General features: G+C 71.0%; 49 protein-coding genes (1 of these 49 cut by a window edge). 30 read left to right on the top strand and 19 right to left on the bottom strand.

Annotation, left to right across the window (positions count from 1 at the left end; genetic code table 11):
• Nucleotides 1–12: 12 nt before the first annotated feature.
• Nucleotides 13–831 (bottom strand): helix-turn-helix transcriptional regulator, encoded by an 819-nt coding sequence (locus ACIBKX_RS10595; RefSeq protein ID WP_363273900.1) that lies wholly within the window; start codon nt 829–831, stop codon nt 13–15.
• A 156-nt stretch (nt 832–987) separates the two neighbouring features.
• Between ACIBKX_RS10595 and ACIBKX_RS10590 the strand changes: the two genes are divergently transcribed.
• The 3 genes from ACIBKX_RS10590 (at nt 988) to ACIBKX_RS10580 (ending at nt 3107) form a co-directional block, all read left to right on the top strand.
• Nucleotides 988–1293, top strand: coding sequence for a 4a-hydroxytetrahydrobiopterin dehydratase (locus tag ACIBKX_RS10590; RefSeq protein WP_363273899.1), 306 nt, complete (start codon nt 988–990; stop codon nt 1291–1293).
• 6 nt (nt 1294–1299) lie between these two features.
• On the top strand, nt 1300–2052 hold the full coding sequence (locus ACIBKX_RS10585; RefSeq protein ID WP_363273898.1) for a class I SAM-dependent methyltransferase: 753 nt from the start codon (nt 1300–1302) through the stop codon (nt 2050–2052).
• A gap of 245 nt (nt 2053–2297) precedes the next feature.
• Nucleotides 2298–3107 (top strand): class I SAM-dependent methyltransferase, encoded by an 810-nt coding sequence (locus ACIBKX_RS10580; RefSeq protein WP_363273897.1) that lies wholly within the window; start codon nt 2298–2300, stop codon nt 3105–3107.
• A gap of 93 nt (nt 3108–3200) precedes the next feature.
• Here ACIBKX_RS10580 and ACIBKX_RS10575 read toward each other — a convergent pair whose 3' ends face one another.
• Nucleotides 3201–3992 carry an aldo/keto reductase gene (locus ACIBKX_RS10575; RefSeq protein WP_363274033.1) on the bottom strand — a complete coding sequence of 264 codons (792 nt, stop codon included), beginning with the start codon at nt 3990–3992 and terminating at the stop codon, nt 3201–3203.
• Between the two features lie 444 nt (nt 3993–4436).
• On the opposite strand from ACIBKX_RS10575, the gene ACIBKX_RS10570 reads away from it, so the two are divergent.
• From ACIBKX_RS10570 to pqqC, 3 genes are all read left to right on the top strand, one after another.
• On the top strand, nt 4437–4622 hold the full coding sequence (locus ACIBKX_RS10570; RefSeq protein ID WP_363273896.1) for a hypothetical protein: 186 nt from the start codon (nt 4437–4439) through the stop codon (nt 4620–4622).
• Between the two features lie 86 nt (nt 4623–4708).
• Entirely contained in the window at nt 4709–4945 is a 237-nt protein-coding gene (locus ACIBKX_RS10565; protein WP_363273895.1) for a hypothetical protein, read from the top strand.
• Nucleotides 4942–5637 (top strand): pyrroloquinoline-quinone synthase PqqC, encoded by a 696-nt coding sequence (gene pqqC, locus ACIBKX_RS10560; protein WP_363273894.1) that lies wholly within the window; start codon nt 4942–4944, stop codon nt 5635–5637. The genes ACIBKX_RS10565 and pqqC overlap by 4 nt, the downstream gene beginning before the upstream one ends.
• Before the next feature lie 253 nt (nt 5638–5890).
• Here pqqC and ACIBKX_RS10555 read toward each other — a convergent pair whose 3' ends face one another.
• From ACIBKX_RS10555 to ACIBKX_RS10535, 5 genes are all read right to left on the bottom strand, one after another.
• On the bottom strand, nt 5891–6673 hold the full coding sequence (locus ACIBKX_RS10555) for an ABC transporter ATP-binding protein (RefSeq protein ID WP_363273893.1): 783 nt from the start codon (nt 6671–6673) through the stop codon (nt 5891–5893).
• Entirely contained in the window at nt 6663–9503 is a 2841-nt protein-coding gene (locus ACIBKX_RS10550) for an ATP-binding cassette domain-containing protein (protein WP_363273892.1), read from the bottom strand. The genes ACIBKX_RS10555 and ACIBKX_RS10550 overlap by 11 nt, the downstream gene beginning before the upstream one ends.
• Nucleotides 9504–9525: 22 nt before the next feature.
• Nucleotides 9526–10812: an ABC transporter substrate-binding protein gene (locus ACIBKX_RS10545; protein WP_363273891.1), complete on the bottom strand. Its 1287-nt coding sequence runs from the start codon at nt 10810–10812 to the stop codon at nt 9526–9528.
• 109 nt (nt 10813–10921) lie between these two features.
• Nucleotides 10922–12745, bottom strand: coding sequence for an AMP-binding protein (locus tag ACIBKX_RS10540; protein ID WP_363273890.1), 1824 nt, complete (start codon nt 12743–12745; stop codon nt 10922–10924).
• A 203-nt stretch (nt 12746–12948) separates the two neighbouring features.
• Nucleotides 12949–14466 carry an MFS transporter gene (locus tag ACIBKX_RS10535; RefSeq protein ID WP_363273889.1) on the bottom strand — a complete coding sequence of 506 codons (1518 nt, stop codon included), beginning with the start codon at nt 14464–14466 and terminating at the stop codon, nt 12949–12951.
• A gap of 115 nt (nt 14467–14581) precedes the next feature.
• On the opposite strand from ACIBKX_RS10535, the gene ACIBKX_RS10530 reads away from it, so the two are divergent.
• Entirely contained in the window at nt 14582–15574 is a 993-nt protein-coding gene (locus ACIBKX_RS10530; RefSeq protein WP_363273888.1) for an AsnC family transcriptional regulator, read from the top strand.
• On the opposite strand, the gene ACIBKX_RS10525 is transcribed toward ACIBKX_RS10530, so the two are convergent.
• On the bottom strand, nt 15571–16431 hold the full coding sequence (locus ACIBKX_RS10525; RefSeq protein WP_363273887.1) for a LysR substrate-binding domain-containing protein: 861 nt from the start codon (nt 16429–16431) through the stop codon (nt 15571–15573). The two genes, ACIBKX_RS10530 and ACIBKX_RS10525, sit on opposite strands and share 4 nt — an antisense overlap.
• Before the next feature lie 171 nt (nt 16432–16602).
• Between ACIBKX_RS10525 and ACIBKX_RS10520 the strand changes: the two genes are divergently transcribed.
• Nucleotides 16603–17616, top strand: a complete 1014-nt coding sequence (locus tag ACIBKX_RS10520) for a bile acid:sodium symporter family protein (protein WP_363274032.1) — start codon at nt 16603–16605, stop codon at nt 17614–17616.
• Here the strand turns inward: ACIBKX_RS10520 and ACIBKX_RS10515 are convergent.
• The 3 genes from ACIBKX_RS10515 to ACIBKX_RS10505 form a co-directional block, all read right to left on the bottom strand.
• Entirely contained in the window at nt 17552–18808 is a 1257-nt protein-coding gene (locus ACIBKX_RS10515) for a DUF4185 domain-containing protein (RefSeq protein WP_363273886.1), read from the bottom strand. The genes ACIBKX_RS10520 and ACIBKX_RS10515 overlap by 65 nt on opposite strands.
• A gap of 10 nt (nt 18809–18818) precedes the next feature.
• A complete protein-coding gene (locus ACIBKX_RS10510) occupies nt 18819–20717 on the bottom strand; it encodes a sialidase family protein (protein ID WP_363273885.1) in 1899 nt (632 codons plus the stop codon).
• Nucleotides 20718–20888: 171 nt separating this feature from the next.
• On the bottom strand, nt 20889–21812 hold the full coding sequence (locus ACIBKX_RS10505) for a zinc-binding dehydrogenase (protein ID WP_363273884.1): 924 nt from the start codon (nt 21810–21812) through the stop codon (nt 20889–20891).
• A gap of 106 nt (nt 21813–21918) precedes the next feature.
• Here ACIBKX_RS10505 and ACIBKX_RS10500 point away from each other — a divergent pair, with 106 nt between their 5' ends.
• Nucleotides 21919–22380: a MarR family winged helix-turn-helix transcriptional regulator gene (locus ACIBKX_RS10500; RefSeq protein WP_363273883.1), complete on the top strand. Its 462-nt coding sequence runs from the start codon at nt 21919–21921 to the stop codon at nt 22378–22380.
• Nucleotides 22381–22477: 97 nt separating this feature from the next.
• On the opposite strand, the gene fdhD is transcribed toward ACIBKX_RS10500, so the two are convergent.
• The 5 genes from fdhD to ACIBKX_RS10475 are packed head-to-tail and all read right to left on the bottom strand — an operon-like array spanning nt 22478 to nt 29179.
• On the bottom strand, nt 22478–23326 hold the full coding sequence (fdhD, locus tag ACIBKX_RS10495) for a formate dehydrogenase accessory sulfurtransferase FdhD (protein ID WP_363273881.1): 849 nt from the start codon (nt 23324–23326) through the stop codon (nt 22478–22480).
• 5 nt (nt 23327–23331) lie between these two features.
• A complete protein-coding gene (locus ACIBKX_RS10490; protein ID WP_363273880.1) occupies nt 23332–24192 on the bottom strand; it encodes a 2Fe-2S iron-sulfur cluster-binding protein in 861 nt (286 codons plus the stop codon).
• The gene (locus ACIBKX_RS10485) at nt 24189–26270 is read right to left on the bottom strand and encodes an NADH-ubiquinone oxidoreductase-F iron-sulfur binding region domain-containing protein (protein ID WP_363273879.1); all 2082 of its coding nucleotides are present in this window, start codon (nt 26268–26270) and stop codon (nt 24189–24191) included. Before ACIBKX_RS10485 ends, ACIBKX_RS10490 begins: the two co-directional genes overlap by 4 nt.
• Before the next feature lie 3 nt (nt 26271–26273).
• Nucleotides 26274–28205, bottom strand: coding sequence for a molybdopterin-dependent oxidoreductase (locus ACIBKX_RS10480; protein ID WP_363273878.1), 1932 nt, complete (start codon nt 28203–28205; stop codon nt 26274–26276).
• Nucleotides 28202–29179 (bottom strand): 2-dehydropantoate 2-reductase, encoded by a 978-nt coding sequence (locus ACIBKX_RS10475; RefSeq protein WP_363273876.1) that lies wholly within the window; start codon nt 29177–29179, stop codon nt 28202–28204. Before ACIBKX_RS10475 ends, ACIBKX_RS10480 begins: the two co-directional genes overlap by 4 nt.
• A gap of 220 nt (nt 29180–29399) precedes the next feature.
• Between ACIBKX_RS10475 and ACIBKX_RS10470 the strand changes: the two genes are divergently transcribed.
• From ACIBKX_RS10470 to ACIBKX_RS10455, 4 genes are all read left to right on the top strand, one after another.
• Entirely contained in the window at nt 29400–30734 is a 1335-nt protein-coding gene (locus ACIBKX_RS10470; RefSeq protein ID WP_363273875.1) for an OFA family MFS transporter, read from the top strand.
• On the top strand, nt 30703–30846 hold the full coding sequence (locus tag ACIBKX_RS10465) for a hypothetical protein (RefSeq protein WP_363273874.1): 144 nt from the start codon (nt 30703–30705) through the stop codon (nt 30844–30846). The genes ACIBKX_RS10470 and ACIBKX_RS10465 overlap by 32 nt, the downstream gene beginning before the upstream one ends.
• Nucleotides 30847–30968: 122 nt before the next feature.
• Nucleotides 30969–31916: a beta-ketoacyl-ACP synthase III gene (locus ACIBKX_RS10460; protein ID WP_363273872.1), complete on the top strand. Its 948-nt coding sequence runs from the start codon at nt 30969–30971 to the stop codon at nt 31914–31916.
• Between the two features lie 112 nt (nt 31917–32028).
• Nucleotides 32029–32706 carry a GntR family transcriptional regulator gene (locus tag ACIBKX_RS10455; RefSeq protein ID WP_363273870.1) on the top strand — a complete coding sequence of 226 codons (678 nt, stop codon included), beginning with the start codon at nt 32029–32031 and terminating at the stop codon, nt 32704–32706.
• Nucleotides 32707–32713: 7 nt separating this feature from the next.
• On the opposite strand, the gene ACIBKX_RS10450 is transcribed toward ACIBKX_RS10455, so the two are convergent.
• Nucleotides 32714–33091: a PaaI family thioesterase gene (locus ACIBKX_RS10450; RefSeq protein ID WP_363274031.1), complete on the bottom strand. Its 378-nt coding sequence runs from the start codon at nt 33089–33091 to the stop codon at nt 32714–32716.
• 223 nt (nt 33092–33314) lie between these two features.
• On the opposite strand from ACIBKX_RS10450, the gene ACIBKX_RS10445 reads away from it, so the two are divergent.
• The 17 genes from ACIBKX_RS10445 to ACIBKX_RS10365 all read left to right on the top strand — a co-directional run bounded on the left by ACIBKX_RS10445 (nt 33315) and on the right by ACIBKX_RS10365 (nt 54659).
• A complete protein-coding gene (locus ACIBKX_RS10445; RefSeq protein WP_363273869.1) occupies nt 33315–33911 on the top strand; it encodes a GNAT family N-acetyltransferase in 597 nt (198 codons plus the stop codon).
• Between the two features lie 180 nt (nt 33912–34091).
• Complete coding sequence (locus ACIBKX_RS10440) at nt 34092–35273, top strand: ROK family transcriptional regulator (protein ID WP_363273868.1); 1182 nt, start codon at nt 34092–34094, stop codon at nt 35271–35273.
• A gap of 141 nt (nt 35274–35414) precedes the next feature.
• A complete protein-coding gene (locus tag ACIBKX_RS10435; RefSeq protein WP_363273867.1) occupies nt 35415–36932 on the top strand; it encodes a sugar ABC transporter ATP-binding protein in 1518 nt (505 codons plus the stop codon).
• Complete coding sequence (locus tag ACIBKX_RS10430) at nt 36929–37948, top strand: ABC transporter permease (RefSeq protein ID WP_363273866.1); 1020 nt, start codon at nt 36929–36931, stop codon at nt 37946–37948. Before ACIBKX_RS10435 ends, ACIBKX_RS10430 begins: the two co-directional genes overlap by 4 nt.
• Nucleotides 37949–37966: 18 nt before the next feature.
• Entirely contained in the window at nt 37967–39010 is a 1044-nt protein-coding gene (locus ACIBKX_RS10425) for a substrate-binding domain-containing protein (protein ID WP_363273865.1), read from the top strand.
• 48 nt (nt 39011–39058) lie between these two features.
• A complete protein-coding gene (locus ACIBKX_RS10420; RefSeq protein WP_363273864.1) occupies nt 39059–40309 on the top strand; it encodes a Gfo/Idh/MocA family oxidoreductase in 1251 nt (416 codons plus the stop codon).
• A gap of 10 nt (nt 40310–40319) precedes the next feature.
• Nucleotides 40320–41321, top strand: coding sequence for a sugar phosphate isomerase/epimerase family protein (locus ACIBKX_RS10415; RefSeq protein ID WP_363273862.1), 1002 nt, complete (start codon nt 40320–40322; stop codon nt 41319–41321).
• Nucleotides 41322–41618: 297 nt separating this feature from the next.
• Entirely contained in the window at nt 41619–44099 is a 2481-nt protein-coding gene (locus ACIBKX_RS10410) for a PQQ-dependent sugar dehydrogenase (RefSeq protein WP_363273861.1), read from the top strand.
• A 14-nt stretch (nt 44100–44113) separates the two neighbouring features.
• Complete coding sequence (locus ACIBKX_RS10405) at nt 44114–45493, top strand: ThuA domain-containing protein (protein ID WP_363273860.1); 1380 nt, start codon at nt 44114–44116, stop codon at nt 45491–45493.
• Between the two features lie 89 nt (nt 45494–45582).
• The gene (locus tag ACIBKX_RS10400) at nt 45583–46833 is read left to right on the top strand and encodes an inositol-3-phosphate synthase (protein ID WP_363273859.1); all 1251 of its coding nucleotides are present in this window, start codon (nt 45583–45585) and stop codon (nt 46831–46833) included.
• Between the two features lie 35 nt (nt 46834–46868).
• A complete protein-coding gene (locus ACIBKX_RS10395) occupies nt 46869–48224 on the top strand; it encodes an SCO3242 family prenyltransferase (RefSeq protein ID WP_399375722.1) in 1356 nt (451 codons plus the stop codon).
• A gap of 233 nt (nt 48225–48457) precedes the next feature.
• Nucleotides 48458–49351 (top strand): sugar phosphate isomerase/epimerase family protein, encoded by an 894-nt coding sequence (locus tag ACIBKX_RS10390; RefSeq protein WP_363274030.1) that lies wholly within the window; start codon nt 48458–48460, stop codon nt 49349–49351.
• A complete protein-coding gene (locus ACIBKX_RS10385; RefSeq protein ID WP_363273857.1) occupies nt 49348–50055 on the top strand; it encodes an EboA domain-containing protein in 708 nt (235 codons plus the stop codon). Before ACIBKX_RS10390 ends, ACIBKX_RS10385 begins: the two co-directional genes overlap by 4 nt.
• Nucleotides 50055–50903 carry a TatD family hydrolase gene (locus ACIBKX_RS10380; RefSeq protein WP_363273856.1) on the top strand — a complete coding sequence of 283 codons (849 nt, stop codon included), beginning with the start codon at nt 50055–50057 and terminating at the stop codon, nt 50901–50903. Before ACIBKX_RS10385 ends, ACIBKX_RS10380 begins: the two co-directional genes overlap by 1 nt.
• Before the next feature lie 3 nt (nt 50904–50906).
• Nucleotides 50907–52076 carry a metabolite traffic protein EboE gene (gene eboE, locus ACIBKX_RS10375; RefSeq protein WP_363273855.1) on the top strand — a complete coding sequence of 390 codons (1170 nt, stop codon included), beginning with the start codon at nt 50907–50909 and terminating at the stop codon, nt 52074–52076.
• Nucleotides 52073–53455: a nucleotide pyrophosphatase/phosphodiesterase family protein gene (locus ACIBKX_RS10370; RefSeq protein WP_363273854.1), complete on the top strand. Its 1383-nt coding sequence runs from the start codon at nt 52073–52075 to the stop codon at nt 53453–53455. The genes eboE and ACIBKX_RS10370 overlap by 4 nt, the downstream gene beginning before the upstream one ends.
• A gap of 148 nt (nt 53456–53603) precedes the next feature.
• Nucleotides 53604–54659, top strand: coding sequence for a sugar phosphate isomerase/epimerase (locus ACIBKX_RS10365; protein WP_363273853.1), 1056 nt, complete (start codon nt 53604–53606; stop codon nt 54657–54659).
• Nucleotides 54660–54737: 78 nt separating this feature from the next.
• Here the strand turns inward: ACIBKX_RS10365 and ACIBKX_RS10360 are convergent, their stop codons facing one another.
• A complete protein-coding gene (locus tag ACIBKX_RS10360) occupies nt 54738–56150 on the bottom strand; it encodes an OFA family MFS transporter (protein WP_363271447.1) in 1413 nt (470 codons plus the stop codon).
• A gap of 1 nt (nt 56151) precedes the next feature.
• Nucleotides 56152–56839, bottom strand: the 3' end of a protein-coding gene (locus ACIBKX_RS10355) for an OFA family MFS transporter (protein WP_363271446.1). Its footprint extends 701 nt past the window's final position; only the last 688 of its 1389 coding nucleotides appear in the window; the start codon falls outside the window, past its right edge; it ends in the stop codon at nt 56152–56154.

Here is a 56839-nt window from a genome sequence, read left to right as displayed (position 1 = left end):
GCGGCACCGGCCCTAGCCCTGCAGGTTCTGCAGATACTTCGTCGTCGCCGGGTCGGCCGGGAGGAACGTCTCGATGGCCAGCTCGGCGACCGTCACGTCCAGCGGGGTGTTGAACGTCGAGATGGACGAGATGAAGGAGAGGATCTGCCCGTCGTGCTCGATCCGCAGCGGCAGCGCGAAATAGGGCACATCCGTCCCGGCCTCGAAGGCGTCCACGCCGGGATCCTCCACCGGATACGCCGCCACCTCGTCGTACACCGCACGCAGCGCGTCCGACCGGTCCAGCGAGATCTGCCGCTCCATCTGATGCAGCAGATGGGCCCGCCACTCCCGCAGATTGCGGATCTTGGGGGCGAGGCCCTCCGGGTGCAGCGCGAGACGCATCGTGTTCAGGGGCGGCGCCAGGAGGTGCTCCGGTACGCCGTCGAGGAGCATCACGATGCCGCGGTTCGCCGCGACCACGTCGTACGTCGCGTCGACGACCAGCGCCGGATAGGGCTCATATCCGTTCAGGAGCCGCTCCAGGCTCTCCCGGAGCGCACCCATCGAGGGGTCGTCCAGGGGCGTCTCCCGGAAGCGGGGCGCGTAACCGGCCGCCAGGAGCAGGGAGTTGCGGTCACGCATCGGTACGTCGAGATGCTCGGCCAGGCGCAGCACGATCTCCTCGCTGGGGCGCGACCGGCCGGTCTCGATGAAGCTGATGTGCCGCGCCGACGAGTCCGCGCGCAGGGCCAGTTCCAGCTGGCTGACCCTTCGCCGCTCACGCCAGCCGCGCAGGAGGGGACCGACTCCGGAGGATGGATTCGCCTGTGGGGGCGCGACAGTTGTCATACCCCAGACGGTAATCGATGGGGTGGCCTCGTGCGGGTGGCGGCCGGGTGCGCGCCGCCGCCGCCGACACGCTGACCGGCCCTGGTTGTGGCAGGGTGAGGAAGGTACGCACCTGTGTACGTCCCACCTGTCCGACGCCCGGGAAGGAGCGTGGCGATGGCTGTCGAACCGCTGTCACAGAAGGATGTCGAGGAACGGCTCGCGGAGCTTCCCGGCTGGTCCCTCGACGGCGACCGGATCACCCGCTCGTACCGCCTCGGCTCGCACTTCGCGGCGACCGCGATGGTCGTGCACATCGCGCAGGTCCAGGAGGAGCTGGGCCACCACTCCGACCTGACCCTCGGCTACGACTCCGTGGCGCTCTCCGTGAACACGCACAGCGCGGGCGGCGCGATCACCGCGCTCGACCTCGAACTCGCCCGCAGGGTGGAGGAACTGGCGCCGGGGCACGGGGCGGTCTGAGGGCCGATGCTGGACTACGGCAAGGAAGCCGGCCGGTACGACGCCTCACGCGGCGGCGAGCCCCGCGCCGCCGCCGCTGCCGAGGCGGTCCTCGGCCTGGTGCCGCCGGGCGCCCGCGCCCTGCTCGACGTGGCCTGCGGGACGGGCCTGGTCACCCAGCGGCTGGCCCGGCCCGGACTGCGGGTGACGGGGGTGGACGCGGCGGACGGCATGACGAGGATGGCGGCGGCCCGCGTCCCCGGCTCCGTCGTCCTCGGGGACAGCCGCCAACTCCCCTTCCCCACGTCTTCGTTCGACGCCGTCAGCACGGTCTGGCTGCTCCACCTGTTCGCCGACGGCGAGGCGGTCTCGGAAGTCGTCGCCGAGTGCGCGCGGGTGCTGCGGCCCGGCGGGGTCTACGTGACGACCGTCGACAAGGCCGCGGCGCACGACGTGGGCAGCGACATCGACGCGGTACTGGCCGGGCGTCCGATCCGCACGCCTCCCGACCGCGCGGAAGCGGTGCGCTCCCACGCGGCGGCGCACGGCCTGACGGAGCAGTCGCGGGCGCGTTTCCGGGGCCACGGTCAGGGACGGTCACCGCGCGGCACGGTCGACGACCTGTACCGCGGCTGGTTCACCCAGCTGCCTCCGGACGCCCCGCTGACGGCGCGGTTCGCGGCGCGCCTCGCGGAGCTGCCGGACCAGGAAGTACCGCGCGCGGACCCGGAGTTCACGCTCCTCTCCTTCCGGAAGGAGCCGGCGGAGGCGCAGGCGTAAGGGACCGGCTGTTGCCGAAACAGCAAAGAGCCTGGCCATCGACAGCCACCGACGAGCAGGCTGGAAGCCGTCCCGGAGGGCCCTCCCGATCACCCGGTTCACACTGAAGGCGGCGGCAGAAGATGCCAAGAGAAGCAGACCAAACGCACCCCGGAGCGCACGCCCACTCCGACCCCCACGCCCACTCCCACGCCCACGCCCACTCCCATCACCACGACGACATCGACTGGGCGACCATGGGGCCCATGCTGGAACGGTCCGCGGAGATCGCCGGGCCGCAGAACCGCGAGATCGCCGCGTGGCTGCGCGCGTGGAAGCCGGAGCCGACCCTGATCGCGGACGTGGGCAGCGGCTCGGGCAGCATCTCCTTCCTCCTCGCCGAGCTCTTCCCCAAGGCGGAGGTGCTCGCCGTCGACCCGGCGGAGCCGCTCCTGGAACGGGCGAGGGACCGCGCCGCCCGCGAGGGCCTGACGGACCGCGTCCGCACCGTCAGGGCGGAACTCCCGGAGGGAATAGCCGAGTTGCCGCCGGCGGACCTCCTCTGGAGCGGCCGCGCCCTGCACCATGTGGGCGACCAGCAGGCGGCCCTGTCCGCGCTGGCCGACCGCCTGGCACCGGGCGGCGCACTGGCCCTCCTGGAGGGCGGCCTCAGCCCCCGCACCCTGCCCCGCGACATCGGCTTCGGCCGCCCGGGCCTCCAGACGCGCCTCCACCTGGCCGACGAACAGTGGTTCACACAGATGCGGCGCGACCTGCCGGGCGCCAAGTCGGTCACGGAGGACTGGCCGGCGCTCCTGACGGAGGCAGGCCTGCGCCACGCGGCCACCCGCAGCTTCCTCCTGGACCTCCCGGCCCCGCTCTCCATCACGGCCCGGGCGCACGTCGTCGGCGAACTCACCCGGCGCCGAGAGATGCACGCGGACACCCTGGACCCCGAAGACCTCCGCACGCTCGACCGCCTCCTGGACGAGACCGACGAGCAGAGCCTGCATCACCGGCCCGATGTGTTCCTGCTGTCGGTGCAGACGGTGCATGTGGGGGTGAAGGGGGAGTAGGCGGGGCGGAGAGAGGCGGCGGACATGAGTGTCGCCCCCGGCCGGGTGGCCGAGGGCGACACAGTGCCTGCTGCCGAAGAAACCGAACCGGCGTCAGACCACGTCGAACGTCTTCGGATCCGGCCCCAGCCGCCGGTCCTCGTTCAGGGCGCTGATCGCCGCCATGTCCTCGGGGTCGAGCTCGAAGTCGAAGACCTCGATGTTCTCCTTGATCCGGGACGGCGTCACGGACTTGGGGATCACCACGTTGCCCAGCTGGATGTGCCAGCGCAGGACGATCTGGGCGGGCGTACGGCCGTGCTTCTGGGCGATGGCGACGATCGCGGGGACCTCCAGGAGGCCCTTGCCCTGGCCGAGCGGGGACCAGGCCTCCGTGGTGATGCCCTGTTCCGCGTGGAACTCGCGGGCGGCGCGCTGCTGGAGGTGGGGGTGGAGCTCGATCTGGTCGACCGCGGGGATGACCGACGTCTCGGCGAGCAGCCGCTCCAGGTGCTCGGGCTCGAAGTTCGAGACGCCGATGGACTTGGCGCGGCCGTCGGCCTGGATCTTCTCGAGCGCCTTGTACGTGTCCACGTACAGGTTCTTGGCGGGCAGCGGCCAGTGGATGAGATACAGGTCCACATAGTCGAGGCCCAGCTTCTCCAGCGAGGCGTCGAAGGCGCGGAGCGTGGCGTCGTAACCGTGGTCGGAATTCCAGACCTTCGTGGTGACGAAGAGCTTCGCGCGGTCGATGCCGGACGCGGCGATGGCCTTGCCGGTGCCCTCTTCGTTGCCGTAGATGGCCGCGGTGTCGATGCTGCGGTACCCGGCCTCCAGTGCCGTCGCGACGGCCGTCTCCGCCTCGTCGTCCGGTACCTGCCAGACGCCGAAGCCGAGCTGCGGCATCTCGATGCCATTGTTCAGGATGATCGGGGGGACCTTGCTCACGAGCTCTCGATCCTTAAGTCGTCGGGTGGTACTCCCATGGTCAACGATCAGGTGCGGTGCTGCATTCCTTGACCACTACCGGGTGAAGTACCGGCGATTTCTGGTCCGCACCATTGACCGCGTTCCGTCATGCCGGGACCCTATTGCACGTCGCTGAACATGGGACACTCATGTGAACGCCGGGTGAATCCTGGCTCCCGCGTTCGGCCACTCGCTCCTGAACCCCCACTCTTCAGGAACGCGGCGAAGCCCGCACGAAGGAACACGAGACTCCCACGAAAGTCCCCGCCACAAGCCCTGCGGCGGAAGACCTCGCGAGCCGGCAGACCCCCGCGTACGAGGTCGTCGAGACCGCGCCCGAAGTGACCGCGTACCGCCGCGCCGACCGGTAGCCCCGCCGCCATGCCGCTGCACGTGCTCGGCACCACGGCGGGCGGCGGGCTGCGCCAGTGGAACTGCGCGTGCCCCGGCTGCACTGGGGCACGCGCCCACCCGGAGCGCCGCCACCGGCACGCCTCGCTCGCCGTCCGCGCGGCACCGGGGCGTTGGTACGTCGTCAACGCCGTACACGTCGGTCCGGTGGCGTGAGTTGACCGACGCCGGATGTGTGCTGGGCGGTGGCGGTGGGGTGATCAGAGCCAACTCCGTTCCCCTGTCCGGAAAGCGACCCCGCTATGCCGTCAACCGCCCAGGCGGCGGCGAACATTGGCCGGTGGCACTGCAACTGCGCGGCGGGGCCCGTCACGGGTCCCGGCGGCACGGCGCACCGGCTCGCACGACTGCCGGGGCGCTGCCTCTACACCCACCTCAACAACACCAACCCCTTGGGGAATCCACACGCCGAGCAGCACAAGCTCCTCGCCGAGTGGGGAATCGAAGTCGCGGCGGAACGGATGGTGATCGAGCTGTGACGGCTCCCTGGACACCCGGCGAGTTCACGGAACGGCTGCGCGCCGTCTCCGCCGAGCGCTACCACGACCGGCACCCCTTCAACGTACGCATGCACGAAGGCACCCTCACCCCCGACGAGTTGCGCCGCTGGATCGTCAACCGCTTCCACTACCAGCGCCACATCCCGGTCAAGGACGCCCTGATCCTCGCCAAATTCGACGATCCCGGACTGCGGCGCGGCTGGCTGCGGCGCATCCAGGACCACGACGGGGAGAAGGAGGGCGACGGCGGCATCGAGCGCTGGCTGCGGCTCGGCGAGGCCGCCGGGATCGCGCGTGACGTGCTGCTCGACGTCTCCCGTGTGCTGCCCGGCGTACGGCTCGCGGTCGACGGGTACGTCAACTTCTGCCGCCTCAGGCCCGCCCTCGACGCCGTCGCCGCCTCGCTCACCGAGCTGTCCGCGCCGGAACTCATGCGGACCAGGATCGACGCCTTCGAGCGCCACTATCCGTGGATCGAGCCGGAGGGCCTCGCGTACTTCCGTACGCGGGTGGAGCAGGGCGGCCGGGACGGGCAGGAGGCGCTCGGGCTCGTCCTGGAGTGGGCGCGCACCCGACCGGAGCAGGAACGCGCCGTGGCCGCGCTCGGCTTCAAGTGCGACGTCCTGTGGACGCTCCTCGACGCGATCGACCGCGGCCAGGGGCGCGCCTGATGGGCCCGGACCGGCGGCCCGCGCTGGCCCGCTTCGGTGCCCCACGAGGGGGTCCGCGCCCTGGTGGAGGGCGCCGCGGACGGCCGCGGGGCGCAGCCCTTCACCTACCGGGCGTACCCGAACGAGGTGACGGCGCTGAAGGGGGAGCGGCTCTGGCTCTCCACCACCAACGCGGACAACGACGGGGGAGAGCCGGACGGTTCGGACCGGATCTTCCGGGTGACGATCGGCCAGCTCACCGTGGAGCGCCCCCTCACGCGGCCGCCGTGCCGAGATACGCGTCGCGCACCTTCGGGTCCGCGCGGACCTCGGCCGGCGTGCCCCGCGCCAGGACGGCGCCCAGGTCGAGCACGACGACACGGGCGCACAGCTCCATCACGAACGCGACGTTGTGCTCGACGAGCAGCACGGCGCAGCCCTCTTCGTCCGCGAGGTGACGGATGACAGATGACAACTGACCACGTTCGTCAGCTGTCATCCCGGAGGCGGGCTCGTCCAGGAGCAGCACCCTGGGCGGGTCCGCCACCGCGCGGGCCAGCTCCACCATGCGGGCGCGGCCGACAGGGAGCGCGCCCGCGTAGTCCTCGGCCAGGGCGTCAAGCCCGCACTCGCGCAGGACAGTTGCCGCCCTGTCGCGCCGCTCCTTCTCGTACGTACGTCGAGTCGGCGAGGCGAGGAGATCGGCCGCGAACCCGCCGCCACCGCCCCGCCACTCCTGCGCGACCACCAGATTGTCCGCGACGGTGAGCTGACCGAAGAGCTGCTGGCGCTGGAAGGTGCGGCGCATGCCGTGCCGTGCCCGCCAGACGGGGGAGCGGCGCGTGATGTCGGCGCCGTCCAGGAGGACCCGGCCTTCGTCGGGGCGGCGGATGCCGGAGACGACGTCGAACAGGGTGGTCTTTCCCGCCCCGTTGGGGCCGATCAGCCCGCAGACCTCGCCGGGGCGCACGGTCAGGTCGACTCCCGTGAGGGCCCGGATGCCGCCGAAGCGGACGCCGATGCCGCGTGCTTCGAGGACGTACTCGTCACCGCTCATTGCTGCCCACCTCTTCCGTGCGGTCCTCGGCTCGGTCCTCGGCCGCGATGCCCAGGTACGCCTCGGTGAGGCGGTCCGCCTGGACCTCCTCGCGGGGGCCGCACCACGAGACCCGGCCCTGGGAGAGGTAGGCCACCGTGTCGGCGAGGCCCAGGATCTCCGCCGCCTTCTCCTCCACCAGGAGCAACCCCGTTCCGGCGTCGCGGAGTTCACCGAGCAGCCGGAAGACCTCGTCGACGACGCGGGGGGCGAGGCCCAGGGACGGTTCGTCGGCGATGAGTACGGCGGGCGGGTGCTGGAGCAGTGGTGCGAGGGCGAGCATCTGCTGCTCGCCTCCGGAGAGGGAGCCCGCGGTGATTTTCCGCCGGGCGGCGAGGCTGCCGAAGCGGTCGTAGACGGCGTCGCGGTCCGCCCTGTCCGGGAGGCGGAGGGCGAGGTTCTCCTCGATGGTGAGGGAGGGGAAGATGCCGCGGCCCTCGGGGGCGAGCAGGACGCCTGCGCGGGCGCGGGTGACGGCGCTGTGGCGCGTGGCGTCGGACCCGGCGATGCGTATCTCGCCCTGGGTGGGCGCGAGGAGCCCCGCGGCGACCTTGCAGGTCGTGGACTTGCCTGCCCCGTTGGGGCCGAGGAGGGCGACGATTTCTCCCGGGTGGACAGTGAGGGTCACGCCGTGCAGGACGGGGGCGCCGTTGTACCCGGCGTGGAGGTTGTCGAGGGCGAGGGCGGAGGTTTCTCTTTCCCCGACCCCGACCCTTTCCGAAACCGGGGGCTCCGCCCCCGGCCCCCCGTATCGGCCTCTGGCCTCGTCCTCAAGCGCCCGACGGGCTGAGACGATCCCCCCGGTGCTTGGTAGTTCAGGCCCGTCCGGCGTTTGAGGGCGGACTCGGCGAAGCCGGTGATCGACGGTCACCCCACTGCCGGAGGCAGCTCGCCGCCGATGCATCCGCACCGAAACCGCCGCGCAGTACCCGTCCGGATCATTGGCGAGAGCCAACCCCGCCAACCCGAACAAGATCACCGGCAGCTGCGTCGACTCCGTCACATAGTCCGCCACCACATGCGGCACCACCGCGAACACCAGCCCCGCCACCACCGCGAACTGCGGCCTCCGTACCCCCGCGGCCACCACCACCGCCAGCCACACGAGCCCCGTCATCGCGGTGAAGTCCGTAGCCGTGATCCGGGTGTTGAACGACGCGTACATCACGCCGCCGAACCCCGCGAGCCCCGCCGACAGCGTAAAGAGGAGCAGCTTCGTACGGATCACGGAGACCCCCGAAGCCATCGCCGCCGCCGGAGCGGACCGCACCGCCAGCATCGCCCGCCCCGTCGCCGAGTTCCGCAGCGCGCTCAGCGCGGCGACCGCCACCGTCACGAGGACGACCATCGCGACGCCCATCGCCCGGTCGTCGGTCAGGTCGACCGGGCCGAAGATCGGCCGAGGGATCTCCCACCCCGTGTCACCGTTCCTCAACCACCCCATCTGGAACAGGACTTGATCGGCGAGGAAGGCGAGAGCGAGCGTGGCCAGCGCCAGCGAGCGCCCGCCGAGCCGCAGCGCGGGCAGCGCGACCAGCGCCCCAAGGACCGCCGCCGCGCACGTCCCCACCAGCGCCGCCGCGACGAACGGCCAGCCGTGGCTCATCAGCAGCCCGGCGACCAGCGCCGCGCCCGTCACGAACGTCGCCTGCGCCAGGGACACCATCGCGCCGAGTCCCGTCACCACGGTGAAGGAGATGAAGACGACCGAAATCGCCAGGCCCTGCGCGAGGATGCCGCTCCAGAAGGGGGTCGTGACCGTGTAGAAGGAGAGAGCGAGCAGCGCGGCCCCCACCGCCCACGGCCCCCATCTCCGCGCCCACGACCGCCCCGCCAGATAGTCGATCGGCGGCGCGTCGGCCGCCGCGGTGCCCGCCGTCCGCTGCCGCCGTGTCAGCAGGAGCAGCCCGGCGAAGAGGATCAGGAACGGGACCGCCGTACGGAAGCCCGTGATCTTCTCGGCGAAATCGGCGTACCCGGCGACCAGGTTCTGCAGCACCCCGAGCCCGAGCCCGCCCGCGAACGCCAGCGGGATCGACATGAAGCGACCGAGCACGGCGGCCGTCGCGGAGACGAAGAGGAACAGGGTGAAGTCGTGCGAGGACAGGCCGAGCAGCGGTGTCGCGAGCACACCCGCCAGGCCCGCGAGCCCTGACGAGAGCATCCACGCCACCGACGACAGACGGTCCGCGCTCATGCCCCGCAGCTCCACGAGCGAGCGGTTGTCGACCGCCGCCCGCAGCCGAAGCCCCAGCGGCGTGTGCCGCATCAGGATCCACAGGCCCACCGCCACCACGGCCGTCGCCACCCAGGTGATCAGCTGGTCGGAGTCGATCCCGACGCCGTCCATCAGCTGCCAGGACTTGGCCGGACTGGGGCCGACGCCCGGCAGACCGAACTGGTTCTCTGCCGGTTTCACGGACGCGCCCGCGTCCTCCAGGAGTTCCACCGCCCACAGGCCCAGCGCGGGCAGCGCCACCAGCAGGCCGATCGTCGCCACGATCTGTGCCGTCTCGCCCACCCGCGCCAGCTTGCGGAACATCAGCCGGTCCAGGCCCCAGCCGAGCGCCGGGGCCACGACGCAGACCAGCAGCAGGGCCGTCGGCACGGCGGGCCAGCCGAAGCCGGAGTGGAGTTCGTAGAAGGCCAGCGCGCACAGGTACGCGGTCGCGCCGTGGGCGAAGTTGAAGAGTCCGGACGCGGAGTAGGACAGGACGAGGCCCGTGGCGAGCAGCGCGTACAGCGCGCCCGAGACGAGACCGCTCAGAATGAATCCAAGGAGGTCCGACATGAGGTGAGACGCCCCCTGCCCGCTACTTGAAGGGGATGGGCTCGTAGCACTTGAAGGGCGCGGACACCGAGTACTTCCCGCCCTTCAGCTGCACCAGCGCGCCGCAGCCGAACGACTCCTTCTGCCCCTTGGGCAGGCTCCGGTCGCCGACCATCGTGTCCTCGTCGGAGAAGCCGTTCGCCGCCGCCTGGAAGGAGTCGACCGTCAGATCCTTGCCGGCCTTCTCGGCGATCGCGAGGAAGAGGTCCGCCGACATATAGCCGGTCATCATGTGCATGTTGAGCGGCACGTCTTTGCCCGCGCTCTTCCTGATGTCCGCCTTGAACTGCTTCATCGCCGCGTTGTTCTGCTCGAACGGCTGGAAGGAGAGCAGGATGTGTACGCCCTCCAGGGCCTTGCGCGTCGCGCTCTTGGCGAGCAGTCCGGGGTCGTAGTCGGTCGGGTCCGTGATCACGCCCTTGAAGCCGGAGCGCTTGACGGCCGTGAACAGGCCGATGTTGTACGGGGTCTGCATCACGGAGACGACCACGTCGGGCGCCTTGCCGCCGTCCGAGCGGAGAATCTCCTTCGTGTAGGCCGACCAGTCGCTCGGCACGGAGGTCGCGGGGACCGTCGACTCGGCGAACGTCACCTTGTACCCGGCGGCGGCGAAGCTCTGCTTGTAGGTGCGGATGGCGAAGGTGCCGGCGTCGTTGTCGTTGGCGAGGATGGCCACGGACTTGCCCTTGGAGCCGCCCGTCACCTTCTTCAGGCCCTCGGGCCAGCTCTGCGTGATCGTGCCGCCGGGCATCGGGACCATGCAGCCGCCGAAGCCGTACATGTAACTGGGCCCGCAGAAGGGCGGGATGGTGCCCCAGCCGAACGTCGGCACCTTCTCCTTCTGCAGGAAGTCGGAGCCGGAGAAGGTGACCGAGCTCATCGGGGAGATGGCGAACACCTTCTCCTGCTGGACGAGTTTGCGCGCCGCCGCGAGGTTCTTGCCGGGATCCTGGCCGTCGTCCTCCGCGCCCAGGTAGTCGATCTTCCTGCCGTGTACGCCGCCCTCGGCGTTGGCGCGGTCGAAGCGGGCCTTGGCGCCGAGGTCGGTGTCCTTCTTGCTGTAGCCGCTCGCGGTCGTCATGGAGACGATGCCGCCGACCTTGATGGAGTCGGCGGTGACGCCGCGGGCCTGGCCACCGGCCTTGTCCCCGCCGCCCGAACCACTGCTGTTCGATGCGGAGTTGCAGGCGGTGGCGAGCACGAGTGCGGCCACGGTGGCGGTGATGGTGCGGGTGTAGCCGCGGGTACGGGTGCGGATCGATCGCGACACGGGCGAGCCCCCTCCGTCGAAGTGGGGCTGATTCTGTGCGTGACCTGATGAACCGTCAATAACTGACGCATCGGTAATTGATGAACCGTCAGAAACCTTAAAGGCCCTGTTACGCGCGGTAAAGCGCCTCGACCTCGGCGGAGTAGGCCGTCTCGATGGCCTTCCGCTTCAGCTTCAGGGAAGGCGTGAGCAGCCCGTGCTCCTCGGAGAACTGATGCGCCAGTATCCGGAACGTACGGATCGACTCGGCCTGCGAGACAAGGGTGTTGGCCGCCACCACGGCCCGCCGCACCTCGGTCTCCAGATCCGGGTCGCGCACCAGGTCCGTCGGGGACATCGGCGGCTTGCGGCGCATGTTCAGCCAGTGCTCGACGGCCTCGCCGTCCAGCGTGACCAGCGCGGCGATGTAGGGCCGGTCGTTGCCGACGACGATGCACTGGGCCACGAGCGGATGGTCGCGGACCCGCTCCTCCAGCTGGCCCGGCGAGACGCTCTTGCCGCCGGACGTCACCAGGATCTCCTTCTTGCGCCCGGTGATCGTCAGATAGCCGTCCTCGTCGAGCGCGCCCAGGTCGCCGGTGGCGAGCCAGCCCTCGTTCAGCGTCGCGTCGGTGGCTTTGGGGTCGTTGAGATAGCCCTGGAAGACATTGCCGCCGTAGAGCCAGACCTCGCCGTCGTCCGCGATGTGCACGGTGGTGCCGGGGATGGCCTGGCCGACCGTGCCGTACCGGGTGCGCTCGGGCGGGTTCGCGGTCGCCGCCGCCGTCGACTCGGTCAGTCCGTATCCCTCGTAGATCGTCACGCCCGCGCCCGCGAAGAACAGGCCGAGCCGGCGGTCCATCCCGGAGCCGCCGGACATCGCGTGCCGCACCCGGCCGCCCATCGCCTCGCGCACCTTGGAGTAGACGAGCTTGTCGAAGAGCTGGTGCTGCACCCGAAGGGCCGCCGAGGGGCCGGGGCCCGTGCCGAAGGCCTTGGCCTCCATCGCGTCCGCGTACCGCACCGCGCACTCCACGGCCTTGTCGAAGGGGCCCGACTTGCCCGACTTCTCGGCCTTGCGCCGCGCCGCGTTGAAGACCTTCTCGAAGATGTACGGCACGGCAAGGATGAAGGAGGGCCGGAACGCGGCCAGGTCGGGGATGAGCGCCGCCGCGTTCAGGCTCGGCTGGTGGCCCAGCTTGACCCGGCCGCGGACCGCGGCGACCTGCACCATCCGCCCGAAGACATGCGCGAGGGGCAGGAACAGCAATGTGGTCGCCTCGTCGCCGCGCCGGGAGTGGAAGACCGGCTCCCAGCGCTGGATGACGGTGTCCGCCTCGAACATGAAGTTCGCGTGCGAGATCAGACAGCCCTTGGGGCGGCCCGTCGTGCCCGAGGTGTAGATGATCGTGGCGATCGAGTCCGGGGTGACCGCGCGCCGGTGGCGGTTGACCACCTCGTCGTCGATGTCGAGGCCCGCCCGGTTCAGCTCGCCGACCGCGTCGGCGTCCAACTGCCACAGCCTGCGCAGCTGCGGCAGCCGGTCGATCACCGAGCCGATGGTCATCGCGTGGTCCTCGTGCTCGACCATGGCTGCCGACACCTGCGCGTCGTGCAGCATCCAGAAGACCTGCTCGGCGGAGGAGGTCGGATAGACGGGCACCACCTGGGCGCCGACCGTCCACAGCGCGTAGTCGAAGAGCGTCCACTCGTACCGGGTACGGCACATGATCGCGACGCGGTCCCCGAACCGGACGCCCTGGGCGAGCAGCCCCTTGGCGAGGGCCATCACCTGGTCGCGGAACTCCGCCGACGTGACGTCCTGCCAGACCCCGTCGGTCTTGCGGCCGAGCGCGATGCGGAGCGGATCCTCAAGGGCATGGTCGAACACGACGTCGGCAAGGCCGCCCACCAGCGGCGCCGACGCCATCGGAGGGTTCGTGAACTCGCGCAATGATGCTCCTTGTGGCGCTCCGCACAGCGCCGGTGACGGTACCCCACCGCGCAGCCCGACGGGAGGGGGTGACCGACCCATCGGTACGTACCGTCCATGCTGGTCAGCCGGTGAAATCCGGCCACAAGGGGAGAGGAGGGACAGAAAACTTACGGTTCAGTAAGTTTCGGTGGCGTAATCTCCACTGAATCTGTACGCGGAGGTCACGGCTGTGGCTGCCCTTCGGGGACCCGCGGAACCTTCCCCTCCGATACCCCCGGGCGGGGCGTCGGAACCTCCCCCTCCGGTGCCGTGCGGGCCGACCGCACCATGGCGAGCACCAGCACCCCCGCGACCAGACCCACCGCGCCCGCGACGACCGCCGCCGCGTTCAGGCCCGACGCGAACGCCGCCCCCACGGTGTGCTCGGAGAGCGTCCCACGCAGCGCCGCCGCACCGCCGCCCGCAGCCGTGTGAGCCGCGTCATGACCGAGCGTGTCCTGCATCCGCGAGGTCAGCACCGTGCCGAAGACGGCGACCCCGAGCGCGTACCCGAGCTGACGGAACGTATTGACCGCGCCGCCCGCCATCCCCGCGTTCGCCGGCGGCACCGAGGCGAGCGCGGCCCCCGCCAGACCCGGCGCGACCAGCCCCGTGCCGACCCCCGCGAGCGTCAGCCCCGGCACCAGCGACCCCCACGACGACCCCGCTTCGAGCACCGCGAGGGCCAGACCGCCGGCCCCGATCAGGAGCAGCCCCACGCCGATCGTCAGCCGCGCCGGCACCCCGTGCAGCAGCCGCCCGCCGACGGCCGCCACCACGAACGACGTCGCGGCCAGCGGCAGCATCACCAGGCTGCCGGTCACCGGGCTCATGCCGAGCACGGTCTGGAGCCAGATCGAGAGATAGGGCATCAGGCCGAAGGCGGCGGCGTTGTAGCCGATCGCGCCGAGCAGGACGCCGGTGAAGGCGGGCACCCGCAGCAGCCGCAGGTCGAGCAGAGGATGGGCGACGCGCCGCTCGACGGCCACGAAGGCGCCGAGCGCGAGGACCGCGACGGCGAGCGTCACCGTGGTCGCCGCCGAGGTCCAGCCCTCCGATCCGGCCCGCACGACTCCGTACGTGAGCGCCCCCGCGAACAGCGCGAACGTCGCCGTACCCGCCCAGTCGACCCGGCGCCCCGCCCGGCCCTTGGACTCCGGGACCACCCGCAGCGTCATCCACATCGCCGCGACACTCACCGGCAGGTTCACGAAGAAGATCCACCGCCAGCCCGGCCCCTCCGTGAGCAGCCCGCCCACGATCGGCCCGAGCGCCGCCGCGGCCCCGCTGACCGCACCCCACACACCGAGCGCCACCGACCGGTCCCGCCCCTGGTAGGCGGCGCCGAGCAGCGGCAGCGTCGTCGCGAACATCGCGGCGGCGCCCAGGCCCTGCAACGCGCGGGCGGCCACCAGGACATCGGCGTCCGAGGCGAGCCCGCAGCCCAGCGAGGCGACCGCGAAGAGCGCGGTGCCCACGACATTAAGCCGCCGCCGCCCGAGCACGTCCGCCGCGGCCCCCACCCCGAGCAGCAGCGCGGCGAGCGCGAGTGCGTAGCCGTCGATCACCCACTGCAGATCGCTCAGCGAGGCGTCCAGCGCCCGCGCCATGTCGGGCAGCGCCACGACCACGATCGTCACGTCCAGCAACAACATGAACGTCCCCAGGCACACCGCTGTCAGCGGCCCCCATGTACGCATCCTCAACTCCTTGTACGACGGATCTGCGTGCCTCGTACGATGGGTTGCCGCCGGTCGATCCCGGCCATCAGCGGCGGCAGGCCGAAGGAATCCGACACCGATGGGCGGCAGAGCCATGGAATCCTCCACAATCTCGGAGTCCGAGCTGCTCGACGCCAAGCTGCTGCAGGCCCTGGAGATCGACGGGCGCGCGCCCTTCAGCCGGATCGCCGCCGTCCTTGGCGTCTCCGACCAGACGGTCGCCCGCCGCTACCGCAGGCTGGTCGCCGACGGCGGTCTGCGGGTCGTCGGCGTCCGGGACTCCGCGCGGCTCGGCCAGGACCAGTGGATGCTGCGCCTGCGCTGTGCCCCGGACAGCGCCGAGGCCATCGCCGCCGCCCTGGCCCGCCGCCCCGACACCACCTGGATCGGCCTCACGTCGGGGGGCACCGAAGTCGTCTGCTGCACCCGGCCCCGCACCCGCAGCGACCAGGACGACCTGCTGCTCGGCAAGCTCCCGCGCACCCCGCACATCATCGACATCCGCGCCCAGCAGACACTGCACTACTTCTTCGGCGGTCCGACCGGCTGGCTGATGAAGCACGGCCCGCTGAGCGAGGGGCAGATCGCGGCCCTCCGCCCCGCGCCCGTCGACCCGGCACCGGCCCCGGGCGCGCTGAGCATCGACCCGGAGGACGAGCCGCTGGTCGCCGCCCTCGAACGGGACGGCCGCGCGACCTATCCCGAGCTCCAGCAGGCCACCGGACGCTCGGAGTCCGCCGTGAAGCGGCGCCTGGCCGCGCTGCTCGCGTCCGGCAGGCTCTATGTCGACATCGAGTACGACCCCGCCCTGGTCGGCTTCCCCGTCTCGGCCATGCTCTGGATCACCACAGCGCCCTCGGCCCTGGAATCGGTCGGCAAGGCCCTCGCCTCGCACGCGGAGATCGCCCACGCCAGCGCCGTCGCGGGCCCCTCCAACATCATGGCGACCGCCGTGGCCCGCGACATCCCCTCGCTCTACCGCTACCTCAGCGGAAAGCTGGGCCATCTCGACGGCGTCCAGCACGTGGAGACGGCGCCGTTCATCCGCCGGGTCAAGCAGCTGACGTACCGGCCGCTTCCGCGCTAGCGGCGCAGCCGGTCCCCGCCAGCGAGGATCGCCCCCGCCAAAGCCTGCGCGGCCCCCTCCGCCGACGCCCGCCGCTCCCCGTGCAGCAGCACGAAGTCGACCGCGCCCAGCTCCGGAAGACCGGACCGCTCCGGGACCCGGACCAGGCCCGGCGGGATGAGTCCCTGGGAGTGCGCCATCACGCCGAGTCCCGCGCGGGCCGCTGCGACCAGGCCGTTGAGGCTGCCGCTCGTGCAGGCGATCCGCCAGGCACGGCCGCGCCGCTCCAGGGCCTCCATGGCCAGCGCGCGCGTGATGCCCGGCGGCGGGAAGACGATCAGCGGCACCGGGCGTTCCGGGTCGAGCCGCAGCCGCTCCGCGCCGATCCAGACGAGCTTGTCGTGCCAGACCAGCTCGCCGCGCGGATCCTCCGGACGCCGCTTGGCCAGGACCAGGTCGAGCTTCCCCGCGTCGAGCCGCTCGTGCAGGGTGCCGGACAGCTCGACCGTCAGCTCCAGGTCGACCTCGGGATGGTCGTGCCGGAACGACTCCAGGATGTCGGTGAGCCGGGTCAGGACGAAGTCCTCCGAAGCCCCGAACCGCAGCCGCCCGCCAAGACGCGTCCCCGTGAAGAACGCCGCCGCCTGCTCGTGCACCTCCAGGATCCGCCGCGCGAAACCGAGCATCGCCTCACCGTCCTCCGTCAGCTCCACGGAGTGCGTGTCGCGGACGAAGAGCAGCCGTCCCGTGGCCTCCTCCAGGCGGCGCACATGCTGGCTGACCGTGGACTGGCGCAGATTCAGGCGGCGGGCGGCCTGGGTGAAGCTCAGCGTCTGGGCCACGGCCAGGAACGTACGGAGCTGCGCGGGGTCGTACATGCTCCCGAGCCTAGCGCGCCTATCGCGATCCGTGATGACAGTCAGAGCGGTATACGGGATTCCCGATTGCGGCGATCAGGAGGATCATCAAGAGGGCACGATCTGAACCGAAACCGATGGAGCGAAGTGAAACGCCCGAGCTGGGCCTCCCGGATGCGCTGGCCCTCCTGGATGCCGATCGACCCGTACATCCTGGCGTTGCTCGGGACAGTGGGCGTCGCCGCGCTGCTCCCCGCGCGCGGCACCGGGGCCGACATCGCGTCCGGGGCCTCCACGGCGGCGGTGTCGCTGCTCTTCTTCCTCTACGGGGCACGGCTCTCCACCCGCGAGGCGCTGGACGGACTCAAGCACTGGCGGCTCCATCTCACGGTCCTCGTCTGTACGTTCGTCGCCTTCCCGCTGCTGGGGCTCGCGGCCAAGGGACTCGTCCCGTACGTCCTGACGCCCGCCCTCTACAGCGGCTTCCTCTTCCTGACGCTGGTGCCCTCCACCATCCAGTCGTCGATCGCCTTCACCTCCATGGCGCGCGGCAACGTGCCCGCAGCGATCTGCGCGGGCTCCTTCTCCTCGCTCGCCGGCATCGTCCTCACGCCGCTGCTCGCGGCAGCGCTGCTCGGCGGCAGCGGGGGCGGCTTCTCCGCGGACTCGCTCCTGAAGATCGTGCTGCAACTCCTCGTGCCGTTCCTGGCGGGGCAGTTCCTGCGCCGCTGGGTCGGCGGCTTCATCGCACGGAACAAGAAGGTCCTCGGCTATGTCGACCGCGGCTCGATCCTGCTCGTCGTCTACACCGCGTTCAGCGAGGGCATGGTGCAGGGCATCTGGCACCAGGTGACGCCGCTCAGGCTCGGCGCGCTGCTCGGCGTCGAGGCGGTGCTGCTCGCCGTGATGCTCGCCCTGAGCTGGTACGGCGCGGGGCGGCTCGGCTTCGGCCGCGCGGACCGCATCGCCATCCAGTTCGCCGGGTCGAAGAAGTCCCTCGCCGCCGGACTGCCCATGGCCAGCGTCCTGTTCGGGGCGCAGGCCTCCCTCGCCGTGCTGCCCCTGATGCTCTTCCACCAGATGCAGCTGATGGTCTGCGCGGTGATCGCCAAGCGGCGCTCGCGCGACCTGGAGGACTTCGTCAGCGAGCCGGCGCCAGACGCAGGGACACGAACCGCGGTCGGTACAGGGACACGTTCCGGCTGACGTTCGCCTGCGCGCTCGCCGGCGTCGCGTCCAGCCAGTTGACGTCGTAGCTCAGCAGCAGCCGACCGTTCCCGCTGAGCGCCGGATGGACCTGCGGGTTGTACGCGGCCACGTCCTGCCGGTCCGCGCCGTCCTTCGGGAGCGGCGGCGCGAAGCTCTTGGCGGGGCCGTGCCACGGTCCGGTGGGCGAACAGGACCAGTACGAGGTCACGCTGGTCAGGCCCTCTGCGCCGGCGGCCATCGTGAACAGGACGTACGTAGCGCCGACGCGGGCCACGGTGAACGCGCTGCCCACGCCCCTGCGCTCGCCGTCGCCGAGCACCGACCGGGGCTTCCCGGACCTGGTCCAGCCCTTGCCGTCCCAGTACCGCCACGCGCCGGGCTCCGCGAGCCTGCCCTTCGGGACCCGCGCCACATAGGCGTGCGAGGCGGGGCGCGCGACCGCCTTGCCGTCGTTGCCGCCGAATACGTACGTCCAGTCGCCGTCCGCGACCGCGGTGGTGCCGTAGAGGACGCGCCGCTCCGGGTCCGGCACCGACTGCTGGTCGGAGACCTTCACGATGCCCTCGACCCGCAGATCGGGCAGCGAGAGCGTGGCGACCTCGGTGCCGGTGGGGACCCCGTAGATCCAGGGGCCGGTGCCGGTGGCGCGGGTCCACATCAGGACGCGTACGACGTCGTCCGAGGATCCGGGGGAGCGCGGCTCGACCTGTGCCGCCACCGGCCAGCGCCACTGGTTCGGTGCCGGGTCGGGGAAGAGCGGGGCGGGCAGGGTGCGCTCCGGGGTGCCCGAACGGGACGTCACCACCGCCGAGTTGCGCACCATCGGCGTGCTCGCGTCCCGCCAGGTGTGCGGCTGGCCCGCCGGGTTGGGCGGCGCGTGCACCTGGCCGAGGAAGGTGTCGGAGAACAGCCAAAGCAGTCGCCCGTCCGGCAGTCGCACCGAGTGGGTGCCGTCGCCGCCGGTCCAGTCGTCCGTACGCGTCGTGTCGTCGCCGTAGCGGGCGAAGGCGGCCGTGGTCGACTCGTCGGGGGACCACGAGGAGACCGTGCGCGCCGCGCACGCCGCACCGCCCTCCCGGTCGTCCGGGAGGGCGGTGAGCAGTACGGCCGCGCAGACCAGGGCGAGCAGCAGGACCAGTGTGGTCCTGCGCGTACCCCAGCCCGTGCGTCGATCTCGGTCGGCGGACACGGGCGGGACGTTAGTTGCTCCGGCGGATGTGGTCCATGGGAAGCCATGCGACGGTGTCCCGCGTCACAGGCGCCTTGGCGGCGTCACCCGTTGCGAGCCCGGCCAGCTCGGCATCGCTCAGCGCCCGGTCGAAGACGCGTACTTCGTCGATCGACCCGGCGAAGTGGGCCCGGCTGTCGACGCGTTGCCCGACATGGAAGCCGAACCCGGAGTTGCGGGTCACCGTGCCCGGTACGTCGGCCGCGCTGATCCGTGTTCCGTCGATCGACAGCGTCAGCTGCCCGCCGCCGCGGCGCAGCGCGATGTGATGCCACTGGCCGTCGTTGTACGCGCCCGTGGTGCGCACGGACGCGGACCTCGGCGGAGTGGCACCGTCACGCGTGGTGATCAGACCCGTGACGCGGTTGCTCGCGGGCTCACCTCGCAGCCACACCTGCGGCTGATTGGTGCCGACCCCGCCCATCCACAGCAGCGGCTGCTCGCCGCTGGTCGCGGAGTAGCGGAACCACATCGAAGCGGTGAAGTCCTTTGCGCCGAGCGGCAGTTGACTCCGGAACGGCAGGCGCACCGCGTCGTCCGTCCCGTCGAGGGCCACCGCCTTGCCGAACCGCCCGTCGGTCGACGAGGCGCCGCCGACGACCGCCGCGGGCTTCGCGTGCGGCGCGCGGTCGGCGGTCGTCGGGTCCGGGCCGCGGCGCGGCTGGAGCCAGTCCTCGGTGAAGCGCGCGAACCGGATCTCGTCGCGGGCGTCGACCGCGCCACCCTCGTACATCAGACCCACGTGATCGCCGTCGGCCCGCACCATGTCCGAGTAGCCGGACCAGTCCGTGGTGACCGTCGTGCCCCGGTCCACGCTGTCCCAGGTGCGGCCGCCGTCGTACGAGGAGCGGATCTGCATCGTGCGGCGCCGGTCCGGGTCGCCGGGGCAGGCGAGCAGCATCCGCTTGCCGAACTGCAGGGTGGAGCCCTGGACTTGGGGTGTGTAGAGATCAGGGATCGCCTTGAAGGGGGCGACGAAGGAGTCGCCGCCGTCCCGGCTGATCGTGTGCGTGCGATGGCCCAGATCGGTGCCGTCCTGTTCGCGCCCGCTGACGTACACCGCCCCGTCCGGGCGCTCGGTGATGGTCATCTCCGACGGCTTCTGCCGGAACGTGCCGTCGTCCGCGATCGGGTACGAGTCCTTCGCGCCGATCCTCCAGTTGTCGCCGCCGTCGTCGCTGACGATCAGCGCGGCGTGGTTGGCGGTGACCCGACTCCCGTTCCATGTCTCGGTGTTGACGGTGAAGACGAGCCGTCCGGCGTGCTTGCCGCGGGTCAGCTGGAGGCCGTGCACCGGGCCGGTCGCGTACCAGGAGTTCCAGTCGTCGGGCAGGATCTGGTCGCTCAGGTCGCGCGGCTTCGACCAGCTGCGGCCGTCGTCGTCGCTGTACTGCAGGTGCGGGGTGCGGTCACACGGTACGTCGCAGTTCTTTCCGTCCGTGCGGCCTGTGTTGTACGTCTCCGCCAGGACGATGCGGCCGGTCCTGCGGTCCACGATCGGGGCGGGGTTGCCGTGCGTGTCGCCCGCTCCCTCGTTGATCACCTGGAGCGGACTCCAGGTGCGGCCGCCGTCGTGCGAGCGCTTGACGACGATGTCTATGTCACCCGCGTCGCTGCAGTCGTTGACCCGTCCCTCGGCGAACGCGAGCAGCGTGCCCTGCACCGTCTTCACGACGGCGGGGATGCGGTAGCAGGCATAGCCGGGATCCTGCGATGCCTTGAACAGGACCTGCTGCTCGAATCCCGTCGTCGGTGCGTCGGGGGCGGCCTGCGCCGCCGGTGCGGGGAGCAGCGCCCCGAAGACGACGAGGGGTAACGCGGTCGCGGCCGTACGGAGCGATCTTAGGCGTACACGGATTCCTGACGGCATGGTGCGGCCCACCCTTCAAGGTGACTGGACATCCTGACATCCCACGTCCGATGTGCGCGCCACAGACGCTACTTGGGGCGTTCCGCACCCCACAAGAAGCGTGCGCGGGCCGAATGCGCGCGGCCTGGTCAGGGGGCCCGGAAGATCCGGCGGAGGCAGGCGCCGATCCGGTCAGGGGACCAGGACCACCTTGCCGAGATTGCTCCGCGACTCGATCGCCTCGTGCGCCTTGGCCGCGTCCTCCAGCGCGAACTCGGCGTGCACGGCGGGCCGCAGCTCGCCCGCCGCGAAGAGCCGCCACAGCTCCCGCCGCCACGCCTCGTACACCTCGGGCCGCCCGCGCGCGATGAGGGCCATCTGGAAGCCGATCACCGATTTGGCGCCGACGAGCAGGTCGTACGCCTCGACCGTGCCGCCGCCCGAGCTGTACGCGACGAGCCGCCCGTGCGGGGCGAGCGCCCGCACGGCGGGGGCGAGCAGTTCGCCGCCGACGGCGTCGAGGGCGTAGTCGACGGGTTCGCCCCAGGACTCCGCTTCGTACGTGATGGCCTCGTCGGCACCGTGCGAGCGCACGAAGTCGGCCTTGCCGGACCCGGAGACGGCGGCCACGACCCGTGCCGCGCCCCTCAACCGGGCCAATTGCAGGGCGAGATGGCCGACGCCGCTCGCCGCGGCCGTCACCAGCGCGGCCTCGCCCCGCTCGGGCCGCGCGGCGTCCAGCGCGCCGTACGCGACAAGTCCGCTGCGGACAAGGGCGACAGCATTGACGGCACTCGCCCCCGCGGGCACGGGCGAGGCCATCGACGCGTGCAGCAGGGCGAATTCGGCGTACCCGTGCCCGAAGCAGAGCCCCGTGACCCGGTCGCCCGGCGTGTACCCGGTCACGCCGTCGCCCGTGGCCACCACCTCACCGGCGATCTCACCGCCGAGCGGTATCGGCTCGCGGGGCTCGCGGACCTTGCGTACGACGGGGAGGGTGACGCCGGCGGCGGCGACGCGGACGAGGAGTTCGCCGGGGCCGGGCGCGGGCACGGGCGCCTCTTCGAGGAAGAGGACTTCGGGGCCACCGCTGTGTTCGTACCGGACGCGACGCATACGTGTCTCCAGTCTCCAGGCGCAAGAGTTCAATGAATCGTTGGGAGTCCCAACGGTACTCACATTTTCATTGGGAAGTCCAACGATTCTCGGATAGGCTCGCCCCATGCCCGAGACCCCGCCCGCCCCCAGCACCATCCGCACCCTCCCCAGCTGGCTGCTGGGCCGCGCGGCGGCCCGTGGCCGCGGACTCGTCGCGGACGGGCTCGCGGAGGAGGGCATGCGGATGTGGCACCACGTGGTGCTCTCCGCGGTGGCCGATCAGGGACCGGTGGCGCAGGCCGCCCTCGGCCGCAGCATCTCGCTCGACCCCAAGGACCTGGTCGGCGTCATCAACGACCTCCAGGACGCAGGCCTCGTGCTGCGCGCGCCCGACCCCGCCGACCGCCGCAAGAACGCGATCACGATCACGGAGGACGGCGAGCGCGCCCTGGCGCGCTGCGCCGAGAGGGCGCGGCGGGCCAACGACGACCTGCTCGCCCCGCTGTCACCCGCCGAGCGGAAACAGTTCCTCGCACTGCTCACCCGCATCTCGGGCACGGAGCGGCAAAGCGGCACCGAGGAGTAGAGCGGCACCGCGACGGAGAGCGGCCCGGGACCCCGCCGGCGCAGGGGGCGCTCCCCGCCGGCCGGGGTCCCGCCGCCGTGCAGCGGGGAGCCGCCGGTCAGCCCTGGGCGGCCGCGGCCCGCACGGCGATCCGGTGCTCGCCCGCGTACACGTTCATGGAGGAGCCGCGCAGGAAGCCGACCAGGGTGAGCCCGGTCTCGGCCGCGAGATCGACGGCGAGCGACGACGGCGCCGAGACGGCGGCGAGCACCGGAATGCCCGCCATCACCGCCTTCTGCGCCAGCTCGAACGAGGCACGCCCCGACACGAGAAGCACCGCCCGCGACAGCGGAAGCCGGCCGTCCTGGAGCGCCCGCCCCACGAGCTTGTCGACCGCGTTGTGCCGGCCCACGTCCTCCCGGATGTCGAGGAGTTCACCCTCCTCGGAGAAGAGCGCGGCCGCGTGCAGACCCCCGGTCCGGTCGAAGACCCGCTGCGCCGCGCGCAGCCGGTCGGGGAGGCCCGCGAGCAGCTCGGTCCCGAGCCGGACCGGGGGAGCGTCGGAGATCGGGAAGCGGGCGGTGGTCCGTACGGCGTCCAGACTCGCCTTGCCGCACAGACCGCAGGACGAGGTGGTGTAGACATTGCGTTCGAGGTTGATGTCGGGCAGGACGAGCCCCGGAGCGGTCTTCACGTCGACGACGTTGTACGTGTTCGAACCGTCCGCCGTCGCCCCGGCGCAGTAGACGATGGACTGCAGCTCGTCCGCCGAGCCGAGCACGCCCTCGCTCACCAGGAAGCCGGCGGCCAGCGCGAAGTCGTCGCCCGGCGTGCGCATGGTGATGGCCAGGGGCTTCCCGTTGAGCCGGATCTCCAGCGGCTCCTCCGCCACCAGGGTGTCGGGCCGCTCGCTGACGGCGCCGTCCCGGATGCGGAGGACGCGGCGGCGCTCCGTGACTCGTCCCATGTCGATCAGTCCCGGTTCTGTACGTGCTGGTAGCCGAAGCGGCCCTTGATGCAGAGGTTGCCGTGGGTCACCGGATTGTCGTGCGGAGAGGTGACTTTCACAATGTCATTGTCCTGCACGTGCAGGGTCAGATTGCAGCCGACTCCGCAGTACGCGCACACGGTCGTCGTCTCCGTCTGCGCCTCCTCGTCCCAGGTACCGGCGGCCCGCATGTCGAACTCCGACTTGAAGCTGAGGGCGCCCGTCGGACAGACCTCGATGCAGTTCCCGCAGTACACGCACGCGGAGTCGGTCAGCGGGGCGTCGTGCTCGACGGCGATCCGGGCGTCGAAGCCGCGCCCCGCCACGGAGATCGCGAAGGTGTTCTGCCACTGGTCGCCGCAGGCGTCGACGCACTTGTAGCAGAGGATGCACTTGTCGTAGTCGCGTACGTAGAGATCATTGTCGACTCGCGGCTCTTCGTTCATCCGGGCCGCGTCCGGACCGAACCGGTCCGGCTTGGCCTCGTACTCCTTGAGCCAGCCCGCGACCTTCGGGGTGGTCGACATGTCGACGGACGAGGCGAGCAGTTCGAGGACGACCTTGCGGCTGTGCCGGGTGCGCTCGGTGTCGGTGCGTACGGTCATGCCGGGCTCGGCGCGGCGCGAGCAGGCCGGGGCGAGGGTGCGGGCGCCCTCGACCTCCACTACACACACCCGGCAGGCGTTCTTCGGGGTGAGGGTGTCGCCCTCGCAGAGGGTCGGTACGTCCTTGCCCGCGGTCCGGCAGGCGTCCAGGATGGTCGACCCCTCCGGCACTCGGGTGTCCTGCCCGTCGAGCGTGAACTCGACCAGGCGGCGCGGGATTCCCAGCGGTACGGCACTCACTTGTACGCCCCCAGGCGGTCGATGGCGGATTCCACGGCGTTCCACGCGGTCTGGCCGAGCCCGCAGATGGAGGCGTCCCGCATGGTCCGCCCCACCTCACGGAGGAGCGCGATGTCGTCGGCGGCATCGGCGCCGGTCCGCTCGACGATCCGGTGCAGCGCCTCCTCCTGCCGGACGGTGCCGACCCGGCAGGGCACGCACTGGCCGCAGGACTCGTCGCGGAAGAACTCGGCGATGCGGAGCAGGACGCGGGGGAGCGGGACGGTGTCGTCCAGGACGAGTACGACACCGGAGCCGAGGGTGGTGCCTGCCTCCCGCGTCCCCTCGAAGGTGAGCGGGATGTCCAGCTCGTCGGGCCGCACGAAGCCGCCGGCGGCGCCGCCGAGGAGGACCGCGCGGAGGTTGTCCGGTTTTCCGGCGAGGGTGAGGAGTTCGCCGAGGGGGGCGCCGAAGGGGAGTTCGTAGATGCCGGGGCGTCCGACGCTTCCGGATACGCAGAAGAGCTTGGGCCCGGTGGATTTCGCGGTGCCGATGGCCGCGTACGCCTGCGCGCCCATGGTGAGGACGGGGAGGACGTTGACGAGGGTCTCGACGTTGTTCTCGGCGGTGGGCTTGCCGAAGAGCCCCTTCTCCACGGGGAAGGGCGGTTTGGAGCGGGGCTCCCCTCTGTACCCTTCAATGGAGTTGAATAGGGCGGTCTCCTCTCCGCAGATGTAGGCGCCGGCGCCGCGCCGGATCTCGATGTCGAAGGCGTAGCCCTGGCCGAGGACGTCGTCGCCGAGGAAGCCGCGGGCGCGGGCCTGCGTGATGGCGTGCTCCAGCCGCTGGAGCGCGCGGGGGTATTCGCCCCGGAGGTAGAGGTATCCCCGGTGGGCGCCGGTCGCGTACCCGGCGACGGTCATCGCCTCGATGAGGGCGTACGGGTCGCCCTCCATGATCACCCGGTCCTTGAAGGTGCCGGGCTCCGACTCGTCGGCGTTGCAGACGAGGTAGTGCGGGTGGTCCGGCTGGGCGGCCGTGGCCTGCCACTTCCGTCCCGTGGGGAAGGCGGCACCGCCGCGTCCTACGAGGCCGGAATCGGTGACTTCGCGGATGACTTCGGCGGGGCCGATGGCGAAGGCTCGGCGGAGGGCGGTGTAGCCGCCGTGGGAGCGGTAGTCGTCGAGCGAGGTTGGGTTGATCTTGCCTATCCGGCGGAGGAGGACGAGGTCTTCCTGGCCTGCTTGGGGGACGGCGAGGGCGGCTGGTGGTTCGGCGGGGGCGTTTTCTGGGTTGGTGGCGGCGAGGACGACGGAGTCGGGGGTGGCGGGGGCGGCGACGGCGGTGAGGTAGGGCAGGTTCTCTCCCCGAGCCCGCCCCTTCCCGAGACCAGGGGGCTCCGCCCCCTGGACCCCCGTTGATCGCGCTTCGCGCTCGTCCTCAAACGCCGGACGGGCTGAAGATTCACTGCCGGGCGATCGGGTGGTCCGGCGGGAAACAGCCCGTCCGGCGTTTGCGGACGAACTCGGCGTAGCCGGTGAATCTCCGGTCACCTCAAGGCCGGCGGAGCCGGAAATTTCGGGAAGGGGAGGGGTTGGGGAAAGAACCGCCGCAGGCTCACCGGCCCGCACCACCAACGCCGCCGGCGCCCGCTCGCACAGCCCCAGGCAGGGCGAGGCCTCGACGGCCACCCCGGACGAGGGGCCCAGCCGAGCCGCCACTTCCCCGCACAGCGCGGAGCCGCCCCCGCAAGCAAGGTCCGTGCAGACCCGCACCACCGTCGCGGGACGCGCCCGCACCGAGAACATGGAGTAGAACGTCGCCACCCCGTACCCCTCCGCCGGCGGCACCGTAAGCCGCCGGCACAGGTAGTCGAGGCCCCCCTCGCTCACCCACCCCACCCGATCGTTCAGCGCGTGCAACCCCGGCAACAACTGATCCCGCCGATCCCGCGCGGCACGCCCGCCCCGCGCCCACCGAAGATCCGCGTCACTGCGGTCGTCGGCACCCTCCCACGCGGACTCGGGCGGCCCGAGGACCGCGTCGACGGCCGCCCGCTCCTCGTCCGTCGGCTTGCTGTCACCGAAGTGCAGATCCATCCGTCACCCCACCTCCACCTTGTCGATCCGTATCGCCGACGCCTTGAACTCGGCCGTGCCCGCGATGGGACAGTTCGCCTCGATCGTGAGCAGGTTGGTGTCGACCTCGTCGGGAAAGTGCATGGTCATGAAGGCGAGCCCCGGACGCAGACCGGGGTCCACCCACACCGGCGCGACGACCGCCCCCCGCCGGGAGGAGACCCGCACCTCCTCGCCCACCACGACCCCGTACCGCTCCGCGTCCTCCGGGCACAGCTCGACGTACTCCCCGCGCCGCAGCGGCGAGGCGAAACCCCCGCTCTGCACACCGGTGTTGTAGGAGTCGAGCCGCCGCCCGGTCGTCAGCCGGATGGGGTAGGACTCGTCGGTGAGGTCGACCGGCGGATCGTGCGCGACGAGCCCGAAGGGCGCGAGCGGCCCCCGCAGCGCAGGGTCCGGGTCCCACAACCTGCGGTGCAGGTAGGTCGGTTCGAGCCGCTCCTGCGAAGGGCACGGCCACTGGATGCCCTGGAGGGACTCCAGACGTTCGTACGTCATGCCGTAGTGGTCCGGCGACACCGACCGCAACTCGTCCCAGACCGCCCGCGCGTCCGCGTACTTCCAGTCGTGGCCCAGCAGCCCCGCCAGTTCGCAGAGGATGTCGATGTCCTCCCGCGCCTCGCCGGGCGGTCGCACGGCCTTGCGGACCCGCTGCACCCGCCGCTCGCTGTTGGTCGTCGTGCCGTCGGTCTCCGCCCAGGCCGCCGTGGCGGGAAGAACGACGTCCGCCAACTCGGCCGTCTTCGTAAGGAAGATGTCCTGTACGACGAGGAAGTCCAGGGCGCGAAGACGCCGCATCGCCTGTTCGCTGTCGGCCTCGGACTGGGCGGGGTTCTCGCCGATGCAGTAGACGGCCTTCAGCGAGCCCTCTTCCATCGCCTCGAACATCTCCGTCAGGTTCAGCCCGTAGCGCGGCTGGATGACCGTGTCCCAGGCCGTCTCGAACTTCAGGCGGGTGTCCGGGTCGAGGATGTCCTGGAAGCCGGGCAGGCGGTTCGGGATCGCGCCCATGTCGCCGCCGCCCTGCACGTTGTTCTGGCCGCGCAAGGGCTGCAACCCCGAGCCGTACCGGCCCACATGGCCCGTCAGGAGCGACAGGTTGATCAGCGCGCGGACGTTGTCCGTGCCGTTGTGGTGCTCGGTGATGCCGAGCGTCCAGCACAGCTGCGCCCGCTCGGCCCGCGCGTACGCGTGCGCCAACTCCCGGATGGCGGCGGCCGGTACGCCCGTCACCTTCTCGGCCAGCGACAGCGTCCATGGCTCGACCAGCGCCGCGTACTCCTCGAAACCGGACGTGGCCCGCTCGATGAAGGCGTGGTTCGCGAGGCCCGCGTGGATGATCTCGCGGCCGATCGCGTGCGCCATCGGGATGTCCGTGCCGACGTTCAGACCGAGCCAGCTCTCCGCCCACTCGGCGGTCTTGGTGCGGCGCGGGTCGACCGCGTACATCCGGGCGCCGTTCCTGATCCCGCGCAGCACGTGCTGGAAGAAGATCGGGTGCGCGAAGCGGGCGTTGGAGCCCCACATCACGATCAGATCGGTGTGTTCGACCTCTTCATAAGAAGACGTGCCGCCGCCCGACCCGAAGGCGGCCGACAGGCCCGCGACGCTCGGCGCGTGGCAGGTGCGGTTGCAGGAGTCGACGTTGTTCGTGCCCATGACCACGCGGGCGAACTTCTGGGCGACGTAGTTCATCTCGTTGGTCGCGCGGGCGCAGGAGAACATCCCGAAGGCGCCGCGCGCCTCCTGGAGGCCCGCCGCCACCCGGGCGAGGGCCTCGTCCCAGGTCGCCCGCCGGAAGGGCTCGTCGCGCGAGTCCCGTACCAGGGGATGGGTGAGCCGGGTGTACGTCTTGGGCACCCGGTCCCGCTTCTTGCGCATGCCGCTCTTGCTCATGCCGCGCTCCTCGTGCGGTCGGCCAGCAGATCGGAGATGGCGTGGACCGTACGGAGCGTCGGCACCGGGACCCCGGTGATCTCCGCCAGCTCCACGACGGCCGCGAGCAGCACGTCGAGTTCCAGCGGTTTGCCGCGCTCCAGGTCCTGGAGTGTGGAGGTGCGGTGGTCGCCGACGCGCTCGGCGCCGGCGAGGCGCCGCTCGACGGAGATGTCGGGGCGGCAGCCGAGGGCGGCCGCGACGGCGAGCGTCTCGTTCATCATGATCTCGATGACCCGGCGGGTGCCGCCGTGCAGGCACATCTCGCGCATCGTGGCGCGGGCGAGCGCGCTGATCGGGTTGAAGGAGATGTTGCCGAGCAGCTTGATCCAGATGTCGCCGCGCAGTTCGGGCTCCACCGGGCATTTGAGGCCGCCCGCCACCATCGCCTCGCTGAAGGCGAGACAGCGCGCGGAGCGAGAGCGGTCCGGCTCGCCGATGGAGAAGCGGGTGCCTTCCAGGTGACGGACAACTCCCGGACCCTCCAGCTCCGTTGCCGCGTAGACGACGCAGCCGACGGCCCGTTCCGGCGCGATCACCGCACTGACCGCGCCGTCGGGGTCCACGCTCGAAACACGGTGGCCGTCGTGCGGTCCGCCGTGCCGGTGGAAGTACCACCAGGGGATGCCGTTCTGGGCGGCGACCACCGCTGTCGTGTCGTGCATCAGCGGCTCGATGAGCGGCCCGCACGCCGCGTACGAGTTGGCCTTCAGGCCCAGGAAGACGAAGTCGACGGGGCCGATCTCGGCCGGGTCGTCGGTGGCGTGGGCCCGTGCGGTGAAGTCGCCGCGCGGGCTGTGGACACGTACTCCGTGCTGCCTCATGGCCGCCAAGTGCGGTCCACGGGCGACGAGATGGACGTCGGCACCGGCGCGGTGCAGCGCGGCTCCGACGTAGGCGCCGATCGCACCGGCGCCGAGGACTGCGACTTTCACGGTGTCGCGCTCCGTTCGGTTGAGGGATCCGAAGAAGGCTCGGCTGAGGAGTCCGCCGAGGACTCACGGTCGACTCACCAGCGTCATGAACTGTCGATGGAATATTGTCTACAGTATGGAAGTTGGCCCAGCAAGAGGTCGCGCGGCACATTGCATACCGTCGACGGAATCGCGTGCGCACCCTTCCCAACAGCCCGCCTGATTCCTACTGTTCGGGATCATGAGGCCCCCCGTCGCACCCCCGGGATGGAGCCGCTGGCTAGTACCGCCCGCCGCGCTGTCCGTGCACCTCTCCATCGGCCAGGCCTACGCCTGGAGCGTCTTCAAGCCCCCACTCGAATCCGCCCTCGACCTCAGCGGCACGCAGAGCGCGCTGCCCTTCCAGCTCGGCATCGTCATGCTCGGACTCTCCGCGGCGTTCGGCGGCACCCTCGTCGAGCGCAACGGACCGCGCTGGGCGATGGCGGTCGCCCTCACCTGTTTCTCGTCCGGCTTCCTGCTCGCCGCGCTCGGGGCGGCGACCGGCCAGTACTGGCTGATCGTCTTCGGGTACGGCTTCGTCGGGGGCATCGGCCTCGGCATCGGCTACATCTCGCCCGTGTCGACCCTGATCAAGTGGTTCCCCGATCGCCCCGGCATGGCCACCGGCATCGCGATCATGGGCTTCGGCGGCGGTGCGCTCATCGCCTCGCCCTGGTCGGCCCAGATGCTGGAGTCCTTCGGGGCGGACAAGTCGGGCATCGCGCTCGCCTTCCTGGTGCACGGTCTGTCGTACGCCGTCTTCATGGCGCTCGGCGTGCTGCTCGTCCGGGTGCCGCGTGCGGAGGGGGCACGGGCCGGGGGCGGTCCCGGGGTGCTCGACGGGCCGCAGGTGTCCGCGCGGTCGGCGGTGCGCACCCCGCAGTTCTGGTGCCTGTGGATCGTGCTCTGCATGAACGTGACCGCGGGCATCGGCATCCTGGAGAAGGCCGCCCCGATGATCACCGACTTCTTCTCCGACACGGATACGCCGGTCTCGGTGTCCGCGGCGGCGGGCTTCGTGGCGCTGCTCTCGGCCGCCAACATGGCCGGGCGCATCGGCTGGTCCTCGGCGTCCGACCTGATCGGCCGCAAGAACGTCTACCGCGTCTACCTGGGCGTCGGCGCCCTCATGTATCTGCTGATCGCGCGGTTCGGAGACACCTCGAAACCGCTGTTCGTGGTCTGCGCGCTGGTGATCCTCTCCTTCTACGGAGGCGGCTTCGCGACGATCCCCGCGTACCTGAAGGACCTCTTCGGGACGTACCAGGTCGGCGCGATCCACGGGCGCCTGCTCACCGCCTGGTCCACGGCCGGCGTCCTCGGGCCGCTGATCGTCAACTGGGTCGCCGACCGCCAGGAGGAGGCGGGCAAGCACGGCTCCGGGCTCTACGGCCTGTCCCTCACGATCATGATCGGCCTGCTGGCCGTGGGTTTCGTGGCGAACGAGTTCGTCCGGCCCGTCCACGCCCGCCACCACATCCCCGCCCCGAGGGAGGCAGCCCATGACGACACCGGCCAGCACGCCGCCAAATAGCCCGCCGCGCCGCAGGGGGCTGATCATCGCCGCCTGGCTCTGGGTGGGCCTCCCGCTGGGCTACGGCCTCTACGAACTCGCACACAAGGCCACCCAGCTCTTCACCGGGTGACGTGATGATGAGAAGCATCCAAAGGCCACGCCCGTTTCCTGTTGCTTTACGTGCACTGTTACTGGTGAGTCGCTGAGCAGACTGGACGGTCCCGCATCTCCGGCACCAAGGGGGACCCGTTCATGCACGGCTCACGCATCGCCGCCGTCGGCCACTACCAGCCCGCCAAGACCCTCACCAACGAGGATCTGGCGGGCATGGTCGACACCAGCGACGAGTGGATCCGGTCCCGGGTGGGCATCCTCACCCGGCACATCGCGGGGCCCGAGGAGCCGGTGGACGAGCTCGCCGCGCACGCCGGGGCCAAGGCCGTCGCCGCCGCGGGCCTGACGCCCGACGCGATCGACCTCGTCCTGGTCGCCACCTCCACCGCGATCGACCGCTCGCCCAACATGGCCGCGCGCGTCGCGGCCCGGCTCGGCATCCCGTCGCCGGCCGCGATGGACGTGAACGTGGTCTGCGCGGGCTTCACGCACGCGCTCGCCACCGCCGACCACGCCGTACGGGCCGGCGCCGCGACCCGCGCCCTGGTGATCGGCGCGGACAAGATGTCCGAGGTCACCGACTGGACGGACCGCACCACCTGCGTCCTGGTCGGCGACGGCGCGGGCGCGGCCGTCGTCGAGGCGTGCGGCCCCGGCGAGGAGCCGGGCATCGGCCCCGTGCTGTGGGGCTCGGTCCCCGAGATGGGCAACGCGGTGCGCATCGAGGGCACGCCGCCCCGGTTCGCGCAGGAGGGGCAGAGCGTCTACCGCTGGGCGACGACCCAGCTGCCGCCGCTCGCCCGCAAGGCCTGCGAGCGGGCCGGGCTCACCCCCGAGGATCTCGCTGCGGTCGTACTCCACCAGGCCAACCTGCGCATCATCGAGCCGCTCGCCGAGCGGATCGGCGCGGTCAACGCGGTCGTCGCGCGCGACGTCGTGAACTCCGGCAACACCTCGGCGGGCAGCATCCCGCTCGCCCTGTCGAAGCTGGTGGAGCGCGGCGAGATCGTGCCCGGCGACCCGGTGCTGCTCTTCGGCTTCGGCGGGAACCTGTCGTACGCCGGACAGGTCGTCCGCTGCCCGTAGCCGTCGGCGGCTATCGGCCAAGGCCCGGTGTGATCGGCCCAACTCCCCCTGGTACTGGTCATTGTGCTCAGTAGACTGTAGACAAAAGGCAATCGTCGAGGAGGGGGCCGCGATGCTGTCCACAGGACTGCCGCAGGGGGCAGTGCCCAAGCTCGAACGTCCCGGTCCGCTGCGGGAGCGCGTCTACGAGGCGCTGCTCGAACTCATCACGACGCGCGCCCTGCAGCCGGGCCAGCATCTCGTGGAGAGCGAACTCGCGGGGCATCTGGGGGTGTCGCGGCAGCCGGTGCGCGAGGCGTTGCAGCGGCTCAACACCGAGGGCTGGGTCGATCTGCGCCCCGCGCAGGGCGCGTTCGTGCACGAGCCCACCGAGGAGGAGGCGGACCAGCTGCTCACGGTCCGCACGCTCCTGGAGGCGGAGGCCGCCCGGCTCGCCGCAGCGAACACCGGAACGGCCGGGATCACCGCCCTCGAAGAGCTGTGCGCCAAGGGGGAGCAGGCCGTCGCGGACGGCGACGTGGACCTGGTGGTCACCACCAACGCGGCCTTCCACGCCAAGGTCATGGAGCTCGCGGGCAACGTCGTCCTCGCCGAGCTGGCCGGGCAGGTGGACCGGCGGGTGCGCTGGTACTACACGCCGGTGGCCCGGCAGCGCGGCAAGCAGTCGTGGATCGAGCACCGTGCGCTGATCGCGGCGATCGCCGACCGCGACGAGCGCCGCGCCACGGAGATCATGCGTACGCACACGGAGCACACCCGGCAGACGTACCACCAGCGGGACGAGGGCTGACCGACCCTCAGGGCCTGCGCTCCCTCAGCACCGCCTGCGTCTGCGTCGTCTGGCCCACCTGACGGCCCTCGTCGTCGTACACATCGGTCTGTACGACGACGAAGGAGCCGCCCACGTGCAGCGGCCTGGCCACGGCGCGGGCCGAGCCCGAGCGCACGGCGCGGAAGAAGTTCGTCTTCGACTCGACCGTCGACGTCGTCGCGCCCTCCGGCAGGTTGAGGAAGGCGCAGACCGCGCCCACCGTGTCCGCGAGGGTCATCAGCACCCCGCCGTGCAGCACGCCGCCGGCCGTGCACAGCTCCTTCTGCCAGGGCAGCTTGCCCTCGACCCGCTCGGGTCCTGCCTCTTCGAAGGCGATGCCGAGGTGTCCGGCGAAGGGGACCATGGCGAGCAGTCGGGCATGCGTTTCGTCCTGAGGCAGGGACTTCTCGTCCTCAGTCCGGGCCTTCTCGTTCTGCGGCAGGGTGTTCGACACGGGTGACCTTTCGGCGGGGGGTCAGGGAACACCACCGTGCGCCATGGGACTCGAGGCGTCGATTACTTTTGAGGTAATCCAGGCATACGACACAGGCACACGACCATGCCACCGAACGACCGGGAGAGTCGACATGGCCACGCAGCAGCACGACATCCGCCCCGCGGCAGAGGAAGACGTACCGCCGGCCGTGGACACCCTCGCCCGGGCCTTCGCCGACTACGCCTTCACGCGCCATGTCGTCGCGGCGGAGGGCCACGAGGAGCGGGTCCGCCGGTTCCAGGAGCTCTTCCTGACCCGCATCGGCATGGTCTACGGACGGGTCTGGGTCGCCGACGCCGGGCGCGCCGTCGCCGTGTGGACCACGCCGGAGCGCGACCCCGGACCCGGCTTCGCCGAGATCGGCCCGCTGATCGGCGAGCTCGCCGGTGACCGCGCGGACCGCTTCGCCTCGGCCGACCAGGCGCTGGCGCCGCACCGCCCGCGGCGCCCCGCCTGGTTCCTCGGCACGGTGGGCGTCCACCCCGACGCGCAGGGCCAGGGGCTCGGCGGCGCGGTGATCCGGCCGGGACTCGAGGCCGCCGACCGCGCCGGGCACCCGTGCTTCCTGGAGACATCGGCCGAGCGCAACGTGGCGTTCTACGAACGGCTCGGCTTCGCCGTCACGGCGGACGTCCGACTGCCGGACGACGGCCCGCGTACGTGGTGCATGCTCCGCGAGCCGGTCTAGGAGCGCGACCCCACCCACCCTTTGTCCTGTGACTGGAGAAAGTCATGGGTAATTGCTGCGCAACTTCTTCCCACTCCCGGCAGGCGCTGCTACGTTCCCCTCGAAAGCCCGACGCGGTGGCGCAAAGTACGCCGCGACGACATCAGTTGCCGATGAGGCGGGGAGGGGCGCGTGAGACGTATGACGGCTCGACCCGCCAATGCGCATCAGGCGCGTCTGCTGCGGCTGCTGCGTGACGGAGGGCCCAACTCCCGTGCCCAGCTGGGCGATCAGGTCGACCTCTCGCGGTCGAAGCTGGCCGTCGAGGTGGACCGGCTCCTGGAGACCGGACTCGTGGTCGCCGACGGACTCGCCGCATCGCGCGGCGGCCGTCGCTCCCACAACATCCGCCTGGCCCCCGCCCTCCGCTTCCTCGGCGTGGACATCGGCGCGACCTCGGTCGACGTCGCGGTCACCAACGCCGAGCTGGAGGTCCTCGGCCACATCAACCAGCCGATGGACGTGCGCGAGGGCCCGGTCGCGGTCTTCGAGCAAGTCCTCGCCATGGCCGCCAAGTTGAAGGCCTCCGGGCTCGCGGAAGGGTTCGACGGCGCTGGCATCGGCGTACCTGGCCCCGTCCGTTTCCCCGAAGGCGTCCCGGTCGCCCCGCCGATCATGCCGGGGTGGGACGGCTTCCCCGTCCGGGAGGCCCTCAGCCAGGACCTCGGCTGCCCGGTCATGGTCGACAACGACGTGAACCTGATGGCGATGGGGGAGCAGCACGCGGGCGTCGCACGCTCCGTGGGCGACTTCCTCTGCGTCAAGATCGGCACCGGCATCGGCTGCGGGATCGTCGTCGGCGGCGAGGTCTACCGCGGCACGACCGGCAGCGCCGGCGACATCGGACACATCCAGGTCGAACCGGACGGACGCCCCTGCGCCTGCGGCAACAAGGGCTGCCTGGAGGCGTACTTCAGCGGCGCGGCACTCGCCCGTGACGCCGAGGACGCGGCCGGGCAGGGGCTCTCCCCGGAACTCGCGACGCGCCTGGAGGCGGCCGGGAAGCTCAGCGCCGTCGACGTCGCGGCAGCCGCCGCGGCCGGTGACGCCACCGCGCTCGACCTCATCCGCGACGGCGGCAACCGCACCGGCCAGGTCATCGCGGGCCTCGTCAGCTTCTTCAACCCGGGCCTCGTGGTGATCGGCGGCGGTGTGACCGGACTCGGCCATACGCTGCTCGCCGCCATCCGCACCCAGGTCTACCGCCAGTCGCTGCCCCTGGCGACCGGCAACCTCCCCATCGTCCTGGGCGAGTTGGGCCCGACCGCCGGAGTCATCGGCGGTGCCCGGCTCATCAGCGACCACCTGTTCTCGCCGGCCTGACGGCCGACGCGCACGACCCGCACCAGCACGTCACGCACCAGCACCTCACGCACCAACACGTCACGCACCACCTCACCCAGTACAGCGCCCTGCTCTGCCCTGCCCTGCCCGTAATCGGCCGCACCCGCCCAAGGGGCCCTCATGGCACCAGAACCACCGCTGCTCACCATGTCCAAAATCACCAAGTCGTTCCCCGGCGTCCGCGCCCTGGACGGCGTCGACCTCCAGGTCCAGGCCGGCGAAGTGCACTGCCTGCTCGGCCAGAACGGCGCCGGGAAGTCCACGCTCATCAAGGTCCTCGCCGGGGCCCACCAGCCCGACGACGGCGAGATCACCTGGCGCGGCGAGCGCACCACGCTCCGGTCGCCGATCGCCGCCATGCGGCTCGGCATCGCCACCATCTACCAGGAACTCGACCTGGTGGAGGGCCTGTCCGTCGCCGAGAACGTCCACCTGGGGCATGAGCCCACCGCGGCCGGCTTCGTCGTGCGGGGCCGGGCGGCCAAGGAGTCGACTGCCAAGCTGCTCAAGCGACTTGGCCACAGCGAGATCGACCCGGGGACGCTCGTCGGTGACCTCTCCGCCGCCCAGCAGCAGATCGTCTCCATGGCCCGCGCGCTCTCCCACGAGGTGCGGCTCATCGTGATGGACGAACCGTCCGCCGCCCTCGACCCCGACGAGGTCGACAACCTCTTCCGCATCGTCGGCGACCTCACGGCGGACGGCGTCGCCGTCGTCTACATCTCCCACCGCCTGGAGGAGATCCGTCGTATCGGCGACCGTGTCACCGTCCTCAAGGACGGCCGCGCGGTGGCGGGCGGACTGCCCGCCAAGGAGACCCCGACCCGCGAGGTCGTCGCCCTGATGACGGGCCGCAACGTCGAGTACGTCTTCCCCGACCGGCCCATCGGACAGCCCGCCGCCGCGCCGGTGTTGAAGGTCACGGGCCTCACCCGGCACGGCGAGTTCGAGCCCCTCGACCTCGAACTGCGCCCCGGGGAGATCGTCGGCCTCGCCGGTCTCGTCGGCTCCGGGCGCTCCGAGATCCTGGAGACGATCTACGGCGCACGCAAGCCGAGCGCAGGTCAAGTCACCGTGGACGGAAAGGTGTTGCGGCCCGGCAGCGTCCGCGCCGCCGTCCGCGCCGGGCTCGGCCTCGCCCCCGAGGAGCGCAAGGCGCAGGCCCTGCTGATGCTGGAGTCCGTCACCCGCAATGTGTCGGTGTCCTCCATGTCCCGCTTCTCACGCGGCGGTTGGCTCGACCGGGGCGCCGAGCGGAAGGCCGCGCAGACCGCCACCCGCGAGCTGTCCCTGCGCCCCGACAACCCCTCCGCCCCGGTGCGCACCCTCTCCGGCGGCAATCAGCAGAAGGCCGTGCTCGCCCGCTGGCTGCTCCGCGGCTGCCGCGTCCTGCTGCTCGACGAGCCGACCCGCGGCGTCGACGTCGGCGCCCGCGCCGAGCTGTACGCCGTGATCCGCCGCCTCGCCGACGACGGCCTCGCCGTCCTCCTCGTCTCCAGCGAGGTCCCCGAAGTCCTCGGCCTCGCCGACCGCGTCCTGGTGCTCCGCGAGGGCCGCGTCGTCCATACGGCGCCCGCCCGCGACCTCGACGAACACCGCGTACTCGACCTCGTCCTCGAAGGGAGCCCGGCGTCATGACGCAGCCCGCATCGCCACCCAGGACCGCCGCATCGAAGAGCGAACCGGCAGGCGGCGGGGGCCAGTTGCGCACGCTCGTCGCCCGCGCCGACGTCCGGACGCTGTCCCTGCTCGGGGTGCTCGCCGTACTGGTCCTGATCGGTGGCATCACCCAGCCCGACTCGTTCCTCGACACCGACAACCTCCAGCTGGTGCTCACCCAGGCGTCCGTCATCGGAGTGGTCACGGTCGGCATGACCTTCGTGATCATCTCGGGCGGCATCGACCTGTCCGTCGGCGCGATCGTCGCGCTCGCCTCGGTGTGGGCGACGACCGTCGCCACCCAGGAGTACGGCTTCGCGGGCATCCTCTTCACCGCGGTGGCCGTCGGCCTCGGCTGCGGTCTCGTCAACGGCATGCTCATCGCCTACGGCGGGATGGTGCCGTTCATCGCGACGCTCGCGATGCTCGCCGCGGGCCGCGGCCTCGCCCTGCAGATCACCGACGGAAAGACCCAAATGGTCACCGTGGACGGCGTGTTGGAGCTCGGCGAGCGCGACTCCTACGTCCTCGGCATCCCGCCCCTGGTACTGGTCTTCGCAGCCGTCACCGTCGTCGGCTGGCTGCTCCTGAACCGCACCACCTTCGGGCGGCGCTCGGTCGCGGTCGGCGGCAACTCGGAAGCGGCGCGGCTCGCCGGCATCGACGTACGCAGGCAACGCCTCTACCTCTATCTGCTCTCCGGCCTCTGCTGCGGCATCGCCGCCTTCCTGCTGATCATCCTCTCCGGGTCGGGCCAGAACACCAACGGCAATCTGTACGAGCTCGACGCCATCGCCGCGGCGATCATCGGCGGCACCCTGCTCAGCGGCGGCCGGGGCACCATCACCGGCTCCGTGCTCGGCGTACTGATCTTCATCACGATCCAGAACATCTTCGCGCTGAACAACCTGGAGACCGCGACCCAGCAGATCGCCAAGGGCGCGATCATCGTCGCCGCCGTCCTCATCCAACGCCGTACGGCCTCAACTCCCTGACCCGAAGGGCTGATTGCCATGCCAGAGATCACCAGCCGCAGGGGACTGCTCTTCGGAGCGGCCGCCCTGTCCACCGGGGCGCTCATCACCGGGTGCACCAGCAACGAGCCCAAGGACTCCGACAACGCCTCGGACAAGGACCAGCCGGTCGCCGACGACAAGCCCGGCAAGGAAGTCACCATCGGGTTCGCGGGGCCGCAGGCCGACCACGGCTGGCTCAACGCGATCAACGACAACGCCAAGGAGCGGGCGAAGAAGTACTCGGACGTGACGCTGGAGTCCACCGAGGGCTCCAACGACACCGCCGCCCAGATCGGCCAGGTCGAGACGCTGATCAACAAGAAGGTCGACGTCCTGGTGATCCTGCCGGCCGACGGCAAGGCGCTCACCCAGGTCGGCCTGAAGGCCATGAAGGCGGGCATCCCCGTCGTCAACCTCGACCGGGTCTTCGCGTCGCCGCAGGCCTACCGCTGCTGGATCGGCGGCGACAACTACGGCATGGGCCTGAGCGCCGGGCACTACATCGGCGAGAAGCTCAAGGACAAGAAGGGCGCCAAGGTCATCGAGCTGGCAGGACTCGACAACCTGGAGCTGACCAAGCAGCGCACGAAGGGCTTCGACGACGCCCTCAAGAACTACCCGGGCATCAAGAAGGTCGCCCGGCAGGCCGCCGAGTTCACCGTCGAGTCGGGACAGCAGAAGATGTCCCAACTCCTTCAGGCCCAGAAGAACTTCGACGCCCTGTGGAACCACGACGACGACCAGGGCGTGGGCGCCCTGCGCGCCATCAAGCAGGCGGGCCGCGACGACTTCCTGATGGTCGGCGGCGCGGGCGCGCTCTCCGCCTTCCAGGCCATCGAGTCCGACGACAGCGTACTCAAGGCGACCGTGCTCTACCCGCCGACGATGGCGGCATCGGCGATCGACCTGGCCCGCGCGCTCGGCCAGAACAAGGGCGTCAGCGGCATGGCGGAGTTCGAGATCCCGTCCTTCGTCACCTGCTACTCCGCCGTGGTCGACAAGGAGAACGTCGGCCAGTACATGTCCACCGGCTTCAAGTGATGCGCGCGTCCGCACCCCCCACCGAGCGTCGACGAGGAGGAGTACCGCATGCGTGAGACGGAACACGAGGCTGAGACGGGTAAGCGGACGCTGGGGGTGGGCATGGTCGGCTACGCCTTCATGGGCGCCGCCCACTCCCAGGGCTGGCGCACCGTCGGACGTGTCTTCGATCTGCCATTGCGGCCGGTCCTCTCGGCGGTCTGCGGTCGGGACGGCGGCGCCGTGCGCGCCGCCGCCGACCGGCTCGGCTGGGCGGCCGCGGAGACCGACTGGCGCGCACTCGTGGCCCGTGACGACGTCGACCTCGTCGACATCTGCACCCCCGGCGACAGCCACGCTCAGATCGCGATCGCCGCGCTGGAGGCGGGCAAGCACGTACTGTGCGAGAAGCCGCTCGCCAACACCGTAGAGGAGGCCGAGGCGATGGCCGAGGCCGCCGAACGGGCCCGCGCGCGGGGCCAGGTGGCGATGGTCGGCTTCAACTACCGGCGCGTTCCCGCCCTGGCGCTCGCCCGGCAGATGGTCGCCGACGGCCGCCTCGGCGCGCTGCGGCACATCCGTCTGACGTATCTTCAGGACTGGCTGGTGGACCCGGAGTTCCCGCTCACCTGGCGGCTGCGCAAGGAACGCGCCGGATCGGGAGCCCTGGGCGACCTGGGGGCGCACATCGTGGACCTCGCGCAGTATCTGACGGGGGAGCAGATGGCCGGCGTCTCCGCGCTCACCGAGACCTTCGTGCGCGAGCGCCCGCTGCTCGACGGGGCCTCCAGCGGGCTCGCGGCGGAGAGCGGCGTCGGGACCGGGACCGGGACCGGGACCGGGACCGTCACCGTGGACGACGCCGCGGTCTTCACCGGACGCTTCCCCTCGGGCGCGCTCGCGCTGTTCGAGGCGACCCGCTTCGCGGCCGGCCGCAAGAACGCGCTGCGGCTCGAACTCAACGGCTCCGACGGCTCGTTGGCCTTCGACCTGGAGCGCCTGAACGAACTCTCCTTCCACGACCACACGGAGCCCGCCGTCTCGTCCGGCTTCCGCCGCATCCTGGTGACCGAGCCGGGACATCCGTACCTGGAGGCCTGGTGGCCGCCGGGCCACGGCCTCGGCTACGAGCACACCTTCGTGCACCAGGCGCGTGACCTGCTGCACGCCGTCGCCGCGGGCGGCGTCGCCGAGCCGTCGTTCGCCGACGGGCTCAGCGTGCAGCGGGTGCTCGCCGCGGTGGAGGAGAGCGCCGCCAAGAACTCCGTCTACACCCCGATCCCGCACACCCCCGTCCCGCACATCCCCGCCCAGGTTTGAGGAGGCCGTCATGCCACGCCCGTTCACCCTGTTCACCGGCCAGTGGGCCGACCTGCCGCTCGAAGAGGTCTGCCGGATCGCCCGCGACTTCGGCTACGACGGCCTCGAACTGGCCTGCTGGGGCGACCACTTCGAGGTCGACAAGGCGCTGGGCGACACGTCCTACCTGGACTCGCGCCGCCAGCTCCTCGACAAGTACGGCCTCAAGTGCTGGGCGATCTCCAACCACCTGGTCGGGCAGGCCGTCTGCGACGCGATCATCGACGAGCGGCACCAGGCGATCCTGCCCTCCCGCATCTGGGGCGACGGCGAGGCGGAGGGTGTACGGCGGCGGGCCGCCCGCGAGATGGAGGACACGGCACGCGCGGCGGCGGCCTTCGGCGTCGACACCGTCATCGGCTTCACCGGCTCCGCGATCTGGCATCTGGTGGCGATGTTCCCGCCGGTGCCCGAGTCGATGATCCAGCGGGGGTACGACGACTTCGCCGCGCGCTGGAACCCGATCCTGGATGTCTTCGACGTACAAGGCGTGCGGTTCGCGCATGAGGTGCATCCCTCCGAGATCGCGTACGACTACTGGACGACGCACCGAGCCCTGGAGGCGGTCGACCACCGCACGGCCTTCGGGCTGAACTTCGACCCCTCCCATTTCGTCTGGCAGGACCTCGACCCGGTCGGCTTCCTCTACGACTTCCGGGACCGGATCTACCACGTGGACTGCAAGGAGGCGCGGCGCCGCCTGGACGGCCGCAACGGCCGCCTTGGCTCCCACCTTCCGTGGGGTGATCCGCGGCGCGGCTGGGACTTCGTGTCGGCGGGGCACGGTGACGTCCCCTGGGAGGACGTGTTCCGCATGCTGCGCTCCATCCGGTACGAGGGGCCGATCTCCGTGGAGTGGGAGGACGCGGGGATGGACCGGCTGCAGGGCGCGCCGGAGGCGCTGGCGCGCTTGAAGGCGTACGACTTCGAGCCACCTACCGCGTCTTTCGACGCGGCGTTCGGTTCTGAGTGAGACCCGGTTTCGATTGAGGCTCGGTTCTGAGTGAGACCCGGTTTCGACTGAGACCCGGTTCTGACTGAGACCCGGTTTCGATGGTGGCCCGGTTTCGACTGGGACCGGGTTCCACCACGGCTTTGTCCTGTGCGAGGAAGAAGCTGAACTCTGTTACTGCACAAGGGCTTTCGGCCAAGTACAAAGCTCGCTACCGTCCCTGATGTGTACAGGACATGAAACTTCCGGGGTGACGGCGCACCCCGGCGCACGGCGCACACACCCGCGTACGACCGTCCCCCTTCCGGAGGAACCCCCGTGCACAGGAAACGCCCGAGACTCCGCAGATCCCTCGCCCTGCTCACCGGCACGCTCCTCACCGGAGCGTCGCTGACCCTCGCCGTACCGCAAGCGGGCGCCGTCCCCGCCGACCCGCCCTCGGCAGCTGCCTCTGCCGACTCCGCGGCCTCCGCCGCCGAAGACTTCCAGCAGGTGACCCTCGCCAAGGGCGAGCCGGAGACGGGCGAGCCGATGACGCTCTCCGTGCTCCCCGACCGCTCCGTCCTGCACACGTCCCGCGACGGCACACTGCGGCTCACCGACGCCGCGGGCAACACCAAGATCGCGGGCAAGATACCCGTCTACACCCATGACGAGGAAGGCCTCCAGGGCGTCGCCATCGACCCCAAGTTCAGCGAGAACCGCGCGATCTTCCTCTACTACGCACCTCCGATGGACACCCCCGCGGGCGACGCCCCCAATGAGGGAACGGCCGAGGACTTCAAGAAGTTCGACGGCGTCAACCGCCTCTCCCGTTTCGTCCTGAAGGCCGACGGCACCCTGGACACGGCCAGCGAGAAGAAGGTGCTCGACGTCCCCGCGAGCCGCGGCATCTGCTGCCACGTCGGCGGCGACATCGACTTCGACAAGGACGGCAACCTCTACCTCTCGACGGGCGACGACTCCAACCCCTTCGCCTCCGACGGCTTCACGCGCATCGACGAGCGAGCCAACCGCAACCCCGCCTACGACGCCCGGCGCGGCGCAGGCAACACCAACGACCTGCGCGGCAAGATCCTGCGCATCAAGGTCGCCGACGACGGCAGCTACACGGTCCCGGACGGCAACCTCTTCGCCAAGGGCACCGAGAAGACCCGCCCCGAGATCTACGCGATGGGCTTCCGCAACCCCTTCCGGATGAGCGTCGACAAGCCGACGGGCATCGTGTACGTCGGTGACTACGGCCCCGATGCGGGCGCGGCCGACCCCAAGCGCGGCCCCGCAGGACAGGTCGAGTTCGCCCGTGTGACCAAGCCGGGCAACTTCGGCTGGCCGTTCTGCACCGGCAAGAACGACGCCTACGTCGACTACGACTTCGCCACCGGCACCTCCGGACCGGCCTTCGACTGCGCGGCCCCGAAGAACGACTCGCCGCACAACACGGGCCTGACCGACCTGCCGCCCGCGCAGGAGGCCTGGATCCCGTACGACGGCGGCTCCGTCCCCGAGTTCGGCAGCGGCTCCGAGTCCCCGATGGGCGGCCCCGTCTACCGCTACGACGCGGCGAACACCTCTCCGGTGAAGTTCCCCGAGGCGTACGACGGCGACTTCTTCGCCGGTGAGTTCGGCCGCCGCTGGATCAAGCGGATCGAGCAGGGCGAGGACGGCACCGTCTCGAAGATCAACCCGTTCCCGTGGACGGGCACCCAGATCATGGACATGGAGTTCGGCCCCGACGGCGCGCTGTACGTCCTCGACTACGGCACCGCCTGGTTCGGCGGCGACGAGAACTCCGGCCTCTTCCGCATCGAGAACGCCACCGAGGGCCACTCCCCGGTCGCCGAGGCCACCGCCTCCAAGACCAGCGGCCAGGCCCCGCTGCGCACGAAGTTCACCGCGAAGGCCACGGACGCCGACGGCGGCACGCTGACCTACTCCTGGGACTTCGGGGACGGCGGCAAGTCGACCCAGCAGAACCCGACGTACACGTACAAGAAGAACGGCGTCTACACCGCGACGGTGACCGTCAAGGACTCCACCGGACGCACCGGTTCCGCGAGCGCGCACCTCACCGTCGGCAACACCGCGCCCAAGGTGACCCTCGAACTCCCCGGTGACGGGCAGCTGTTCACCTTCGGCGACAAGGTGCCCTTCAAGGTGAAGGTGAGCGACCCGGAGGACGGGCCGATCGACTGCACGAAGGTCAAGGTCACCCACATCCTCGGCCATGACAGCCACGGTCACCCGGTGACCTCGGCCAACGGCTGCGAGGGCACCCTGCAGACCTCGGCGGACGGCGAGCACGACCCGAACGCCAACATCTTCGGGGTCTTCGACGCCGAATACACCGACAAGGGCGCGAACGGCCAGCCCGCGCTGACCACCCACGACCAGAACGTCGTCCAGCCCAAGCACCGCCAGGGCGAGCACTACAACGACTCCAAGGGCGTGTCCATCGCCAACCACACCCCGGCGCACGGCGGAAAGACCGTCGGCGACATCAACAACGGCGACTGGATCTCCTTCAAGCCGTACATCCTCGGCAACGCCACCAAGCTGACGGCGCGCGTCGCCTCGGCCGGCGCCGGCGGCACGCTGGAGGTCCGCAGCGGCTCGGTCACCGGCAAGCTCCTGGGCAGCGCGAAGGTCGCGCCGACCGGCGGCTGGGAGACGTACACCGACGTGAGCACCGCGCTCGCCGGGGCACCCGCCAAGACCACGACGCTCTTCCTGGTCTTCAAGGGCAAGGGCACCGGAGCCCTGTACGACGTCGACGACTTCACCTTCACGACGAGCTGAGGAAGGGGCATCACATGCGCGCATCCGCAACGACAGCGACCGCTACGGCAGTGGCCGCCCTGCTCATCGGCTGTGTGTCGGGCCCAGCGGCTTCTGAGGAGGAGCAGTCAGGCTCCGGTTCGGCGTCGGCCGCGGGCGGGAACGTCCTGGTCTTCTCCAAGACCGCCGGTTTCCGGCACGACTCCATCCCCGACGGCATCGCGGCCGTCAAGGACCTCGGCGCGGCGAACGGCTTCACCGTCGACGCGACGGAGGACGCCGGTGCCTTCACCGCCAAGAACCTGGCGCGGTACGACGCCGTGGTCTGGCTGTCGACGACCGGGGACGTCCTGAACGCCGAGCAGCAGTCGGCGTTCGAGGGCTACATCAAGAAGGGCGGCGGCTACGTGGGCGTGCACGCCGCCGCCGACACCGAGTACGACTGGCCCTTCTACGGAGGCCTCGCGGGCGCCTACTTCCAGTCGCATCCCGCGATCCAGCCCGCGAAGGTCCAGACCGAGGACCACGCGCACCCGTCCACCGCACATCTTCCGGGCATCTGGGACCGCACCGACGAGTGGTACAACTACCGCTCCAATCCCCGCGACCGGGCCCGCGTCCTCGCCTCGCTCGACGAGTCGTCGTACACCGGCGGCACGATGTCGGGCGACCATCCCATCGCCTGGTGCCAGAACTACCAGGGTGGCCGCTCCTTCTACACCGGCGGCGGCCACACCAAGGAGTCGTTCGCCGACCCCGCCTACCGGCAGCATCTGCTCGGCGGGATCCAGTGGGCGACGGGCGCGGCGCAGGCCGACTGCCGTACGGAGAAGGGCTATACGCCGATCTTCGACGGCACGGCCAAGTCCCTGGAGGCCTGGAAGCAGGCAGGCCCCGGCTCGTTCGCGCTGAACGAGACGGACGGGACACTCACCACCGTCGGCGGGATGGGGATGCTCTGGTACGGCGCCAAGCAGCTCGGCTCGTACTCCCTCAAGCTCGACTGGCGCATGGAGGGCGACGACAACTCCGGGATCTTCGTGGGCTTCCCGGCCTCCGACGACCCCTGGTCGGCCGTGAACAACGGCTATGAGATCCAGATCGACGCCACCGACGTACCGGAGAAGACCACCGGCTCCGTCTACGGCTTCAAGTCCGCCGACGTGAAGAAGCGCGACAAGGCGCTGAATCCGCCGGGGCAGTGGAACACCTACGAACTCCGTGTCGAGGGCGAACGCCTTCGGATCTATCTCAACGGAGTGAAGATCAACGACTTCACCAACACGGAACCCGCGCGGAGCCTGAAGGACGGTCACATCGGCATCCAGAACCACGGTGCCGACGACCAGGTCTCCTTCCGCGACATCCGGGTGAAGGAACTGCCGGCCCGCACCGCTTCCGGCGCGGGTCGCTAGACGGCGGCGGGCGGAGGACGCCGGACCTCCGCCCGCCGTCTTTTTCTTCCCTGCGCGGTCGCCGCGCGGACGACAGGAGGGCAGCAGCCGTGTCCAATTCCTCTACTTCTGACAGCGGTCTCACCGGGGTGTGGCTGATCGGAGCGCGAGGTTCCGTCGCCACGACGGCTGTCGCGGGGTGCGCGGCCGTGGCCGCCGGACTGCATCCGCCGACGGGCATGGTCACGGAGACCCCGCCGTTCGCGGACTGCGGTCTGCCAACGTTGTCGTCGCTCGTCTTCGGCGGCCACGACACGATGGAGTGCCCGCTGCCCAAGCGCGCCGAGCAACTGGCCGCCGGGGGAGTCCTTCCGCACGGCCTCCCCTCGGCGGTCCACGCCGAACTCGCGGCGGCGGACGCGGAGATACGGGTGGGCGGGCCGCGCCCCGGGGCCGTAGGCACGCGCACGGGCACGCGCACGGGCACGCGCACGGGCACGCGCACGGGCACGCGCACGGGCAGGGGCACAGGTAGGGGCACTGGCTCCGGTGTCGACGTCGACGTCGACGGCCGCTCGGACGAGGAGCTCATCGTGTCCTTCACGGACGACCTCCGAGATTTCGTACGTCGACGGGGGCTGGCCCGAGCGGTCGTGGTGAACGTCGCCTCGACCGAACCCCTGCCGCCGGACGGCGCCGGGCGCCTCCCCGCCAGTTCCCTCTACGCGGCGGCGGCGATGCGCGCGGGCTGCCCGTACGTGAACTTCACCCCGTCGTCCGGGCTGCACCACCCGGCACTCGCCGCGGTCGCCGCCGCATCGGGCCTGCCCTACGCGGGCCGGGACGGGAAAACGGGGCAGACCCTGCTGCGCTCGGTCCTGGGCCCGATGTTCGCCCAGCGCGCCCTCGCCGTGCGGGCCTGGTCCGGCACGAACCTCCTCGGCGGCGGAGACGGCGCGTCCCTCGCGGACCCGGCAGCGGCAGCCGCGAAGAACGCGGGCAAGGAACGCGTCCTCGCCGACACTCTGGGCGCTGCCCCCGAGGGCGAGGTCCACATCGACGACGTCCCGTCCCTCGGCGACTGGAAGACCGCCTGGGACCACATCGCCTTCGACGGCTTCCTCGGCGCGCGGATGGTCCTGCAGACCACCTGGCAGGGCTGCGACTCGGCCCTCGCGGCCCCCTTGATCCTGGACCTGGCCCGCCTCCTGGCCCGCTCCCACGAACTCGGCCTCTCCGGCCCCCTGCACTCCCTCGCCTTCTACTTCAAGGACCCGGACCCCGGCGCGTCCTCGTCACTGGCCGACCAGTACGAGTCCCTACTGGGCTTCGCGACCCGACTGAAGGGGGCGAGCCTGTGAGGGGGGCGAGTGAGGGGGCGGGGCGTGCGGCGGCCATGTCCGTGAGCGGGAGCGCTGTGAGTGGGAGCGCTGTGAGTGGGGGCGCTTCGCGCGGGCGTGGCGGGCGAGTCGGAGAAGACGAGGGAGACAGGGGAGATGGGAGAGGCGGGCGAGACAAGGGAGGAGAAGGAGGCGAGGGAGGCAGAGGAGACGGCCGAGGCGGGGGAAGACTCCGTGACTGGGCCGAACTGCTGCGCGTTCCCGCCCTGTTCACCGTCCCCGGCGACGCGCTCGCCGGGGCCGCGGCCACCGGACTGCGGCCCAACCACCGCACCTTCCTCGCCATAGCCGCCTCGCTCTCCCTGTACGAGGCGGGCATGGCCCTCAACGACTGGGCCGACCGCGCGGACGACGCCGTCGAACGCCCACACCGCCCCCTGCCCTCCGGCCGCATCGCCCCCGCCGCAGCGCTGACCGCGGCCGCGGCCCTCACCGCGGGGGGCCTGGCCCTCGCCTCCCGCGCGGGACGCCCCGCCCTGACGGTGGCGGGCGCCCTCGCGGGTACCGTCTGGGCCTACGACCTGGGCCTGAAACATACCCCGGCGGGTCCCGCCGCCATGGCCACGGCCCGCGCCCTGGACCTGCTCCTGGGCGCGGCAGCGACGTCGACGGCGACAGCCGAGGGCCACCCCACTGCGGGCCTCCGCGCCGCGACCCCCGACGCCCTGCTCCTGGGCGCCCACACCCTCGCCGTCACCACGGTCTCCCGACGAGAGGCCCAGGGCGGCTCGACCGCGGCACCACTGGGAGCACTGGCAGCGACGGCGGTGCTGGCTCGGGTGCTGGCGGTCGGGGGTGGCATCGGTGGGACCGGCAGCCGTGCCGGCACCGGCAGCCGTGATGGCACTGGCAGCCGTGATGGCACTGGCGGCGGTGACGGCACCGGTAGCCGTGATGGCGGAGGCGACCCTGACGGGACCGGCAGCCGTGCCGGCCGTGACAGCGCGAGCAGCCGCGCCGGCGGTATCGGAACTGGTAGCCGTCACGGCAGCGACGGCACCCGTCAACTCCCGGCAGGCCGACGGGCAGCAGCCACCCGCGGCTTGCCGGGCTCCACGGCTGGGGGCGCGGCCGAACATGCCGCGCCCGGAGCCTGGCGCACCGGTGCCCGCGCCGCAGTGCAGGCCGCCCTCTCGGCCACCTACGCCGCCACCGCCGCCCGCCCCCTCTTCCACGCCACACTCAATCCGTCACCGCAGCTCACCCAACGAGCCGTCGGCGGCGGCATCCGAGCCATGATCCCGCTCCAGGCCGCCCTCTCCGCCCGCGCCGGCGCCCTCGGCACCGCCCTGGCAACGGCCGCCCTGGCCCCGGCAGCCCGCCGGTTCGGCCGGAAGGTGAGCGTCACGTGACGGACGGAACGGAGCGACGGCACCCGCCACAGACCGAACCCGGCAGCGCGCCCGATCGCGCGTCCGGACCCGGCAGCGCGCCCGGCCGTGCGCCTGGGCCGGGCAGTGCGCCCGATCGCGCGCCCTGGTCCCGCAGTGCTCTCGACCATGCGGCCGGACCGCTCGGCGCGCCAGCCCCTGCGGCCGGACCCCGACGCGCGCCCGGCCCTGCCCCCCAACTCCGGACTGCCCCCCTGCGCTTCGGCTACGGCACCAACGGACTCACCGATCTGCGGCTCGACGACGCCCTGGGGCTTCTCGCCGACCTTGGGTATACCGGCGTCGGGCTGACCCTCGACCACATGCACCTCGACCCGCTCGCCCCCGACCTCGCCGCCCGTACCCGTCACGTGGCCCGCGGCCTGGAGCGGTACGGGATGACCGTCACGATCGAGACGGGCGCCCGCTATGTGCTCGATCCGCGCCGCAAGCACGGGCCCTCCCTCCTGGACCCCGACCGTGACGCACGCGCGGCCCGCATCCGGCTGCTGATCCGGGCCGTCCAGGTCGCCGCCGACCTGGGCGCGCACGCCGTGCACTGCTTCAGCGGCATCACTCCGGAGGGCACCGCCGAAGACACCGCGTGGCAGCGCCTCGCCGATTCGCTCGGCCCGGTCCTGGACGCCGCGTCCGGCGCCGCAGTGCCCCTCGCCGTCGAACCCGAACCCGGACACCTCCTCTCCACCCTCGCCGACTTCCACCACCTCCGTCACCTGCTCGGCCACCCCGAACTCCTGGGCCTCACCCTCGACATCGGCCACTGCCAGTGCCTCGAACCCCTTCCTCCCGCCGACTGCGTCCGCGCCGCCGCCCCGTGGCTACGGCACGTCCAGATCGAGGACATGCGCCGCGGCGTCCATGAACACCTCCCGTTCGGGGACGGGGAGATCGACTTCCCGCCCGTACTCGAAGCCCTGGCCGCGACCGGCTACCAAGGCCTGACCGTCGTCGAACTGCCCCGCCACTCCCACGCTGGCCCCCAACTCGCCTCCCAGTCCATCGAGTTCCTGCACCGGGCCGCGCAGGGTCTGCACGCCCCGGACCGGAGCGCCCCCGCTCGAACCGCAGCCGGAGGAGGAACACCGTGACCGACGCCCCCGCCACCGCCATCACCGACCTCCGCACCCGCCTGGACGCCACCCTCGGCGGAGCCGCCCGGGCCTGGCTGGACCAGGCCACCGCCGAAGCCGCCGCCCACCACGGACAACCGGACCAGGACCCGGCCCCCGCCTGGGAACTGCGCTTCGCCGAGGCCGGCCGGCGCTGCGGCCAGGAGCACGCCGAAGCCGCCCGCGTGCTCCTCCTGCACGCCGCCGACGCGAACCCGGCCACCCTCACCCGCGTCTACGAACAGGGCACCGCCGCCGAACGCAGAGCCGTCCTGCACGCCCTGCCCCACCTGGTGCCGGGCCCGGAAGCCCTGCCCCTGGTCGAGGACGCCCTGCGCACCAACGACACCCGGCTCGTCGCCGCTGCCGTCGGACCGTACGCCGCTCGGCACCTCGCCCCGCACGACTGGCGGCACGCTGTCCTCAAGTGCCTGTTCACCGGCGTCCCCGTGGAGGCCGTCGCCGACCTCCCGCGCCGCGCCCACGCCGACGCGGAACTGGCCCGCATGCTCGGCGACTACGCCGGCGAACGCACCGCCGCCGGCCGCCCCGTCCCCGGCGACCTGCACCGTGTCCTGGCCCTGACCGCCCCTACGGAGCCCTCCGCCACAGCGGCCCCGTCAGTCCCCGAGGCCCCGTCAGCCCCCGCGACCCCTTCGACCGGCGAGGAGCAGGAGTCCTGATGCGCATCTTCGACCCCCATATCCACATGACGTCCCGCACCACCGACGACTACCAGGCCATGTATGCCGCGGGCGTCCGCGCCGTCGTCGAGCCCGCGTTCTGGCTGGGTCAGCCCCGCACCTCACCCGCCTCCTTCTTCGACTACTTCGACTCCCTCCTGGGCTGGGAGCCCTTCCGCGCCGCCCAGTACGGCATCGCCCACCACTGCACGATCGCCCTCAACCCCAAGGAGGCGAACGACCCCCGCTGCACCCCGGTCCTCGACGCGCTGCCCCGGTATCTCGTCAAGGACAACGTCGTCGCCGTCGGGGAGATCGGCTATGACTCGATGACCCCCGCCGAGGACGCCGCGCTCACCGCCCAGCTCCAGCTCGCAGCCGACCACGAACTGCCCGCGCTGGTGCACACCCCGCACCGCGACAAGCTGGCGGGCCTGCGCCGAACCCTCGACGTCGTCAGGGAATCCGCGCTGCCCCTGGACCGGGTCCTCGTCGACCATCTCAACGAGACCACGGTCAAGGAGGCCAAGGACAGCGGCTGCTGGCTCGGATTCTCCGTCTATCCCGACACCAAGATGGACGAGGACCGGATGGTGGCGATCCTGCACGAGCACGGCACCGAGCGCGTCCTGGTCAACTCGGCCGCCGACTGGGGCAAGAGCGACCCGCTCAAGACCCGCAAGGTCGCCGACGCCATGCTCAAGGCCGGGTTCGACGAGGACGACGTCGACCTCGTACTGTGGCGCAACCCGGTCGCCTTCTACGGACTCAGCGGCCGGCTCGCCCTCGACGTCACGGACACCGATGCCACCCACGAGGGCAACTCCATCCTCCGTGGCGGGGCGTGAGCCATGCGCTTCAGGCACCCCGACGGCAGCGTCGTCCACCTCGCGTACTGCACCAACGTCCACCCCGCGGAGACACTCGACGGAGTCCTCACGCAACTCCGCGACCACTGCGAACCCGTCCGCAGACGGCTCGGCAGGGACCGCATAGGCATCGGTCTGTGGCTCGCCAAGGACGCCGCGCACGCCCTGGTCACCGACCCGGCCGCGCTGCGCGGACTGCGCACCGAACTCGACCGGCGCGGCCTCGAGGTCGTCACCCTCAACGGATTCCCGTATGAAGGCTTCGGCGCCGAAGAGGTCAAGTACCGCGTCTACAAGCCGGACTGGACCGACCCCGAGCGGCTCTCCCACACCACCGACCTGGCCCGGCTGCTCGCCGCTCTCCTCCCGGACGACGTCACCGAAGGCACCATCTCCACCCTTCCGCTTGCCTGGCGCACCCCCTTCGACGCCGCACGGGCCGAGTCCGCCCGCACCGCCCTCACCAAGCTCGCCCAACGCCTGGACGCCCTGGCCGAGTTGACCGGCCGGTCCATCCGTGTCGGCCTCGAACCCGAGCCGGGCTGCACCGTCGAGACCACGGGCGACGCGATCGCCCCCCTCACCGCGGTCGGCCACGACCGCATCGGTGTCTGTGTCGACACCTGCCACCTCGCCACCTCCTTCGAGGAACCGCGGACCGCGCTCGACGCGCTCGCCGCCACGGGCATCCCCGTCGTCAAGTCGCAGCTCTCCGCCGCTCTGCATGCCGAACACCCCCAACTCCCCGAAGTCCGTGCGGCCCTCGCCGCATTCGACGAGCCCCGCTTCCTGCACCAGACACGCACCCGCACCGCCGCCGGTCTGCGCGGCGCCGACGACCTCGGCGAGGCCCTCGGCGGCGACGCCCTGCCCGACACGGCACCCTGGCGCGCCCACTTCCACGTCCCGCTGCATGCCGCTCCCGCGCCGCCCCTCACCTCCACACTTCCTGTGCTCCAGGAAACGCTCGCTCACCTGGTCGGCGGGCCGCATCCCCGCACCCGCCACCTTGAGGTCGAGACCTACACCTGGCAGGCGCTGCCGACCGCGCTGCGCCCCCGCTCCCGCCCCCAGCTCGCCGAAGGCATCGCCGCCGAACTCACCCTGGCCCGCGATCTCCTGACGGACCTCGGCCTGAAGGAACTCCCATGAGCCCCACACCCCTCCTCGTCCTGGACGTCGTCGGCCTCACCCCTCGTCTCCTCGACCACATGCCGCGCCTCAAGGCCCTGGGCGGATCCGGCTCGCGGGCCACGCTCGGCACCGTCCTGCCCGCCGTCACCTGCGCCGCCCAGTCCACCTTCCTCACCGGCACCACCCCCGCCGAGCACGGCATCGTCGGCAACGGCTGGTACTTCCGCGAACTCGGTGACGTACTGCTCTGGCGGCAGCACAACGGCCTCGTCGCGGGCGACAAACTCTGGGACGCCGCCCGCCGAGCGCACCCCGGCTACACCGTCGCCAATATCTGCTGGTGGTACGCCATGGGCGCCGACACCGACATCACCATCACACCCCGTCCCGTCTATTACGCCGATGGCCGCAAGGAACCCGACTGCTACACACGGCCCCCGGCCCTGCACGACGAACTCACCGAGAAATTCGGTACGTTCCCCCTCTTCCACTTCTGGGGACCCGGCGCCGACATCGTCTCCAGCCGCTGGATCGTGGACGCGACCCGCCACATCATCGACACCCGCCACCCCGACCTGGCCCTCTGCTACCTCCCGCACCTCGACTACGACCTGCAGCGCTTCGGCCCCGACGACCCGCGCTCCCACCGGGCCGCCGCCGAACTCGACGCGACCATCGCCCCCCTTCTCGACGACGCGAAGGCCGAAGGCCGCACCGTCGTCGCCCTGTCCGAATACGGCATCACCCCCGTGAGCCGACCCGTCGACATCAACCGCGCCCTGCGCCGCGCGGGCCTCCTGGAAGTGCACACCCAGGACGGCATGGAGTACCTCGACCCGATGGCCTCGCGCGCCTTCGCCGTCGCCGACCACCAGATCGCCCATGTCTACGTCCGCAGGCCGGAAGATCTGGAGGTCACCCGCGAAGCCCTCACCGGTCTGCCCGGTATCGAGCAACTCCTCGACGACGAGGGCAAGAAGACCCACCACCTCGACCACCCGCGCTCCGGCGAACTCATCGCCGTCGCCGAGCCGGACGCCTGGTTCACGTACTACTACTGGCTCGACGACGCCCGCGCGCCCGACTTCGCGCAGCTCGTCGAGATCCACCGCAAACCCGGCTACGACCCCGTCGAACTCTTCATGGACCCCACGGACCCCTACGTCCGCGTCAAGGCCGCGGGCGCGCTGGCCCGCAAGAAGCTCGGCATGCGCTACCGCATGGCGGTCGTGCCCCTGGACCCGTCACCTATTCGCGGCAGCCATGGCCGCCTCCCCACGAGCGAGGACCTCGATTCCGGACCGCTCATTCTGTGCTCCACCCCCCGCGCCGTAACCGGCCGCGTCGCGGCCACCGATGTGAAATCGCTGTTGCTCCAACTCGCAGGACTGCACTGATGCGTGCACCGCGCCGCTCGAGTTCAGCTTGATCTCCACTGAACCAGACGGCGCGGCCCCTGCCATCAGGGTTCGACCCCGATCGGCCCCTGATCCGCTTCTCGAACCCATCCCTGAGTCAACCCTGACGCGATCCCAGGAGAACCGCATGAGCCGCAAGCCCACCTCCGCCGACCCAGAACTCACCCACCGCCTCAGCAGACGCGGCGTACTCGGCGTGGCCGCGGGCGCCACCGCCGCGGCCATCGTCGGCACGGCCGCCACCGTGACCCCCGCCTCCGCCGCGACCACCACCGCGGAGAAGGGACGAGGCCGGCCCGTCCTGCCGCCCGGCCGCCTCGGCATCCAGCTCTACAGTCTCCGCGACAAGGTCTCCACCCTCGGATTCGCCCCGGTATTCACCGAGTTGGAGAAGTACGGTTACGACGAGATCGAGTTCGCCGGATACACCCAGGGCTCGGCGGGCGCCATCACCCTCGCCCAGCTGAAGCAGCTCGCCCGCGACCACGGACTCAACCCCATCGGCAGCCACGTCGGCTATTACGACGACAACAATCCGGGCGCCTACACCTTCGCGCAGAACCTCACCAAAGTCCTCGACGACGCCGAGGCACTGGGCCTCAAGCACATCGGCACCGCGTCAGGACCCTTCCGCTACGGCTCGACCGTCGACGGCTGGAAGCGCGCCGCCGAGGACTTCAACACGTACGGAGAAGCCGCCCGCAAGCGCGGCATGAAGTTCTACCAGCACAACCATGCCGAGGAGTTCTCCTTCGCCACCGACAAGCCGAACACGCGCCTCTACGACGTGCTGCTCGCCGAGACCGACCCCGAGTCCGTCTTCCTGGAGATGGACATCTACTGGGCGTTCTGCGCCCAGTTCCGCTTCGGCAAGCGGCCGGACGGCACCCCGGCCCCCTTCTCGCCGCTCGACTACGTGCTCAAGCAGCCGCACCGCTACCCGCTGTTCCACGTCAAGGACGGCATACGCGACGAGAGCACGCGTGACGGCTACCGCATGGTGGACGTCGGCGACGGCGACATCGACTACAAGAAGTTCCTCTCCAAGGTGACCGCGCGGACCCATGGAGGCCGCCGCTACCACCACTGGCAGACCGAGCACGACAACCCGGTCGAGTCCTTCGCCTTCGCCCGCAAGTCCAGCGAGCACCTGCACTCGCTCCGCGAGCGCTGCGGCGACTGAACGGCCCCTCCGGGTACGACAGCGGCCGGCCCCCGCACCGAAGTGCGGGGGCCGGCCGCTGTCGTACCGCGCGGCCCGCTAAGCGGGCGCCACGCGCGCGTGCCCCGGCTGGCGCAGCAGCAGGGAGAGCCCTGCCGCGACCAGCGAGACCACACCGGCCGTCACATAGGCGCCGACGTACCCCCACGAGGCCACGACCATCGCGCCCAAGCCACCGCCGAAGAGCCCGCTGACCAGCTTGGCGCTGTAGACCATCCCGTAGTTGGAGGCGTTGTTGTTCTCTCCGAAGTAGTCCGGTACGAGGGCGGCGAACAGCGGATAGAAGGCTCCGCCCGCGAAGCCGGACAGGAACGCGAAGACCAGGAACAGCGGCTGGTTGCGGATCTCGCCCGCCCACAGCACGCCGAACTGCGCCACCGCGAGGACCAGGCAGACATACGTCAGGGTCCGCTGCCGTCCCAGCCGGTCCGAGAGCCAGCCCACCACGCCCCGCCCCGTGCCGTTGATCACCGACATCACGCCCATCGACGACGCCGCGATGAGCGGACCGAAGCCCATCTCCTTCGCGAACGGCACCTGGAAGGAGATGCCGAAGATCGACACACCGGCGCAGCACAGCATGCACACCCACATCAGCGGGACGACGCCGGTCCGCAGCGCCTCTCCGGGAGTGAACTGCCGCACCGCGGGCGGGTTCTTGGCCAGGGCCACCGCCGTACGCGAGTCGCCGTCCCGCCGCAGCGGGTCCACGTCCGCGGGCCACCAGTTCTTCGGCGGATCCTTGAAGAAGAGCCCCGCCACCAGCGTCACGGCCAACACGTAGAAGCCGACGAGATCGAGCACCGTGCGGTAGTTCGACGTGTCGAAGCCATAGGAGAACAGGAAGATGAACGGCACGGCTCCGTAGGCGAATCCACCGTTGACGAAGCCCGTCTTGCCGCCGCGCCGCTCCGGATACCACTTGCCGACCATGTTCACGCAGGTCGAGTAGATCAACCCGGATCCCACCCCGCCGAGGAGGCCGAAGCCCGCCATCGCCGCCGCCACGTTCGGCGCGTGACTCAGGCTGACGAAGCCGAGCAGGGAGAGGACCGAACCGGTCAGCATCGCCGCCCTGCTGGTCAAGATGCCCTTCTCGCGCAGTTTCCCGGCCGGGAAGGAGACCGCGGCCTGGAAGAAGATCCATACGCTGAGCACCCAGAAGGTGTTCGACGAGGTCCAGTGATGAGCGGCGGACAGGGTGTCCTCCGCCGCTCCGTAGGCGTACTCGAAGACGCTGATGGCGAGCATGGCGACCCAGGGGAGCACCACCATCGTCCATCGGGGCCGGCCGAGGATCTCCCGGTCGCTCTCGCCGACGCGGTACACGCGCCCGCGCGCGTCCGTGACTTCTTGGTACGACGCTTCTTGAAACGACGCTCCTTGGTGCGACGCGTCAGCGCTTCCCGGGCTGCCCGGCGCGTTCTTCGCGGCGATGGGCTCCGCCGTCATATCAGGCCATCTCCTCACCGAGAGGTTGCGGATTGGGGTCGATCTTCTTGGAACGGGGCCTGCCGGGCTGGGACAGGAAGAGCGCGATGAAGCCCGCGAACAGGGAGATGGAGCCGGCCAGGGTGAACGCCCCCGCGTGGCCCCAGTGGCCCACCACCAGGGAGCCCATGCCGGAGCCGAGGAGCCCGGAGACCAGCTTCGAGCTGTAGACCAGGCCGTAGTTGGAGGCGTTGTTGTTCTCTCCGAAGTAGTCCGCCGTCATCGCGGCGAACATCGGGAAGATGGCGCCTCCGCCGAAGCCGGAGATGCTGGAGAAGATCAGGAACAGCGGAAGGTTCTCGATGTTCGCGGACCACAGGATTCCGTACTGCGAGAGGCCGAGGACGATACAGACGAAGATCAGGCAGCGTTTGCGTCCGTAGCGGTCCGAGAGCCAGCCGATGACTCCGCGGCCGGTGCCGTTGACGATGGCCTTCAAGGACATCGCGGTGGCGACGATCCCGCCGGCGAAACCGGCCTCCTTGCCGATGTCCACCTGGAACGCTATGCCGAAGATGTTCACGCCCGACGTGCACAGCAGGCAGAACCACATCAGCGCCACGCGCCCCGTCTGCCACGCCTCCCTGGGCGTGTACTGCCGCACTGCGGGCGGGTTCATCTTCAGCGCCCTGCGGGCACGCGGGTCGGTC

The organism is Streptomyces sp. NPDC050658 (genome assembly GCF_044457025.1).
Lineage (GTDB): Bacteria > Actinomycetota > Actinomycetes > Streptomycetales > Streptomycetaceae > Streptomyces.
Note: the sequence above shows the minus strand (reverse complement) of the source record. Positions and strands in the feature narration are given on the sequence as shown.

Coding starts and splice junctions, on each gene's coding strand:
- ACIBKX_RS10530 (WP_363273888.1), top strand. CDS start 14,582: ATGGAATCCTCCACAATCTCGGAGTCCGAGCTGCTCGACGCCAAGCTG.
- ACIBKX_RS10525 (WP_363273887.1), bottom strand. CDS start 16,431: ATGTACGACCCCGCGCAGCTCCGTACGTTCCTGGCCGTGGCCCAGACG.
- eboE (WP_363273855.1), top strand. CDS start 50,907: ATGCGCTTCAGGCACCCCGACGGCAGCGTCGTCCACCTCGCGTACTGC.
- ACIBKX_RS10435 (WP_363273867.1), top strand. CDS start 35,415: ATGGCACCAGAACCACCGCTGCTCACCATGTCCAAAATCACCAAGTCG.
- ACIBKX_RS10370 (WP_363273854.1), top strand. CDS start 52,073: ATGAGCCCCACACCCCTCCTCGTCCTGGACGTCGTCGGCCTCACCCCT.
- ACIBKX_RS10575 (WP_363274033.1), bottom strand. CDS start 3,992: ATGCCGCAGCTCGGCTTCGGCGTCTGGCAGGTACCGGACGACGAGGCG.
- ACIBKX_RS10480 (WP_363273878.1), bottom strand. CDS start 28,205: ATGAGCAAGAGCGGCATGCGCAAGAAGCGGGACCGGGTGCCCAAGACG.
- ACIBKX_RS10365 (WP_363273853.1), top strand. CDS start 53,604: ATGAGCCGCAAGCCCACCTCCGCCGACCCAGAACTCACCCACCGCCTC.
- ACIBKX_RS10415 (WP_363273862.1), top strand. CDS start 40,320: ATGCCACGCCCGTTCACCCTGTTCACCGGCCAGTGGGCCGACCTGCCG.
- ACIBKX_RS10470 (WP_363273875.1), top strand. CDS start 29,400: ATGAGGCCCCCCGTCGCACCCCCGGGATGGAGCCGCTGGCTAGTACCG.
- ACIBKX_RS10595 (WP_363273900.1), bottom strand. CDS start 831: ATGACAACTGTCGCGCCCCCACAGGCGAATCCATCCTCCGGAGTCGGT.
- ACIBKX_RS10520 (WP_363274032.1), top strand. CDS start 16,603: ATGCCGATCGACCCGTACATCCTGGCGTTGCTCGGGACAGTGGGCGTC.
- ACIBKX_RS10450 (WP_363274031.1), bottom strand. CDS start 33,091: ATGGTCCCCTTCGCCGGACACCTCGGCATCGCCTTCGAAGAGGCAGGA.
- ACIBKX_RS10360 (WP_363271447.1), bottom strand. CDS start 56,150: ATGACGGCGGAGCCCATCGCCGCGAAGAACGCGCCGGGCAGCCCGGGA.
- ACIBKX_RS10460 (WP_363273872.1), top strand. CDS start 30,969: ATGCACGGCTCACGCATCGCCGCCGTCGGCCACTACCAGCCCGCCAAG.
- ACIBKX_RS10580 (WP_363273897.1), top strand. CDS start 2,298: ATGCTGGAACGGTCCGCGGAGATCGCCGGGCCGCAGAACCGCGAGATC.
- ACIBKX_RS10550 (WP_363273892.1), bottom strand. CDS start 9,503: ATGTCGGACCTCCTTGGATTCATTCTGAGCGGTCTCGTCTCGGGCGCG.
- ACIBKX_RS10405 (WP_363273860.1), top strand. CDS start 44,114: ATGCGCGCATCCGCAACGACAGCGACCGCTACGGCAGTGGCCGCCCTG.
- ACIBKX_RS10590 (WP_363273899.1), top strand. CDS start 988: ATGGCTGTCGAACCGCTGTCACAGAAGGATGTCGAGGAACGGCTCGCG.
- ACIBKX_RS10585 (WP_363273898.1), top strand. CDS start 1,300: ATGCTGGACTACGGCAAGGAAGCCGGCCGGTACGACGCCTCACGCGGC.
- ACIBKX_RS10440 (WP_363273868.1), top strand. CDS start 34,092: ATGACGGCTCGACCCGCCAATGCGCATCAGGCGCGTCTGCTGCGGCTG.
- ACIBKX_RS10430 (WP_363273866.1), top strand. CDS start 36,929: ATGACGCAGCCCGCATCGCCACCCAGGACCGCCGCATCGAAGAGCGAA.
- fdhD (WP_363273881.1), bottom strand. CDS start 23,326: ATGGGACGAGTCACGGAGCGCCGCCGCGTCCTCCGCATCCGGGACGGC.
- ACIBKX_RS10510 (WP_363273885.1), bottom strand. CDS start 20,717: ATGCCGTCAGGAATCCGTGTACGCCTAAGATCGCTCCGTACGGCCGCG.
- ACIBKX_RS10380 (WP_363273856.1), top strand. CDS start 50,055: ATGCGCATCTTCGACCCCCATATCCACATGACGTCCCGCACCACCGAC.
- ACIBKX_RS10445 (WP_363273869.1), top strand. CDS start 33,315: ATGGCCACGCAGCAGCACGACATCCGCCCCGCGGCAGAGGAAGACGTA.
- ACIBKX_RS10465 (WP_363273874.1), top strand. CDS start 30,703: ATGACGACACCGGCCAGCACGCCGCCAAATAGCCCGCCGCGCCGCAGG.
- ACIBKX_RS10420 (WP_363273864.1), top strand. CDS start 39,059: ATGCGTGAGACGGAACACGAGGCTGAGACGGGTAAGCGGACGCTGGGG.
- ACIBKX_RS10565 (WP_363273895.1), top strand. CDS start 4,709: ATGCCGTCAACCGCCCAGGCGGCGGCGAACATTGGCCGGTGGCACTGC.
- ACIBKX_RS10555 (WP_363273893.1), bottom strand. CDS start 6,673: ATGAGCGGTGACGAGTACGTCCTCGAAGCACGCGGCATCGGCGTCCGC.
- ACIBKX_RS10535 (WP_363273889.1), bottom strand. CDS start 14,466: ATGCGTACATGGGGGCCGCTGACAGCGGTGTGCCTGGGGACGTTCATG.
- ACIBKX_RS10395 (WP_399375722.1), top strand. CDS start 46,869: ATGTCCGTGAGCGGGAGCGCTGTGAGTGGGAGCGCTGTGAGTGGGGGC.
- ACIBKX_RS10455 (WP_363273870.1), top strand. CDS start 32,029: ATGCTGTCCACAGGACTGCCGCAGGGGGCAGTGCCCAAGCTCGAACGT.
- ACIBKX_RS10500 (WP_363273883.1), top strand. CDS start 21,919: ATGCCCGAGACCCCGCCCGCCCCCAGCACCATCCGCACCCTCCCCAGC.
- ACIBKX_RS10425 (WP_363273865.1), top strand. CDS start 37,967: ATGCCAGAGATCACCAGCCGCAGGGGACTGCTCTTCGGAGCGGCCGCC.
- ACIBKX_RS10485 (WP_363273879.1), bottom strand. CDS start 26,270: ATGGATCTGCACTTCGGTGACAGCAAGCCGACGGACGAGGAGCGGGCG.
- ACIBKX_RS10505 (WP_363273884.1), bottom strand. CDS start 21,812: ATGCGTCGCGTCCGGTACGAACACAGCGGTGGCCCCGAAGTCCTCTTC.
- ACIBKX_RS10570 (WP_363273896.1), top strand. CDS start 4,437: ATGCCGCTGCACGTGCTCGGCACCACGGCGGGCGGCGGGCTGCGCCAG.